Raw genomic sequence first — 57,671 nt, forward strand, 5'->3', positions numbered from 1 at the left:
CAGCGGCGGTGGTGAGGCTCTTCACAGCGGGCCTTCGGCCCGACCGTCCGGGTTTCAACCTGTGGCAGACTCGGGTGCCATGCACATCGGCCCGGTCACCAGGACGCTCCGCGCGGCGGTCTTCGCCGCGCTGGTCGTGCTGCTCGCCGGGCTCGGCCAGGTGCTGGTCACCGGCCGCCCGCTGCCGTCCGGCACGCTCGCCGTCGGCTCCGCCGCCGTGTTCGCGGTGGCGTTCGCCCTGGCCGGCCGCGAGCGCGGCTACCCGGTGATCGCCGCGGTGTTCCTGCCGCTGGAGCTGGGCGTGAGCGCGCTGTTCGGCTTCGCGCAGGCCACCTGCCCGTCCCTGCCGCCCGGCGCCGCCCGCGGCTTCGACCCGTTGCTGTGCGGCGGCGGTTCGCTGGGCGGCTTCCTGTTGGGTCACGGTGTGTCCCAGCAGACCGGGGTGCTGCTGCTCCTGCTGCTGCACACGGCGATCGCGCTGGCCGGCGCGTTCTGGCTGCGCCGCGCGGATGCCGCCCTGGCCGGTCTCGCCCGGTCCGCCCGGATACTGGGCGACTTCCTGCACCGGCACCTGCCGGCCGCCGCTCGCCGGCAGCTGCTGCTCGCCGCGCCCGTCCCGGCCCGTCCGGTGGCCCGGGTGCCGTTCCCGCGGGCCAGCCGGGTCCGTGTCCCCGCCGAGGCCGTCGTGCTCGGCCCGGCCGTCCGGCGCGGTCCGCCGGTGCTCGCCCCGGCCTGCTGAGCAACCGCACCCACGGTTCCCGGCCGGTCCTCTCGCCGCGCGCCCGTGCGCGCCCGCCCTTCCGCACGCCCGAGAGCACAGGACGACACCCCATGAGCAACACCCGCAGGACCAGCACCAAGATCTCCGCCACCGAGCGGATGCGCGCCGCCCGCGAGCAGGCCGAGCGCGCCGACCGGATCCGCCGCCGCGTCGTGGTCGGCGCCGCCTCCGCCGCCGTGCTCGCCCTCGCGGCGGGCGTGGCCTTCGCCGTCGGCGGTTCCTCCGGCTCCGGGTCCGCCGACGCTGCGACGAGCGGCCCGCTGGTCGCCCCCGCCAACGCGGGCGGCCCGGACGGCACCGTGATCACCTACGGCAAGGCGGACGCCCCGCACACCCTGGAGATCTACGAGGACTTCCGCTGCCCGTACTGCGAGCAGCTGGAGACCACCACCGGCAAGACCGTCCAGCAGCTCGCCGACGCCGGCACGTACAAGATCGAGTACCACCTGGCGACGTTCCTGGACAAGAACCTCGGCGGCAAGGGCTCGCGCACCGCGCTGGCCGCCGCCGGCGCCGCCCTCAACGAGGGCGTGGACAAGTTCAAGCAGTTCCACGACGTGCTCTACGCCAACCAGCCCGACGAGCGCACCGACGGCTTCGGCGACGTCAACCACCTGCTCGACCTGGCCGGCCAGGTGCCCGGTCTGAAGACCGACGCCTTCGTCAAGGCCGTCCAGGACGGCACCTACGGGCCGTGGGCGGCCAAGGTCAACGAGGCGTTCAACAAGAGCGACGTCACCGGCACCCCGACCGTCAAGCTGGACGGCAAGAAGCTGGACGTCCTCTCGAACGGCAAGGCCGCCACTCCCGAGCAGTTCACCGCGATGGTCAAGCAGGTGACCGGATGACGGCCGCCGCCCCCGCGGCGCGGACGTACGGCGCGAGCCGCCCGTTCGCCTGGCTGCTGCTGATCGGCGGCGCGGTCGGCCTGTTCGCCTCGACGGTCCTCACGCTGGACAAGATCAAGCTGCTGAAGGACCCGTCGTACGTCCCCACCTGCAACATCAACCCGATCATCAGCTGCGGCTCGATCATGCGCAGCGACCAGGCCGAGGCCTTCGGCTTTCCCAACTCGCTGCTCGGCCTGGCCGGTTTCGCGGTCGTGATCGCGATCGGCGCCGCCCTGCTCGCCGGGGCGGCGTACCGGCGCTGGTTCTGGCTCGGCCTCCAGGCCGGGACGGTCTTCGGGATCGGCTTCGTGACCTGGCTGATGTACCAGGCGCTGTACCGGATCGGCGCGCTCTGCCCGTACTGCATGGTGGTGTGGGCCGCGATGATCCCGCTGTTCTGGTACACCACCCTGCACAACCTCCGCTCCGGCATCATCCCGGTCGGACGGGGGCTGCGCCCGGTGGTGCGGGAAGCCGCGCGCTACCACTGGGTGGTGCCGGCGCTCTGGTACGCGGCGATCGCCCTGCTGATCCTCAACCGCTTCTGGTACTACTGGAGCACCCTCATCTGAGCCCCGTCGTCCGGCCCCGGACTCCCGGGGCCGGACGACCGCCGCTCTCCCGCGAGGCCGCCGATGCGCCGCAAGATCGTCCTCTCCATGTCCCTCTCCGCTGATGGCCTCCTCGGCGATCGGGTTGATCCCGGGGGAACCGTCTGCCCGTGGGAACCGAATGAAGCCTCCGCGTGTGTAAATACAGGTCGGATCAAGGCGCCGCATAGGGCGGTCGCCGATGCTGGGCCGAACGGGGGCCTCAGAAGGGACAAGCGCCGCATTCAGGAGGACATATGAGCGACGACCGGCTCAACCCCGTTCGGATCCCCCACCCGCTGTCCGTGCTGGACCAGATCGAGCAGGACCACGAGGCCGAGGAAGAGGCCCACCTGCAGGCCTGCGACGCGCCCTGGGGGGAGGTCCTCGCCGCCTACATCGATGTCCTGACCCAGCTGATCACCTCGCACGCCACGGAGGGCGAGGAGCCGGGCGAGCAGGCCGAAAACCTGGGGGACGGCCTGTGAAAGAGAATCGAAACGGCCTCCAAAGAGCGCGTCCGTAGCGTTCTCGGCATCAGGGGAACAGGCACCGAGCGCCTCCCCCGACAGTCCGAGGAGGACCCCGATGAACCGCATCGCGATCGTCGCCAAGACCCGCGCCCACCTCGCCCAGTGGGTGGCCCGCGCCGCCGTGCTGCTCGCCGTCGCCGGCGCGGTGACGGTCGCGATCCCGGCCGACGGGACCGGCTCGGCGACGGCCGCGGGCACCCCCACGCCTGCGCCCACCGCCACCGCAGTCGTCCTGGCGGACGACCCCTGGGTGTGACCCGCCCGGGGCCCTCACGGCTCCGCGTACGCGACCAGCCGACGCGTGACCGCCCACCGGCCGTCCGTCGGCGCCGCCCCCGTCTCCAGCGCCCCGAGCAGGCTGATCAGGCAGGCACGCTCGCTCTCGAACCACCCGGCGGGGTCGGCCAGCTGGCCCTCCGCCAACTCGGCCGGCAGCGCGAAGGAGGCGCCCCGCGCCCTGACGGCGCCGCCGTCCGCCGGGTTCAGCCGACGGTGCGCCTCGGCGGCGAGATCCAGCCAGGCGCCGTAAGCGCGGTACACCGCCGCCCGGCGCTCCCCCTCGGTCTCCTCTTCCAGCGCGCACTCACAGGCGAACAGCCGCAGTAGATTCTGGAAGCGGTAACGGACCCGGCCGCCGACCGCAGGGAACGGCTCCAGCAACTGGGCGGCCACGAGCTGCTCGATGACGTCCTCGGCGACCGCCGGCCCGATGCCCAGCAGGACGGCCCCGACCCAGGCCGCGAAATCGGGCACCCGGAGCAGCCCGAGCAGCCGGAACATCCGCGCGGCCGACGGGGACAGATCCCGGTAGCCGAGGCGGAACCCCGCACGCACCCCGCGCTCGCCGTGGCCGGGCAGCGGTACGACCTCGCCCAGCGTCATCTCCGGATCGGGTGCGGACAGCCGGGGGGAGTCGGCGAGCACGGCCGCGTGCAGCTCCCGGAGGGCGGGGCCGGGGTCGATGCCGAGCTCCTCGGCGAGCAGGCCGCGGCCCGTCCGGAAGGTTTCCAGTGCCTCCGCGCGCCGGCCGGCGCGGTACTGGGCGAGCATCAGGTGGGCCATGGCCTGTTCGCGCAGCGGATGGGCCCGCATGAAGGACTGCAGCTCACCGATCAGTTCGCGGTGCCGGCCGAGCCGGAGCCGGATACCGGCGTACTCCTCGTACGCGCTGAGGCGCAGCTCGGTGAGCCGGGCCGCCTCGGCCTCGACGCGCTCGGCCGGGATGCCCTCCAGCACGGGCCCGCGCCACATCGCGAGCGCCTCCTCGAACCGGCCGCTCGCCTCGTCCGGCCGGCCGCGCCGGGCGGCCTCCCGGCCCTCGGTGACGCGCTCCTCGAACTCCACCGCGTCGATCCGGTGGCCCTCGGCGTGCAGCAGGTAGCCGGGGTGGCCGGTGACCAGGATGTCGCCGGCCCCGGCCCGGTCCTTGAAGGTCTTGCGCAGCGCGGAGATGCAGATGGCGATCTGGTTGCGCGCGGTGGCCGGGGGCCGCCCGTGCCAGACCGCGTCGGCGAGCGCGGAGACCGAGACGACCCGGTTCGGGGCGAGCAACAGCACCGCCATGATGGTGCGTTGACGGGCGCCGTGGAGGGGGATCGGCCGGCCGGCCACCCGGATGTCGAGCGGACCGAGGACTCGGAAGACCACCTGGTGCACGAGCTGCCCTCCTGCAGTCGGCCGCGACGATGCGACGACCGGGCAGCCGGGTTGGAGACGTGGGTTCACGTCGTTTCTCGACGGGAGTCTCGCAGCGGGACGAAAGCCGCAACAACCGCGCTGTCAGGAAGGTGCCGCCGGCCGGGCCGGCCCGGCCACTCGGGACCGGGGCGGCCCGGTCACTCGGGACCGGGGCGGCCCGGGGCCCGGCCGTCCCGGCCGTCCGAGGGCAGCAGTCCGAGCTCGGCCGCGCGAACCCCGGCCTGGAACCGGGAGTTGGCGCCCAGGAGGGTCATGATCTCGGCGACGTAGCGCCGGTAGGTCCGCACCGAGACGGTGAGGTCGCGGGCGGCGACCTCGTCGGTGACCCCGGCGCGCAGCGCGCCCAGGATCTGGCGCGCGAAGGCCGCCCGGGCGCGGTCGCCGAAGACGATGCGCTCGCCGGCCGGTACGGCGCCCCGCCAGACGTTGTCGAAGAGGATGTGCAGGGTGTGGATCACCTCGGGCACCCGGATCACCGAGGCCCGCCGGTTGATCGCCGGGCCGGTGACCACCAGCGCCCTCGCCCGGTCGACCATGATCGCCTGGAGCGGGGGGACCCGGGCCACCCGGATCGCCACCGGGTGCTCGCGGCCGAGCTGTTCCCGGACGAAGCCCTCGTCGAGCAGCTCGGGCGAGCAGAGCAGCCGGATGGAGACGGACGGGTCGGCCCTGTACAGGAGTTGACGCTCGGAACGTTCCGTCCGCTCCTCCTCCTGGACCCGCCGGGCGTGCAGGATGTCGATGGTCGACCGGGCGCCGGTGATCATCTCCTGTGCCGTGTCGAGGACCTTCCGGTAGGGGCCGGCGATCGTGGTGATGAGCCGGTCGGTGGAGTACCGGTCGCGGTTGATCGCGACGGTCGACTCGATCAGCGCGCTCACCCCGAGCAGGGCCTCCTCCAGGTCATCGACGGCCCGATCCGACACCTCTACCACAACCCCTTCCATTGCCTCGCCTGACAGTCTGCGCCCCGCCCGCGCCCGGTGGTGCCCGGGCGCGGGCCGGCGCCGCTCACCCGTGGCCCGACAGCAGCCCCAGCTCGACCGCCCGTGCCCCCGCCTGGAACCGGGAGTTGGCGCCGAGCTCGCGCATGATCTCCGCCACGTGGCGGCGGTAGGTGCGCAGCGAGACGTTCAGCTCCTGCGCGGCGGTCTCGTCGGTGTGGCCCTCCCGGAGCATTTCCAGGACGCGCCGCACCTGGTCGGTGCCGAGCCGGGGGCTCAGGCCCAGGTGGTGGACCAGCGGCCGGGCGCGCGACCAGGCGCCGGCGAAGAGCAGGTCTAGGGCCCGCACCACGGCAGGATCGTTGACGGTGACGGCGTCCCCGCCGCCGCGCCCCGCTCCGGAGCGGACCAGGGCACCACGGCCGTCGACGATCAGCACCTCGCGCAAGTCGGTCTCGGACACCCGTACTTCGACCCGCGGCCCGTGCAGCTTCGCGGCCAGATCGACGGCGCTCTCGGCGGCCGGGCCCACGCAGAGGACCCGTACCACGGCACCGCCGTCCTGTGGTGACGGGGCGGTGCCCGGGCGGGCGGGATCGCCCTCCGACTGCCGGGCCGCCGGCCGGGCGAGCACCTGGCCCGCCACCGCGGCGAACTCCCCGGTCGCGGTGAGCGCCAGGCTCACCGAGCGGCGGGCGCCCGCGACCAGGTGTTCCAGGGCCTCGCCGATCGCGTCGGCGTCCGTGCGCGACACCGGAGCCGGCCCGCCGGTCCGCCGGCGGTGCAGCGAGACCGTCGATTCGATCAGCGCCCGGGCCTGTAGAAGTGCCTCCTCCACGTGTTCCGCATGTACCTTCGGAAGACCGGCTTCCGATATGGCCGTTGAAGTCTTGAGTTCCACTGTTTTAGCCCCCGTCGATCCATCCCGTGCCACTCCGTTGCACGCGTTCCAGCACTGCTGAAAGCACCTGCCGCCGGATCGGAAGCACCGTTCCGAGCAGACAGGGCGCGCGAACGGGACAAAGATCACCCAGACCCTAAGTCGGCCCATCCCTGTAGTCAACGCAGCGTCATTCTCTAAGCCACACGGGCCTATAGCAGAGGTCCTCCACCGGAGACAGCCACAAGGTCATCGCGGCAAGAAGATGTCGAACGGCGGCCGAACCGATGGACTTCCCCTCCGCTTTCGGCACCTGCGGCTACGCATCCCTCACGAGCCGTAGCACCGTGCGCCGTTTCAGGCCAGCGCCCATCCCACCAGGTGGGAGTCCACCTACGTTGAGACCACGACAGCCCCGCGGCCAACAGGGGCCTCATACCTTCCCCTTACCCAATGGTCCACCGCCCCGCCGACTCGTCCGGCGGGCGGTCTTCTCCCTGCTCGACCACCTTGCACCACGAGCCATGCCCTGGAGAAACCACCATGACAATCCCCCCATTGACCATCACCGATCTCCTGCTCCGGGCCGCCGAGGAGCAGCCGGCGAACGGCCTCCGCTACTGCACGGGCGGCGCCGGCGACGACTACCGCGACCAGAACCACGTCGAGCTGCTGCACGAGGCGCGCCGGGTGCTGGCCGGACTGCGGGCGCGCGGACTGCGGCCGCAGGACAGGATCGTGCTGCTGCTGGAGGACCCGGCGGAGTTCCTCGCCGCGTTCTGGGCCGCGCAGCTCGGCGGCTTCGTGCCGTGCCCGATGGCGGCGCTGCGCGGCGACCAGGACCGCTGGGCGGCCCAACTCGCGCACGTGGACGCGCTCCTGGACAAGCCGCTGGTGATCACCGGCGAGGCACTGGCGGCCGAACTGCCCCCGGTGGACGGCCTCGCGGTCACCACGATCGGCGCCCTGTACCGGACCGGGGCCCAGCCCGCCGAGGAGCCGCACCGGGCCGCACCGGAGGACGCCGCCGTCCTCGTCCTGACCTCCGGGTCGACCGGCAGCTCCAAGGCGGTCCGGCTCAGCCACGCCAACCTGCTGGCGTCGATGGCCGGGAAGAACGGGTACCACCGGCTCACCGAGAGGGACACCACCCTCAACTGGGTCTCCTTCGACCACGTCGCCGCGCTGCTGGAGTGCCATCTGCTGCCGCTGTCCGTCGGCTGCCGCCAGGTCCACGCCTCGGCGCAGGTCATACTCGGGGAGCCGCTGGAGTTCCTGCGGCTCGTCTCCGAACACCGGGTGAGCATGACGTTCACCCCCAACTTCCTGCTCGGAATGCTGAATTCCGCCGCCGAGCGGATGCCGGAGGCCGACCGCGAGCGGCTCGACCTGACCCGGCTGCGGCACATCGTCAGCGGCGGCGAGGCGGTGGTCTGCGCGACCGGCCGGACCTTCCTGGAGCGGTACGCGCCGTACGGCCTGAACTCCAGGGCGCTGTGGCCCGCCTTCGGCATGACCGAGACGTGCGCCGGAAGCATCTACTCGCTCGCGTTCCCGCAGGCCGACGAGGGCCAGGAGTTCGCCAGCCTGGGCACCCCGGTGGCCGGGCTGGAGATCCGGGTCGCCGACGCCGAGGACCGCGCCCTGCCCGAGGGCGAGGTCGGCGAGCTCCAGCTGAACGGCCCGATGATCACCCGCGGCTACCACAACAACGAGGAGGCGACCCGGGAGGCCTTCACCGCCGACGGCTGGTTCCGCAGCGGCGACCTCGGCCGGATCGACGACGGCCGGCTCACCCTCGTCGGGCGCAGCAAGGACAGCGTCATCGTCAACGGCGTCAACTACTTCAGCCACGAGATAGAGACCGCGCTGGAGCAGCTGGACGGAGTCGCCCACTCCTACGTCGCCGCCTTCCCCACCCGTCCGGCCGACAGCGACACCGAGCAGCTGGTGATCGCCTTCCACTGCGAGGTGCCCGAGGAGGACGAGGCGGGCCGCTACCGGACGCTGGCCGCCGTGCGCAGCACCGTCGTGATGACCTGGGGCTTCCGCCCTGCCCTGATCCTGCCGCTGCCGGTGGACGCCTTTCCGAAGACCAGCCTCGGCAAGATCCAGCGGGCACTGATGCGCAGACGGCTGGAGACCGGCGCCTACGAGCAGGAGGTTTGTGCGGTCGAGGAGTTGACGGAGCGTCGGCTCGGCGGGTACACCCCGCCGGAGGGCGAGACCGAGCGGATCCTCACCGAGATCTACGCCGAGCTGTTCGACGCCGACCCGGCCCGGATCAGCGCCACCGCCAGCTTCTTCGACCTGGGCGGGACGTCGCTGGACATCCTGCGGCTGCGCAGCAAGGTGGCGGAGCGGCTGGGCACGCAGGACCTGGAGATCATCACGGTGCTCACCGCACCGACCGTGCGCTCGCTCGCGAGCCGTCTCACCGGGCTGCGGGGGCCTTGTGAGGCGGAGTACGACCCGGTCGTGCCGATGCAGCTGAGCGGTGACAAGACGCCGCTGTTCTGCGTCCACCCCGGCGTCGGCGAGGTGCTGGTCTTCGTCAACCTGGCCCAGTACTTCGTCGGGGACCGGCCGTTCTACGCCCTGCGCGCCCGCGGGTTCAACGACGGCGAGAAGCCGTTCCGGACCTTCGAGGAGATGGTCGACACCTATGTGGCCGCGATCCGGGCCCGGCAGCCGCACGGCCCGTACGCCGTCGCCGGCTACTCCTACGGCGGCGCGGTGGCCTTCGAGATCGCCAAGGTGCTGGAGGAGCAGGGCGAGCGGGTCGACTTCGTCGGCAGCTTCAACCTGCCGCCGCACATCAAGTACCGGATGGACGAGCTGGACTTCATCGAGACCGCCGTCAACCTGGCGTTCTTCATGGCGCTGATCGACAAGAAACAGGCCCGGGAGCTGCCCGAGCAGTTGCGCGGCCTGCCGCAGGAGGAGCAGCTGGCCCGCCTGCTGGCCCTGGCACCGGCCGCGCGGGTCGCCGAACTCGACCTGGACCAGGAGAAGTTCGCCACCTGGGCCGATCTCGCCGACCGGCTCACCGATCTGGGCCGCTCGTACCGGCCGAGCGGCCGGGTCCGCTCGATGACGGTCTTCTACGCCGTCCCGCTGCGGGGCACCAAGGAGGACTGGCTGGCGAACGAGCTGCGTCGCTGGGACGACTTCACCGAGAGTGCCAACCGGTACGTGGACGTACCCGGAGAGCACTACACCCTGATGGGCCCACAGCATGTGGCGGCCTTCCAGGCGATTCTGCGCAAGGAGCTCGACCGGGCGATGGGAGAGGGCAAGTGAGGGGCAAGAAGATCCTGGTGACCGGCGGCACCGGTCAGGTCGCGCGGCCGGTGGCGGAGGCGCTCGCCGCGGAGAACGAGGTGTGGTGCCTGGGCCGCTTCGGCACCTCGGGGGTAGCGGAGGAGCTGCAGGCGCAGGGCATCACGACCTGGCAGTGGGACATGGAGGACGACTCCGAGTACGCGTTCAAGGGCCTGCCGGAGGACTTCACCCACGTCATCCACTCCGCGGTGCGGCGCGGCGACGACGGCGACTTCAACCGGACGATCGACGTCAACGTCTCGGCCACCGGCCGGCTGATGGCGCACTGCCGCACCGCCGAGGCCTTCCTGTTCGTGTCGACCGGCGCGCTGTACGCCCGGCAGACGCTCGACCACGCCTACACCGAGAACGACCCGGTCGACGGCGTCGCGGACTGGCTGCCGGCCTACCCGGTGGGCAAGATCGCGACCGAGGGGGCGGTCCGCGCCCTGGCTCGGGTGCTCGGCCTGCCGACCACCATCGCCCGGCTCAACATCGCCTACGGGCCCGGTGGTTACGGCGGCGTCCCGATGCTGTACTTCCAGCGGATGCTCGCCGGCCAGCCCATCCCGGTGCCGTTGGAGGGCCAGAACTGGTGCTCGCCGCTGTACACCAGCGACATCGTCCGGCAGGTGCCGCGGCTGTGGGAGGCGGCCTCGGTGCCGGCGACCCTGGTCAACTGGGGCGGCGACGAGGCGGTCGGGATCACCGACTGCGTGCGCTATCTGGAGGAACTGACCGGGGTGCCCGCCGACTTGGTGCCGAGCGCGGTCACCCGGGAGACCTACCGGTTCGACCCCGCGCTGCGCCGCCGGCTGACCGGCCCGTGCGAGGTCGGCTGGCGCGACGGCATCCGGCTGACCCTCGAAGCCCTCCACCCCGAACACGTCCGCCCCGAACACGTCCAGCCCGAGCACACCCGCCCCGAACACGCCGGCCGCTGAGGAGTCCGCGCACATGTCCCGAGAGCACGACAACCTCACCGCGATCCACGCCGCCTACCGCGCGTTCCACGACCGGGATCTGGCCGCGCTGCTGGCGACCATGGACCCGGGCATCGAGTGGGTCCACCCCGACGGCCTCGCCGAGTACGGGCTGGGCGGTACCAGGATCGGCCACCAGGGCGTGCGGGAGTTCCTGGGCAGGGTCCCGACCGTACTGGGCGGCATGCGGCTCGAACCGCAGGAGTTCGTCCAGTCCGGCGACCGCGTGGTGGTGTTCGGCGTCCGCGCCGTCACCTCGCTGAGCGGGCACACCGAGACGCTGCCGTTCATCCACTCCTGGACCTTCCGCGACGGCCGGGCCGTACGGATGGAGGACGTCTTCGACACCGTCGCGTTCGCCCGGCTGATCGACAGCTGAACCCGGACGACCCGTCCGACCCGCGAGGGCGCCTTCGGTGCGCCCGGCCGCACCCCCCTCCGGTGCGGCCGGGACCCGCCGAGGGCGCCCTCGCGGCGTTTCAGCGGCCGTGCAGCCGACGGAGGTAGGTGTAGGCGTCGGGCAGGGTGTCCAGCAGGTTCCGCTGCTGACGGCGGACACGTTCGAAGACCGGCCCGGCCCCGCGGACCGAATCGGGCCGATGGGCGAGGGCGGGCGGCGGGCCGTCGGTCTCCAGGCCGAGGCCGGAGAGGACGCAGTAGTAGTCGGCGTCGCTCCACGGGCTGAGCGGTTCCTCCTGGCTGTACCCGTAGTAGCGGGCCTCCTCCGCGAGCACCGACCCGGCCGTCAGCCCGGCCCGGTACAGCTCGGTTCTGGTCCGCACCCCGCCGGAGAGGGCCAGCCCCCGGGCGGCCCGCCAGAACGGGGTGTCCGTCCGCGGCGAGCAGCCGTAGCGGATCTGGACGAAGTCCCGGGCCTCGTCGAACGAGCAGGCCACCGCCCGGTTGAAGCGCTCGGTCAGGACCGGAAGGGGCGGCCCGGAGGGGAAGTGGCCCACCAGCAGCTGGAGCGTACGGACCACCAGGTGCAGCCCGTCCGTCCCGCCGGGCTCCAGCACACCCGCCGCCGGGCCGACGGCCACGCAGTTGCGCACCCAGGCGCGGCGCGCCCGGCCGGCGCGCTGTTCCTGGTGGTGGACCTCGGTGCGCGCCGGGTCCAGGCCCCAGAGCCGGCAGAGGTCCCGGGCCGCCTCGTCGCGGGTGGCGAACTCCCGCGCGTAGACGTAGTCGGCGCCCGCGCGGCCCAGCACCGGGTACAGCCCGGCCCGCCCGGCCGGCATCGCGAGCAGCGTGCTGTGCGGCTCGATGCCCCGGCGGCGGCCGTCCGGCTGCGGGACGCTCACCGACACCGCGGCGTCGCAGGGCAGTTGCTCGCGCAGATCGAGGAAGGGCTCGGCCAGGACGGCGCCGGTCAGGCGGCGGTCGGCCGTGCAGTCGAGGAACAGCTGGCCGCCCAGGCGGTCGCCGGCCGTGGTGCGGAGCGCTGACAGGTCGCCGTGCTCGTCCCGCTCGACCCCGGCCAGGACGCCGCGGACCCGTCGCACGCCGGGCCGGGCGGTGGCGTACCGGCGCAGGAAGCCGGTGAACATCCGGCGGTCGAAGTGCCACCCGAAGCGGGTCGCGGCCCGGCCGTCGAGCCAGCACGGAGAGCGCCGGGCATCCAACAGCGGGGGCTCGCGGAAGCAGGCGTAGTCGAAGGGCTCGACGGTCTCCCCCCGGTGCCGGCGGTCCTGCCAGTAGTGCGAGAGCGGCAGCCGGTCGTACTCGGGCAGCAGACCGAAGGAGTGGTAGAACGCGTCGGGCCGGGCGCCGGGGAGCTCCCGGGGGCGCGCCTCGGCGGGTCCCGCCGTCCGCCAGTTCACATACCGGTCGGCCATGCTGAAGGTCGCCGCACAGGCCCGCAGCCAGTCGTCCTCGGGAATTCCGAGGACGTCCAGGAATGCCCCCCGAAATGACGGGAGAGCTCTTTCCACGCCGTGCCCGGCTGCGTTCTCCGGCTCTTCGAGAACCGTCACGGAAACCGTGCCCTGGAGTTCCCGGCCGAGATAGGCCGCGCTCATCCAGGCCGCCGGCCCACTGCCGAGCACGATCACGTTCCTGATCCTGGTGTCCACGTCGGAACGTTGCCCGAAGGTTCCATAAGAGTTCTATGGCGCAGCTGTCCTGACCTGCCGCCGGGCCGCAGGGAACTCATAGGGACGCCATAGCCACCGGTCGGATTCTTCTCTCGCGACCAGGAAATCCGCGAGAACGGACCGGAGGCCACCATGGAAACGACGACCACCGACACCCCTGTGACCGAGCCGGCATGGCCGGAGTACATCGACCTCGAACTGCTCCTCAATGACCCGGATCTGCTGGCGACGGCCGCGCCGATGCCGACCCGCAGTCTGGACTTCGGCCATGCCGGTGGGTGCGGTTGACCGCCGCAGCAACGGTGCCGGCCGGGTCGCCCGCCGCGCGGAATGCGGGACGGGCGACCCGGCCGGGCACGCGGTCGGGCAATCGGGCGGTCGGGCTCGAACGAACGTGACCGCCGGGGCGGCTCAGGCGACGAGCGCGGCGGCCGGCTGCTCGCGGGCGACCAGGCGGACCAGCGACGCGATGCGGTAGCGCAGTTCGGCCGGGTCGGGGTCCGCGGTCAGCAGCCGGGTGTCGGTCAGCAGCTCCAGCACCTCCTCCGCCTCGCGCTCGGACGAGCGGAGCAGCGCGGCGGCGTCCCCGGGGGTGAAGCTGTCGGCCCCGGTCCGGGCGAGGGCCCGCAGGGCGGTGCGCGCGGCCGGGTGGAGCTGCGGCAGGTCGGCCCCCAGGCTCGCCCGGACGTCCAGGTCGCCGAGGCGCAGTTCGTCCAGCCGGTGCTCGGCCGGGGCGAGGCGGTCGGCCAGGCGGGCCGCCGTCCAGTGCGGGTGGGCGGCCAGCCGGCCGGCACAGATCCGCAGGGCGAGCGGCAGCCGGTCGCAGAGTTCGACGATCCGGGCGGTGGCCGCCGGATCCGCACTCACCCGTTCCCGGCCGGCGGCGGCGAGCAGCTGGTAGGCGTCCGGGAAGTCCAGCGGGCCGACCCGGAAGCGCTGGGCCCCTTCGACCGTGCCGAGCGCGGAGCGGCTGGTGACGAGGGTACGGCCGCGCGCGTCGGCGGTGAGCAGCGGACGGACCGAACGGTCGTCCTCGGCATTGTCCAGCACCACCAGGACCCGTCGTCCGGCGAGCCGGCTCCGGTAGAGCCGGACCAGCTCGTCCCGGCCGTCGGGCAGCTCGCGCTCGTCCGCACCGAGGGCGCGCAGGAAGGCCCGGAGCACCTCGGCCGGGTCGCGCTGGAGACCGTCGGGGCCGCGCAGGTCCGCGTAGAGGACACCGTCGGGGAACGCCGGCTGTGCGAGGTGCGCCGCCTGGACGGCCAGCGCGGACTTCCCGCACCCGGCGCCACCGGTCAGCACGACCGGTCCGGCCGGGCCCGCGGACGCCGTCGGGTCCGCCGGGCAGGCCGGATGGTCCTGCGGTGCCCCGCGCAGGGCGGCCTGCACCGCCGCCAGGTGGCGCTCCCGCCCGGTGAAGTCGGCGACGGCGGGCGGCAGCATCGCCGGGACGAGCCCGCTCCACGCGCCCGCGCCGCTCTCCGGCAACGGCGCGTCACCGGCCTCGGCCGGAGCCCGAAGCTCCGGACCCTGAAGCCCCGGAACCCGAAGCAGGGTTGGGGGCGCGGTCAGGACCGCAGTCGGCCGCTCGGGCGCGGCCGGGCCGGGGAGGGTGCCGGTCAGCACCTGCTGGTGCAGCCGGCGCAGGGTCGGGCCGGGGTCGACGCCCAGCTCCTCGGCGAGCAGCCGCCGTCCGGCGTCGTACACCTCCAGGGCGTCACTCTGCCGGTCGCAGCGGTACAGCGCAGCCATCAGCTGCCCGCGCAGGCGCTCCCGGGTCGGGTGCTCGGCGACCAGCCCGCGCAGCTCGGGGACGGCCGCCCGGTGGCCGCCCAGGGCGAGGTCCGCCTCGATGCGGTCCTCCAGGGCGGCGAGCCGGCTCTCCTCCAGCGCCGGCAGCTCCTTCTCGGCCAGGTGCGCGGTGACCCCGGTCAGCGGAGCGCCGCGCCAGTGCGCCAGGGCGGTGGAGAGCAGCTCGGCGGCGCGGGCGTGCTCGCCTGCTTCCAGGGCCCGGCGGCCGAGTTCGGCGTCCCGGCGGAACTCGTTCAGGTCCACCCGGGCCGGGCCGATGTCCAGCCGGTAGCCGGGCGCGCGGCGGACCAGGTCGACCTGCGGGCCGAGCCGGCCGCGCAGCCGCGACGCGTAGGTGTGCAGCTGGGCGGTCCAGGTGGCCGGCGGGTCCCATCCCCAGAGCAGGGCGCTCAGCCGCTCGTCGGGCAGCAGCCGGCCGTCGGACAGCAGCAGGGCGGCCAGAACGGAGCGCTGCTTGGCGCCGTCCAGCCTGATCTCCCGGCCGCCGGCCACCGCCTCCACCGGCCCGAGGAGGCGGAACTCCAGGGTGGGTGCGGCGTGCCGGGTGTCCGGTGGCTCGACGGTCTCCGGGGCTTCGACGTACGGCATGGACACATCCGTTCCGCGCGGCTGACATTGCGACCGCACGAACGTACTGAGCCGCCCTTTTTCGGCTCTGTCAGCGGCATTTCCGGCCCGGACTCCGCGCTGTGAAACGAGATCGAAAGAGGGTCAAAATCCCCGCTCGCTACAGTCGTGGGCGGACGGGGGCCCGTGAGAGTGAGGAGAGCCATGACCAACGACTACGGCGACGACCCCTGGACCGTCAGCACTCCCGGCACCGCCGGTTAGGGCCCGTCCGCGGACCCTAGGGTGCGACCTCCAGCACCTGCCAGAGCCGCTCGGAGTCGAGCGCGCCGGCGCCTCGCACCGCCCGGTCGAGCCCGGCCACCCGCTCCAGCCACACCGGTGAGCCGAGCTCCTCGAACTGCCGCGCCGCGGCGGCGAGGAGCCCGGCCGCCGCTACCCGGTCCCCCGACAGGCCCGTCACGCACGCGAGCAGCGTGCGGACCCGGGCCTCCAGGAAACGGTCCGACACCCGCTCCGCGGCGGCCAGCGCCTCCCGCAGGGTGCCGGCCGCCTCCGCCGGCCGGTCCTGCTTCCACAGCGCCTCGCCGAGGCAGCGCAGCGAGTGCGCCTCGCCGCGCAGATCGCCCTCGGCGCGCACCAGTTCCAGTGCCCGGCGGCTCGCCGCCTCGGCCCGCTCCCCCTCCCCCTGACTGACCAGCACCTCGGCCAGCCGGACGGTGCTCTGCGCCTCGCCACGGGTGGACCCCACCCGGAGGTTCACCGCGATGGCCTGTTCGGTGAGTTCCAGGCTGGTCCGCGGCTCGCCGCACTCCAGCTCGATCCGGGCCAGGATGCCGAGCACATGGGCCTCGGCGTAGTGATCGCCGACCGCCCGGAACCCGTCCAGGGAGCTGTAGCCCTCCTCGCGGGCCGTGGCCAGGTTGCCCCGGTTGCGCTCGTACAGGGCGAGGTTGCGCTGGACCAGCGCCGCGCCGCGCCGCTCGCCCTGCTCCGTGAAGAGCTGCCGGGCCCGGTCCAGCCGGGCGCCGGCCTCCGCCCAGCGGAACTGGACGATCTCCAGGGTGCTGAGCGAGTGCAGCATCGCCGCCTCGCCGAGCGCGTCGCCGGTGCGCCGGGCGGCGGCGAGCGCGCGCTCGGCGCACTGGCGCCAGTCCTCGGGGTAGTTGCGGTTCTGGAAGAGCGTGACGCTGGTCATCGTCAGGTCCCAGGCGAGCGCGGACTCGCCGCTCTCGGCCGCCTGGTCGACGCTGCCGACGATCGAGGACCGCTCGCGCTCGAACCACTCCATCGGGTCCGCCACCAGGGCGCCGACCAGCCCGTCCGGGAGCCGGTGCCGGGGCCCGGGCCCGTGCACCACGGTGAAGTCTCCACCGTAGATGCGCCGGTGCGCCTCCTCTGCGAGGAAGAGCAGCCCGCCGCACACCCGGCGCAGCGCCTCGGCTCGGGCGGTCGGCGTCTCCTCCTCGTGCGCGCACTCGGCGGCGAAGAGCCGGAGCAGGTCCTGGAAGCGGTAGCGGACCTGGCCGCTGCGGCGGTCGGCGAGCACCTCCAGCAGCTGGGCGTCGACCAGTTGCTCGATCAGGTCCTCGGCGTCCAGCGGGTCGATGTCCAGCAGGGCGGCGCCCGCCCAGGCGGAGAAGTCCGGCATGTTCAGCAGGCCGAGCAGCCGGTACATCCGGGCCACGTCGGCGGGCAGGCCGCGGTAGCTCAGGCGGAAACCGGCCCGCACCCCGCGCGAGCCCTCGCTGAGCTCGTCCAGCCGGCGGTGCTGGTCCTTCAGCCGGTCCACCAGCTGTCGTACCGTCCAGTGCGGTTTGCCGGCCAGCCGGGCCGCCGCGATGCGCAGGGCGAGCGGCAGGCCGTCGCAGAGCGCGCCGAGTTCGCTCACGCTCTCCGGGTCCGCCGACAGCCGCTCGCCGCCGACCACCTTGGTGACCAGCTCGGCCGCCTCGCTGTGGTCGAGCGCGCCGAGCGAGAGGTGCCGGAAGTCGTAGTCACCGGCCAGGCCCTCGATCGGGTCGCGGCTGGTGACCAGGACACAGTGCCGGCCACTGCCCGGCAGCAGCCAGCGGATCTGGTCGTAGGAGCGGGCGTTGTCGAGGACCACCAGGACGCGCCGGCCGCCGAGTTCGCTGCGGAACCGGTCGGCGCGCTCGACCGGTTCGGCGGGGATCTCCGCGGCGGGCACGCCGAGGGCGCGCAGGAAGCGGTCCAGGACGGCGTTCGGGGTGAGCGGCTCGTCGGAGTCGTCGTAGCCGCGCAGGTCGGCGAAGAGCTGGCCGTCGGGGAAGCGCGCGGCCACCCGGTGGGCCCAGTGCCGGGCCAGCGCCGTCTTGCCGACCCCGCCGATCCCGGTGATCGAGCCGACCGGGAGCACGGAGCTGTCGCTGCGCTCGGCCAACAGCCGGTCCAGTGCGGCGAGTTCCTCGGAGCGGCCGGTGAAGGCGGCGACGTCGGCGGGGAGTTGGGCGGGGATCGCGGCCACCGCGACGGCCGCGGCGGCCGGGCCGGGGGCGGGCTCCTCGATCGGCACGGCGGCGGGCGCGGTCAGCCAGGACTCGTCGGCGAGCACCGCGTCGTGCAACTTCTGCAGCAGCGGGCCGGGTTCGATGCCGAGGTCGTCGACGAACAGCCGGCGGGCCTCCCGGAAGGTCTCCAGCGCCTCGGCCCGCCGGCCGGAGCGGTACTGGGCGAGCATCAGCTGCGCCCGGGCCTGCTCGCGCAGGCCGTTCTCCTTGATGAAGGAGGAGAGCTCGCCGACCAGTTCACGGTGGCGCCCCAGGTCGAGCCGGAGCGCGGTGTACTCCTCGTAGACGGCCAGCCGGAGCTCGCCGAGCCGTTCCGCCTCGGCCGCCACGCGTTCGCCGACCACGCCCTCCAGGGCGGGTCCGCGCCACAGGCCGAGCGCCTCGTCCAGCAGTTCGGCGGCCTCGGCGGTGCGCCGGTGCCGCGTCGCCTCCCGGGCCTCGGCGATCAGGTCCTCGAACTCGGCCGCGTCGATGCGGTGTTCACCGGTCGCGAGCAGGTAGCCGGGGTGGACGGTGACGATCAGGTCGTCCAGCCCGACCGCCGCCTTGAAGGTCTTGCGCAGCCCGGACACGCAGATGGCGATCTGGTTCACGAAGGTGTTCGGCGGCCGGCCCTGCCAGACGGCGTCGGCGAGGGTGTCCACCGAGACGACCCGGTTGGCGGAGAGCAGCAGCATCGAGAGGATGGTGCGCTGCCGGGCCCCGGAGAGCGGCACCGGCCGGCCGTCCACCTGGACGTCCAGGGGGCCGAGAATCCTGAACACCACCTGGAGCATCAGCCGCCTCCCCTCGGCCGGAGCCGTGCGGCGATTCGGCCGCATTCATTTCGATCTTGCTACTTCGCGTTGTTGGTACCAGTCGGTTCACCGCTGCGACAAGCGGCTTTGCAGGAAGCTGTCACACGCGGCCCGGCCGGGGGCGGGGCGCGGCGCGCTCCCAGCGGACCGGGGGCGTGAGCCGCCCCGGACCGGCCGGCGCGGCGGGGCGGCGGCGTGCCGCCAGCGCCAGGACCGCGGTCAGGGCGGCCACTTCGTCGGCGGTCGGACGCCCGCGCACGACCCGCAGCAGCGGATCCGGCGCGGCCGTCGCGTCGTCGGCGGCGCTCATGCGCCCACCTCGCTCCGCTCGGCGGTCACTTCGCGAAACGCGCACCTCTTATTGGTTCGCTCGCTCCGCTCGCTCATGCGCCCACCTCGCTCCGCTCGGCGGTCACTTCGCGAAACGCGCACCTCTTATTGGTTCGCTCGCTCCGCTCGCTCACTGCGGCGGGTTCCCGTGCTTGCGGGCCGGCAGCAGCGCGTGCTTGGTGGACAGCATGTCGAGCGCGGCGATGACGGTCGCGCGGGTCTCGGCGGGGTCGATGACGTCGTCGACGAGGCCACGTTCGGCCGCGTAGTACGGGTGCATCAGCTCGGCGGTGTACTCCTTGACCAGCTGGGCGCGGGTGGCGTCCGGGTCGTCGGAGGTGGCGATCTCGCGGCGGAACACCACGTTGGCGGCGCCCTCGGCGCCCATCACGGCGATCTCGTTGGTGGGCCAGGCGAAGGAGACGTCCGCGCCGATCGAGCGGGAGTCCATGACGATGTACGCGCCGCCGTACGCCTTGCGCAGGATCAGCGAGATCCGCGGCACGGTGGCGTTGCAGTACGCGTACAGCAGTTTGGCACCGTGTCGGATGATGCCGCCGTGCTCCTGGTCCACACCGGGCAGGAAGCCGGGGACGTCGACCAGGGTGACCAGCGGGATGTTGAAGGCGTCGCAGAACTGCACGAAACGGGCGGCCTTCTCGGAGGAGTGAATGTCCAGGACTCCGGCCAGCGACTGCGGCTGGCTGGCCACCAGCCCGACCAGCCGGCCGCCGAGCCGGGCCAGCGCACAGATCACGCTGGTGGCCCAGCGCTCGTGGATCTCCAGGTACTCGCCGTGGTCGACGATCTCCTCGATCACCTTGCGCATGTCGTACGGCCGGTTGCCGTCGACCGGGACGATCTCCAGCAGCGCGTCGGTGCGGCGGTCCATCGGGTCGTCCTGGGCACCGCCGGGCGGGGCCTCACGGTTGTTCGCGGGCAGCAGGGCCAGCAGGTAGCGCACGTCCTCCAGGCAGGACTGCTCGTCGTCGTACGCGAAGTGGGCGACGCCGGAGAGCTCGCTGTGCACGTCGGCGCCGCCGAGCCCGTTCTGGCTGACCCGCTCGCCGGTCACGGCCTGGACGACGTCCGGGCCGGTGATGAACATCTGCGAGGTCTCGCGGACCATGAACACGAAGTCCGTCAGCGCCGGGGAGTACGCGGCCCCGCCGGCGCAGGGGCCGAGCATCACCGAGATCTGCGGGATGACGCCGGAGGCCCGGGTGTTGCGCTCGAAGATGCCGCCGTAGCCGGCGAGGGCGGTGACGCCCTCCTGGATCCGGGCGCCGGCACCGTCGTTGAGGGAGACCAGGGGCGCGCCGGCCGCGATGGCCATGTCCATGATCTTGTGGATCTTCTGCGCGTGCGCCTCGCCCAGGGCGCCGCCGAAGATCCGGAAGTCGTGCGCGTAGGCGAAGACGGTCCGGCCGTGCACGGCACCCCAGCCGACGACCACGCCGTCGGTGTGCGGCTTCTTCGCCTCCAGGCCGAAGCCGGTGGCGCGGTGCCGGCGCAGCGACTCCAGCTCTTGGAAGGTCCCGGGGTCGAAGAGCAGGTCGATCCGCTCACGGACCGTCAGTTTGCCCTTGCCGTGCTGGGCCTCGGTGGCCCTGGGGTCTCCCGAGCGGATGCCGGCCCGCAGGCCCCGAAGCTCCTCGACCCGATCACGCATGGTGGACGCGGTGGACGCGGTATCCGGCACCGGTCATCCCCCCTCTGAATGCTCGACGGTGCCTCGACGGTAGGCACCGCCCGGTCGGGGGCGCCACGGTTCGCCGGGCGGCCGTCCGCAAGCTGAACCGCCCGCCCCGGGCGCCCGTCCCGATCCGGGCCGAGTGGCCACAAGCTGCCACGCCGCAGGTGCGGATGAGGGCAACGGTGCGATGCTGCAGCCTCACCCTCTGCGATCGCGGACTTCGGTCGCGCACCATCCATCGGTTCGGATCGCCCGCCCGGCATTACCCCTGATGCCGGGGCTTCAAATGTCAAGGAGTGTCATGTTCACACGGATCGGGCGGTTCGTCGTCCGCCGGCCATGGCTGGTCGTCGCAGCCTGGCTGATCGCGGCGGTCGCGCTGACCGCGCTCGCGCCCAAGCTCAAGTCGACCACCGACCAGGCCGAGTTCCTGCCCTCGCACTACGAGTCGGTCCAGGTGGCCGAGGTGCAGAAGCGCGCCTTCCCCGGACCCGACCAGCCCGCCGCGATCGCCGTCTTCAAGCGCACCGACGGCGCCGCGCTCACCGACGGCGACAAGGCCGACCTGGCGAAGATCGCCGCCGGGCTGGAGGCCAAGCAGTACGCCCACCTCAAGAAGGTCCAGACCGACCCGAGCTCGATCTCCCCGGACGGCCGGATCGGCCTGGCACAGGTCTATGCGGACATCAAGGACTCGTACGACGAGGCCGTCACGAACGACGTCAAGCAGCTGCGGGTGGACGTCAAGGAGCTCCTGAACGGCACCAGCCTCAAGGTCGGCGTCACCGGCGACGCCGCCACCGCGCTGGACTCCCAGGACTCCGGCAACAACACCGACGGCATGATCATGATGGCCACCCTGCTGCTGATCATCATCCTGCTCGGCGTCATCTTCCGCAGCCCCCTGATCGCGCTGCTGCCGGTGCTCGTGATCCTGATGGTCTACCTGACCGCGACCGGGCTGATCTCCACTGCCAGCTCCGTCTTCGGGCTGACCGCCGACTCCTCCGTCTCGACCATGCTGATCGTGGTCCTGTTCGGCGTCGGCACCGACTACCTGCTCTTCCTGCTCTTCCGTTACCGCGAGTTCCTGCGAGCCGGGATGGAGCCGCGCCCCGCGATGGCCGAGGCCGTCGCCAGGGTCGGCGAGACCATCGCCTCCGCGGCCGGGGCGGTGGCGGTGGCCTTCCTCGCGCTGACCCTCTCCACCATGGGCATGCTGCGCGCCATGGGCCCGTCGCTTGCCATCGCCGTCGGAGTCAGCATGGTCGCCGGCGTCACGCTGGTGCCGGCCGTATTCGCGCTGCTCGGCCGGGCCGCCTTCTGGCCCTCCAAGGCCTGGAAGCGCGAGCCGAAGAACGCTCTGGCCCGGAAGGTGGGCGGCCTGACGGCCCGCCGCCCGGGGCTGGTCGCGGCGGTCTCCGGTGGTCTGCTGGTGGTGCTCGCGGCCGGTGCCCTCGGGTTCAAGGCCGACTTCGACAGCGGCTCCTCGCTGCCGAAGAACCTGGAGTCGGTGCAGGCGATGGACGACCTGCAGGGCGGCTTCTCAGCCGGCCGGGCCGAGCCGACCCTGGTGTTCCTGGAGAACACCGGCGGCGGCAAGCTGGCCGAGGACCAGCTGACCGCCTACCACGACAAGCTCGCCGGCATCGGCGGTGTCGCCCAGGTCTCCCCCGAGGTGCGCTCGGCCGACGGCACCGTCGCCCAGTTCAGCGTCTCGCTGGCCTACAAGCCGATGGAGGAGAAGGCGATCGACCTTGTCGACGGCGCACTGCGGGACCAGGCGCACGCCGCCGCACCGACCGGTACCCGGGCCCTGGTCGGCGGCATGACCGCCGTCATGGGTGACATCCGCACCGCCACCAACCACGACTACACCGTGGTGTTCCCGGTCGCCGCCCTCGCCATCATGCTGATCCTCGGCCTGCTGCTGCGCAGCGTGGTCGCACCGTGGTTCCTGATGCTGTCCGTCGGCCTCGGCTTCGTCGGCACGCTCGGCGCCACGGTCTGGCTCTTCCAGGGCGTCAAGGGCGCCAACGGCGTCCTGTTCAGCCTGCCGATCCTGGTCTACCTCTTCGTGGTCGCCATCGGCACCGACTACAACATCCTCATGATCGCGCGCTTGCGCGAGGAAATCCGCGAGGGCAACGACCCCCGAGCGGCGGTCAAGCACGCGGTGGCCCGGTCCGCTCCGACCATGGGCGCCGCGGCGATCATCCTGGCCGGCACCTTCGGTGTCCTGATGCTCGCGGACAACTCGATGCTCCAGCAGATGGGCTTCGCGGTGGCGTTCGGCATCCTGCTCACCGCCTTCGTGATGGCGCTGTTCCTCGTTCCCGCCACCACCACGCTGCTCGGCCGCCGGGCCTGGTGGCCGGGTCTGAAGGACCAGGCGCCGAACCCGGCCGGCGAGGAGCCCGTCCTGGTCGGCAGCGGCCGTACCACGGGCTGACCTCCGTCGGCGACGGCGAAGGGGCCGCCGGGTCGGATCCGACCCGGCGGCCCCTTCGCGTGCGGGCAAGCGGTTTGGCCCGTCTTCGAACTCCCGCTTGCCGGGCGGGAGTTCGAAGACTGGCCCTACGCAGTACGGTGTTCGACCAGGCCGACCAGGGCGGACAGCGCGTCCCGGGCCGGGAGGTCCGGCAGGGCGGACAGCGCGTCGCGGGCGTCCGTCGCGCAGGAGTGCAGGAGTTCCCGGGCTCGGGCCTCGGCGCTGGAGCTGCGCAGCAGCTCCGCCGCGCGGCGGCGGTTGCGCTCGTCGGCGAGTGGGCCGCCCTCCAGCAGCCGGCGCAGCTCGGCCGCGCGCGGCCCGTCCTCACTGAGCGCCAGCAGCACCGGCAGGGTCCGCACCCCGACGGCGAGGTCGATCCCGGCGTCCTTGCCGGACTCCGCCGGATCGGCGACGAAGTCCAGCAGGTCGTCCGAGAGTTGGAAGACTATGCCGAGCTGCTCTCCGTACTCGGCCAGCGCCCGGACGGCCGGTGCGGGCGCACCCGCCACCTCGGCGCCCAGGCGCAGCGCCAGGGAGATGAGCGAGGCCGTCTTGTCGGCGATCACCGCGAAGTGGTGGGTCAGCGGGGACTCCCCCGCCGCCGGCCCGGTCAACTCCCGCAGCTGGCCCCGGACCAGGCGTTCGGCGGCACCGCCCTGCATCCTGATCACGTCGTCCCCGAGGCCCGCGGCGAGCCGGCCGGCCCTGACCAGCAGCCGGTTGCCGAGCAGCACCGCCGTCCGGTTGCCCCAGCGGGCCGGGGCGCTCAGCACGCCGTGCCGGCTGCGGGCGCCGTCCATCACGTCGTCGTGGTGCAGCGAGGCCACGTGTATCAGTTCGACCAGAGCGGCGGCGTCCAGCACCTGGCCCGTCCGGTCGTCTTCGGCCCCGGCCCCGGCCCCGGCGCCGAACTCGGCCGCGAGCAGTACCAGCAGCGGCCGCAGGCGCTTCCCGCCGGCCTCGATCAGGTACCGCGACCACTCGGCGACCAGCGCGTTCGGCACATCGGCCGCCGTCTCGCGCAGGCGGGTCTCGGCGTCGGCCAGGCCGCGGTGCAGCCGGGCGGTGAGCCCCGGGTCGGCCAGGGCCAGGCGGGCCACGAGGGAGTCCGGCCGCGGCTCGGCGGTCAGCGTGGTCATCGTTCCTCCGGGCAGAGCGTCAGCACGGTCGTTCGAGCCCGACCCTAGGGCCCGTGCGCGGGGATCGGCCGAATTCCCGGGACAGGCTGGCAACAAGCTGTCAGCGGGCAGACGGCAGGCCCCGGTCCGCGTGGGGTCGGACCGGGGCCTGAGTGCGTGCCGCGGCCATGGGGAGCCGCTGTCAGGTGATCGAAGGTCAGGCGCCCATCGCCTCGACGAGGCTCTTCGGGCGCATGTCCGTCCAGTTGGTGTTGATGTAGTCGAGGCAGTTCTCGCGGCTCTCCTGGCCGTGCACGACGGTCCAGCCGGCCGGGACCTCGGCGAAGGCGGGCCACAGCGAATGCTGGTTCTCCTCGTTGACGAGGACGTAGTAGGAGGCGCTGTCGTCCTCGAACGGGTTGGTCGCCATGATCGGGCTCCTGTTGGTTGGTTGCGGATGGAACGGGCGTCGGCGTCGGTTGACGTCGGCCGACGTTGGTCAGCGGGCGGCCGCGGTGGCGGCCGCCATGCGGTGGCGCACGGCGGAGACGAATCCGGGCAGCCGGTCGATGCCCCAGAACCGCTGGTAGCCGTCGATGAAGTAGGGGACTCCGAACACCCCGTCCCGGTAAGGGAGGTTGAGCGCCTCCAGGCCCCGGGTGCGGACCTCCGGGTCCTGCCACGCCCCGCCCGTCAGTCCGGGGTCGAGGCCGACTCGCTCGCCGAGCCCGGCGACGACCTCGGGGTCGGAGATGTCCAGCCCCTCCTCCCACCTGGCCCGGTAGGTCGCGTCGATGAACTGCCGGCCGCGGCCGTGGTCCCTGGCCACCAGGTAGGCCAGGTGCGAGACCTCCCAGCGGGGCGCGCGGTCCACCGGCCAGACCATCCGCAGCTCACGCTCCAGGGCCAGCCGACGGACGTCCTGGAGGACGTACAGGTACTTCTCCCGGGACATCGCAACGTAGGGCAGCTGCACCCCGGTCGCCTCCAGGTGGTCGTGGTGGGCGTCGTCCGGCTCCCAGAACGGCAGCCAGTCGATCGTCTCCGCCACATCGGGGTACCTCGTGGTGAGGTCCCGGTAGGCCATCCAGGAGTACGCGCTGCTGAACGAGAAGTACCAGCGCGGTGGCTTTCTTGCCATCACCGTCTCCAAGGAATTCGCAAATGAATCGCCGTTCGGATTTCTATCGATTTCCACCGGGCCCGGACAAGCCGTCCGGCAAGTAACTGCCAGGAATTCCCGGACGGTCGGTCAGGTCAGCCCCCCGCCGAGCCGGGCGGCCGCATCGATCAGCAGACCGCCGTACAGCCGGCCCGGGGCCCGGGACATCAACGTGACCGGCCCGTCCAGCACCAGCGCGGCCACCACCCGCCCGGCGGCCCCGCGCACGGGCACCGCAGCCGCGGCGAAGCCCAGCTCGCCGGCCCCCAGGCTCTGCGCCCAGCCCTGCTGGCGCACCTTGGTCAGGGTGACCGCGCCGAAGCCGGCCGCCCGGATGGCCTGGGTGATCTCCTGCGGGTCCTCCCAGGCCAGCAGCACCTGGGAGCCCGCGCCCGCCTTCATCGGCAGCGCCACGCCCAGTGCCGATCGGGCCTGCCGTCCGGTGCCGGGGCCCTCCGCCGTGGCCACACAGATCCGCTGGTCGCCGTGGCGCCGGTAGAGCCGGGCGCTCACCCCGGTACGGACCCGCAGCTCCGCCAGCACGCGCTCGGCGCCCTGCAGCAGCCGGTCGCGGCCGGCCTCCTCGGCGAGTTCGCCGATCCGCGGGCCGAGCACGAACCGCCCCTGGGCGTCCCGGGTCAGCAGGCGAATGTTCTCCAGCGCGAGCGCGAGCCGGTGCACGGTCGCCCGGGACAGCCCGGTGACTTCGCTCAGGGTCCGCAACGAGGCCGGTCCGCCGGCCAGCACGCCGAGCAGCAGCGAGGTCTTGTCCAGGACGCCGACGCCGCTGCGCGCCTCCGAGGTCACGGTGCTCATCGCGTCACACGATCCGTGCGGCCAGGTCGCGCACCAGCGCGTCCCGTTGCTCCAGCAGGTAGAAGTGGCCCCCCGGGAACACCGTCAGGTCGAAGGAGGCGGCGGACACGTCAGCCCAGGCCGCCATGTCGACCGGGCTGATCCCCGGGTCGCGGTCGCCGACATAGCCGACCACCGGGCAGCTCACCGGGTGCCCGGGCTGCGCGTGGTAGGTGCCGACGATCTCGAAGTCGGCCCGCATGGCGGGCATCACCAGCTCGTACAGGTCGGGGTCGCTGAGCAGCCGCGCCTCGGTTCCGCCGAGCCTGAGCACCTCACCGATCAGGGCCTCGTCACCGCCGAGGTAGGTGGGCTCGGGGTTCACCCGGTGCGGCGCCTTGCGGCCCGACACGTACAGGCCGGCGAGCCGGACGCCGTGCTCCTTCTCCAGCTTCAGCGCGACCTCGTAGCCGAGCGAGGCGCCCATGCTGTGGCCGAACACGTGCAGCGGCACGTCCAGGAACGGGAGCAGCGCCTCGGTGACCGCCGCGGCGAGCTCCGCCATGTTGGTGATGCAGTCCTCGGTGATCCGCTCCTGCCGGCCGGGGTAGCGGGTCGCCAGGACCTCGACCCCGCCGCCGAAGTAGTCGGCCCAGCCGTGGAACGTGCTGGCGGCCCCGCCCGCGTGCGGCAGGCAGACCACCCGTCGGACGACCTCGCCGTCCGATGGCGGGTAGCGCCGGAACCACCGGCTGTCGACTGCGCTCTCGATCATCTCTCCCTCTCCTGTCCGTACGTCATCCCCGCGTACCCGACACCGCCGGGCCGACGGCCCCGAGGGCCACCGGGCTGTCGATGGAGAGCACTTCGGTCTCCGGTGTGATGCGGCGGACCATGCCGGCCAGCGTGCGGCCGGGGCCCAGCTCGATCAGCCGCTCGCACCCGAGCCGGCCGACCAGCGTGCGGATCCCGGCCTCCCAGAGCACCGGCGACGTCAATTGACGATCCATCAGTTCCGGCCAGTCGGCGCCGGACGTGTGGGGGCGGGCGTCCACGTTGGCGACCACCGGGGTGTGCAGCGTGGCGAACTCGACGCCCACCAGTGCGGCCCGCAGCCGCTCGGCGGCGGGCGCCATGTACGGGCTGTGGAAGGCCCCGCCGACCGGGACGCTGATCAGCTTCGCGCCGATCCCGGGCGCCTCGGCGGCGGCCGCGGCCACGCCGTCCGCGGAGCCGGAGAGCACCACCTGGCCGGGCGCGTTCACGTTGGCCACCCAGACCTGGTGTCCGGCCGCCCGGGCGTCGGCGGCCAGCGCCTCGACGGCCGGCAGGGGCGCGCCGACCAGCACGCCCATGGTGCTGTCGGACAGCTCGGCCGCCTCCCGCATGGCGCGGCCACGGACGGCGACCAGCATGGCCGCGTCCGCGAGCCCGAGCGCCCCTGCCGCCACCAGGGCGGCGTACTCGCCCAGGCTGTGGCCGGCACAAGCGGCGACCGGCGCCTCGGACAGCAGTCCGCGGCGGCGCGCCTCGTCATGGGCCATCACGTCGACCGTGAAGATCACCAGTTGGGCCAGATCGGTGCGGCGCAGCAGCGCGCCGTCGGTGTGCAGGAGCAGCTCGGCGACGTCCTCCCCCGCCTGCTCGGAGACCGTTGCGACGAGGGACCACGCCTCGGTGTCCCGCCAGGGGGCACCCATGCCCTGCTTCTGGGTGCCCTGCCCGGGGAACAGCAGCGCGATCGGTTCGGGGGTCATGGCCACACCTTCCAGCCGGCGGATCACCGAGTTGCCCGGGTCTCTGAGGCGGAGCCGGCCCCACCGGGGGTGCGGGGCCGGCTCCGCCGCTTGTCGCCGTCCGGGGCGCACCGTTTCCCACCGAAAACGGAACGCTCCTCACCCGAACGGCAATTCCGGCGACCCGCCCGGGGAGGTGGCTGCCGGAGGCTTACTGGTTCTGCTGACGTCGATCCGCGCGATGCGAATCCCGGTCGACGGCGGGTCCCGGGTCGGGGCCGCACCGTTGTCCGACCGATTTCCGGTCGGCGTCCAACTGCCGTGTTCCGACCGCGAACCGACCGGTATTCGCCGACAACTGGTTTCCGCCGCCATTTCTATCCGCCCGCCCGAACCGGCGGCAACGCCCGTTTCAGGAAGCTGCCACGGCCCGGCCGATGGCCGCGCGACGGCCCGCGCCGCAGGTCAGGCGGTACGGCGGGCCGGGCGGGGCGGCTGCCCCACGGTCAGCAGCCCGAGTTCGGCGGCGCGCGCACCGGCCTGGAAGCGGGAGTTCGCGCCGAGCATCTCCATGATCTCGGCGACGTACCGGCGGTAGGTGCGGACCGAGACCGAGAGGTCTCGGGCGGCCACCTCGTCCGTCACGCCGGCGTTCAACCGGTCGAGGATGCGCCGGGCGAACTCCGCCCTGGCCCGGCTCCCGAACTCGAACTGGCCCTCCACCGGGACGGCACGCCGCCAGACGCCCGCGAACAGGTTGTGCATGGTGCGGATCACCGAAACGTCCTGGATCACCGCCGCCTGCCGGCTGCCGGTCACCAGGTCGGCACAGGCGAGGACGACCTGATTGTCCACCAGGACCGTTTCCATCCAGGGCAGTTGACACGTCCGGACCTCCAGGTGGCGGCCCGCGTCGAGCTGCTCCCGGACGAACTCCCGGTCCAGCGTCTCCGGCACGCACAGCAGCCGCACGGTGACCGCGTCGCCGCACGCGCCGAGCATCTCGCCCAGCGCCTTGTAGATCCCCTTGGCCCTGGGCACGTCCGAGGCGAGCACCACCTCAAGCCTGCGCCTGGTGCGCCCGATCAGCCGGGCGGCCTCGGCGGACAGCTCCGCCTCGTCCGGCGGCACGGAGGTGACCACGGCCGCTCGGGACACGAAGTTGCGGTGTCTCGCCACGGTGTCCTCGATCAGGGCCTGAACCTCCAACAGCCCCTGTTCGACCTCGTCCCCGAACCGGCGACGGGTGAGCGACGCCCGCCCCGGCCTGCTCGACAGTTCCCTCATGGCTACCCCCATGACATGCGACTCCGTCCACCGTCATCGAACAGTCCGGCACCTCGACGGTCCTACGGTGCTGTCAGCAAGCTGCGCGACCGGTCGGACCGAGGCCCAACGCACGCCCCGATCGGCGACGGCCTGTGCGCGGACGTCCACCCAAAGTGGCGATCGGCGCCCCCCGAACGGGCCCGGTTGACCGATTCCGGTCATGACAGGTAGTGGCCAGCTCCGGAATTTCCGATCCCGACAGGCATTACGTTCGGATCAGCCTTTCGAGGGAGGAAATTCCGTGAACAGCACTCAGCTCACGGACGAGCCCGAGTACGGCGTCTACCGCCGGATCATGACAATGATGTCGTCGTCCGGGACGCCGTTCCGTCTGATTCACCACCGTCCGGAAGGACGCACCGCCGAGGCCAGTGAAATACGCGGGCATTCGCTCCGACAGGCCGCGAAATGCATCGTGGTCCGCACCAGGACCGCCGGGGGCCTGCCCCGACACAGTGTCGTCGTCGTGCCCGGTGATCGCCGGGTCGACCTGGAAGCCGTCACACACCATGTCGGCGGCGACCGGACGACGTTCGCCGACCGACCGACCGCGGAGCGGCTCACCCAGTGCCGCAGCGGATCCATCGTGCCCTTCACCTTCCACCGGGACCTTGAGCTGTTGGCCGACCCCACGCTGCTCGAGCCCGAGGAGATCTTCTTCAACGCGGCCCGGCTCGACCGCTCGCTGGCGGTCGCGCCCGCGGACTGGGCCGCCCTCGCCTGCCCGCTGATCAGGCCGGTGGCGCAGCGCGATCCGGTGGCCGTCGGCTGATCGAGCCGCGGGCCACCGCCACGGCGGAGCTCCGGGGGTGCGGCAATCCCGCACCCCCGGAGCTCCGCCTTCGGTCATCGGGAACCGGCCGCGACCGCCGCCTCCTCCGCCACGGTCCAGCCGTCTGCGTCCAGCAGCCGGGAGAGCGCCGACGCGGACTGCTGCTGCACGAGCAGCTCGACCAGGCCGCGGGGCCGGTCCATCGAGTGCTCGATCCGGACGTCCTCGATGTTCACCCCGATCTCGCCCACCGCGGTGAACAGCCGTGCCAGGGCGCCCGGTTGGTCCGGCACCAGCACCGGGACGGGGGTGAGGTCGGTGAGCGGTGTGCCCGACTTGTGGGCGACCCGCGCCCGCCCGCGGTTGCCGTGCCGCAGGACGTCGTCCAGGGTGGCCGCGGCGTGCTTGCGCCGTGCGGTGTCGCTGCCGGCCAGGCCCCGCAGGGCGGTGATCGCCCGGCCGAGGTCGGCGGCGTACTCGTCGAGGACGTCCGCGACGGCGGCGGCGTTGGCGTCCAGGATGTCGCCCCAGAGGCCGGGGTCCCCCGCCGCGATGCGGGTGACGTCCCGCACCCCCTGGCCCGAGACCCGGATGCTGTCCTCCCCCGCGTCCGCCAGGCGGGCCGCCATCAGGGACGAGACCAGGTGCGGGGCGTGCGAGATGAGGGCGACGGCGCGGTCGTGCGCGGCGACGTCCATCACCACCGGCGTGCCGCCGCACAGCGAGGCGAGCTCCAGGGCGCGGTTGAGCGTCTCCTGGCCGGTGTGCGCGGACGGCGTGAGCACCCACGGCCGGCCCTCGAACAGGTCGGCCCGGCCGGCGAGCGGCCCGGAGCGTTCGGTGCCGGCCATCGGATGCCCGCCGATGTAGCTGGCCGGGTCCGCCCCGGCGCGCCCGATCTCGTCGTGCGGCTGCGCCTTCACGCTGGCGACGTCGGTGTAGGCACGGGCCAGGCCGTCGCGCTGCGCCTGCGCCAGGACGGTACCGACGTGCGCGGGCGGCACGGCGAGGACGGCGAGGTCGACCGGCGCGTCCGGTGCGGCCAGCGAGCCCGCGCCCATGGCCTCCGCCGTCCTGGCCGCCGTCCGGTTCACGTCGTCCAGGTACACCGCCACCCCGTGCCGGGTCAGCGCGAGGGCGACGGAGGTGCCGATCGCCCCGGTTCCGATGACGACGGCGCTCCTCATCGGCCGGGCCCGTCGACGGCTGTGGCCGCGGCTTCGGCCTCGACGAAGCGCGCCAGCCGGGCGATGCCGTCCTCGACGTCCGCGCGGGTCAGGTAGCTGAAGGAGAGTCGCATTTCGTGCTCGCCCCCTCCCTGGGGGTAGAAGTACGACATCGGGGTCCAGATGACGCCGTGCTCCTCGGCGGAGCGCAGCAGGGCGGTGTTGTCCACCGCGAACGGGACGTTGACGGTGAGGAAGAACCCGCCGCTGGGGACGTTCCAGCTGATGCCGAGTTCGCGGCGCCGCGCCTCGGGGAAGTGCCGCTCCAACTGCTCCAGCACGGCCGCCAGGACGTCCCCGTAGTGCGCGGCGGGCCCGGCGTTGAGCTCGGAGAGCCGCCCGTCGGCGGCCAGCAGCAGGCCGGCCACCGCGGCCTGGCTGAGCGGCGGGGTGTTCACCGTCACCATGCTCTTGATCTTGGCGAGTTCGTCGGCGAGCAGGCCGGTGGCCCCGGAGGCGTCCTCGACCGGCTGGTCCGCGACCACGAACCCGATCCGCGCGCCGGGGAAGGCCGTCTTGGAGTACGAGCCGAGGTGAACGACCCGGCGGCCGGTGTCGAGCGACTTGAGCGTGGGCAGCCGTGTGCCGGTGCTGACCAGGCGGTAGGGGTTGTCCTCGATCAGGAGCAGGTCGAGGCGCTCCGCGAGCGCGAGCAGGTCCTCGCGGGTCTGCCGGGGCATGGTGTTGCCGGACGGGTTGGAGTGGTCGGGCACCACGTAGAGCGCGCGCGGGCGCCGCCCGCGGGCCCGCTCCGCCAGGACGGCCGCCTCGACCGCCGCGCAGGAGAGGCCGTCCGGTCCCTCCTCGATCGCGGTCACCGGGATGCCGAGCAGCGCGGCCGCGCCGGTGATCCCCACGTAGCAGGGGCTGGTGGTGAGCAGGACGTCCTGCGGGCCGGCGAACAGCGCCCGAACGGTGAGGAACATCGCCTCCTGGCAGCCCACCGTGACCACGATCGACGCGGGGGTGACGTCGATGCCCTCGTCCTTGCGCAGCGAGTCGGCGATCAGCCCGTTGATCAGCCCGGCGGTGGGCCCGTACTGGAACAGCTTGGTCCGGATGCCCTCGGGGGTGTCGCCCTGCTCGGCCAGGTGGTCGAGGTAGCGGCGAATGTGCGTGAAGAGCTGCTCGGTGTCGAAGAAGCCCTCGTACGGCCGGCCCGGGGCGAAGGAGACCGCCTCGGGGTAGCGGATGGTCACCTCGTTGAGGAAGTTCATGGTGTCCAGCACCGGGTCGCTGACACTGGCGTGCAGTTCCTCCTTGCGCAGGACGCCCGGGGTGGACGGCTGTTCGGCCGGTGCGGCGGCACGCGGCGCGGGCACGGTGGACGGGCCTGGCTCCAGCACGGCGGGGCCCGCGTCGGCGGCCGAGCGGGTGCCGGTCAACAGCAGCGCGTCCTCGAACTCCCCGACCAGGATGTCGAACACGCCGGTGACACCGGTCTGCCCGGCCACCGCCAGGCCGTGCAGCACCGGGCGGCCCAGCAGGACGGCGTCGGCGCCGAGAGCGAGCGCCGTCAGCACGTCGGTGCCGCGCCGAACGCCGCCGTCCAGCAGCACCGGGCAACGGCCGCCCACCGCGCCGGCGACGTCCGCCAGCACCTCCAGGGTCCCGTACGTGCCGTCGAGTTGGCGTCCGCCGTGGTTGGAGACGATGACGCCGTCCACGCCGGCCTCGATCGCACGGGTGGCGTCCTCGCCCGTGGTGATCCCCTTGAGCAGGACGGGCAGGTTGCTGACCGACCGCAGCCAGGAGACCACCGACCAGTCCAGCGCGGGGTCCAGTTCGGCGCGCCCGTGGCCGCTCGGCGAGGAGTAGTCGGCCGGCGGCAGGTTGGCCGGCACGATGCCCGCGGGCAGCCGGAAGTCGTTGCGCAGGTCGCGCAGCCGCCTGCCGAGCCGGGGCGTGTCCACCGTGAGAACGAGCGCCTCGAAGCCCGCCTGCTCGGCCCGCTCGATGAGTTGACGGGTCGTCTCGCGGTCGCGGAAGCAGTAGACCTGCAGCCAGAGCGGCGAACTCGCGGCGGCGGCCAGCTTGTCGAAGGGCTGCCCGGCGAAGGTGCTCACCACGACCGGCAGGCCCGCCACCCCGGCCGCCTGCACGGTGGCGATCTCGCCCCCGGGGTGGACCAGCGTGTGGTATGCCATCGGGGCCACCCCCACCGGGGCAGCCCAGCGGCGGCCGAGCACCGTGACCGAGGTGTCGACCTCGCTCACCCCGGTCAGCACCCGGGTGCGCAGCCGCATCCGGTCGAAGGCCAGGAGGTTCCGGGAGAGCGTCCGCTCCTCCCCCGCCCCGCCCTGGATGAAGTCCCAGAGCGACGGGTCCAGGCGCTCACGGGCCAGCGCGGCGTAGTCGTCCAGGGTCAGCGCCTGCGGAGCCGCGCTCCGCGCGGTGTCGGCCGTCACGGGGTGACCGCCTCCCTCGAGGGCGTCGCGAGCGCGAAGTGGTGTGCGTACATGGTGAGTTCCCATCCGACGGTTGGAAGCGATGTCGATTAGACGTCACCGCCGACCGGTCCGACGTCGGCCCCATAGCAGATCGACAACTTACTGACAGGATCGGGGAGTCCGCTGCTGCCGGGGACGGCCCGACGACGCCGACACCACTGCACGGTCAAGGCGCCAACGCGACGGCGGGGAGAGGGATTCGCGCGTACACACCGCGAATCCCTCTCCCCGCCGCCGTCAACGGTCGTTCTCCGCCGATGCGTTGGTCAGCGCGGAATCAGGGTGGGGCAGCTGCCGGTGAGCCAAGCCTTCCGGGCGGCGTTGTCCCCGGGGTTGACCCACATGAAGTCGAGCCACACGGACTTGTAGAGCTTGCTCCCGGTGGTGGCGTCGACCACGCCGGTCGCCGGCAGCTGACTGTTCGTGATCATCACGTTGGTCATCGGCTGGAACTTGGCCACGGCGTCGGCGGTGCTCTGGCCGTAGACGCCGTCCTCCGCGAGGCCGGAGCCGATCTCAAGGTTCAGCGCCTGTTGAACACAGGTGACCGCTGGGCCGGAGTCCCCCAGCTGGAGGGTCGTGGCCGCGGTGGCGGCACCGGCCGAGCCGACGGCCAGACCGAGGACGGCACCCGCACCGAGGGTGAGGGTGGCGGCACGAAGAGCCCAAGTCTTACGCAAGGGTTGAACCTCCTCGTTTCAGCGGAAGATGCTTCAGGGCGGTGCGTTGTGTCGGGCCCGACCCGGTCAATCCTGCGCCCACCAACGGGCGGAGCAGCCGCTTCCGGGGGCTCTTGACCACAAGCGGACAGAATCTCCGGAGGCCGCCCATCACCCGGCGACGGCGGCTTCAACCTTCCGCTGCGTGCCGCCGACCGACTCGGCGGCCTTGCGACGGCGGTAGTAGTGCACGGTGAGGATGCCGAGCAGCGGCCCCCAGGCGGCCAGCGGCCAGTACGACGCGTAGAAGACGAAGACCTGCCAGCCGTGCGTGCCCACACCGGGGTCGACGCCGCCGTCGACCCTGCGACCGAAACTGATCATGATCATCGAGTACGGCCAGAGCAGGGTGTTGAACGTCGCGCCGAGGCCGGCCGGGATGACCGCGGCGAGGATCGGCACCCGCCGGCCACCCAGCCACGGGATCCACCGGGGCCACACCTCACCCCACTCGCTCACCAGGCCGAACGCCAGGAACGCCAGGGCCTCACTGACCGCGCTCAGCCCGAGGACGTACCACCACTCGCCGCCGAACCAGGCCGGCGGCGGGCGGCCGTCGCCCGGGGCGTCCATCAGCGGAACCCGGAAGTCGACGCTCACGACCCGCCAGAGCCCGGCGGGCAGCACGGTCATCGAAATCGCGAACGCGACCCACACCGCCCATCTGGGCACGCCCGCCGCCGTCCGGCCGTGCAGCCGTTCCAGAAAAGAGCGAGCGGTCATGGGGGAACCTCCTGGTCCGGGCGCCCGGTCGGTGCGGACGGTCTGCTGCGTCCGCACCGACCCCGTGGGCAGTGCTACCTTGCTGAATCGATGATCGCGGTGAGCGCCGTAGCGACACATCCGCCCTGAGAACGGAGCGACTCACTCTCGCGGGGGAGTCGGATCCACACCTTGCGCAGGAGCTGCGCGGGCGCGGCGGGTCAGCCGACGAGGAGCGGAAGCCGCTCCAGCAGCCGGGCGGGGAACATCTTGTGGGTGATCTCCTCGGACGGCACCGCGAGCTCGATCCGGTCGTACCGGTCGAGCAGGGCCGTCACGGCCGCCTCGGCGATCAGTTTGCCGAGCGAGGCGCCCAGGCAGTGGTGGATGCCGTGGCCGAAGCCGATGTGGCCGGCCGTGCTGCGGCGGATGTCGAAGGTGTCCGGGTCGGGGAACTGCGCCGGATCGCGGTTCGCCGACCCGTTCGCGACCATGACGAGGTCGCCGGCCGCGATGGACACGCCGCCGAGATCGAGCGCGTCCGCCGCGACCCACGGCATGGAGATGTGCACCGTCGTCTCGTACCGGGCGAACTCGTCGACGGCTCCGGACAGCAGGGACCGGTCCGCGCGGAGCAGCGCGAGCTGCTCGGGATTCTTCAGCAGGGACAGCATGCCGTTGCCGATCAGGTGGCTGCTCGGGCCGGAGCCCGCACTCATCACCTGGAAAATCATGGAGACGAGCTCCTCCTCGCTGATCCCCCCCTCGTGGTCGAGGACCTGGATCAGGTCCGTGAGCAGGTCCTCCCCCGGGTTCGCGCGGCGGCGGGCGATCCAGCTCAGCACCAGTTGAGCCATCTCCTCGGCGATCGGGCCCATGGTGTCCGCTGACGCCTCGTTCAGGGCCACGCACTGGTCCCGGAACTGGATCTGGTCCTCGCCGGGAACGCCCAGCAGCTCGCACAGGACCATGACGGGCATCGGGTACGCCAGCGCCGTCAGCAGGTCCACCTCCGGCTGACCGTCTACGGCGTCGAGGAGCCCCTCGGCCACCTTCGCGATCCGCGGCTTCAGCAGCCGGAGCCGGTGCATGGTGAACGCCCGGCCGACGAGGCCGCGCAGCCGGGTGTGGTCCGGCGGGTCCATCGCCAGCAGGTGGCTGGTGAGCACCCGTTCACCGAACGAGCGCTCCGCGCGCGACGGCATGTGGGCAACGCCGGCCTGCGCCGCGGCGGCCTTGGCCATGAGGTCCTGGTCCTTGACCAGCCGGTGGTCGGTCAGTGCGGCACGCGCCTCGGCGTACCGGACCACCAGCCACACGGGCATCGGCCCCATGCCGACGCGAACCACCGGGGCCTGCTCGCGGAACCGCGCGTAGTGCGGGTACGGGTCCCGGAAGAAGTCCGGGCCAAGGACCTCGGGTGCCTCTGCGCTCGTCTGCGTCATCTCATGTCTTCCTCTCGAATCCGCCCCCGGTACCGGGAGAGTGCGTGACTACCTCTACCAAGCGCGGCCCGGCCGAGCCCCAAGGAATTCAATATTTGATTGCACGGGCCGTCAGCTCACTGTCGACAACCGGCCGAAACTGGCCGTGGACAGCTCAAACAGCCCATATGGGAAGGCATTTCAGAATGCCAGCAGGGTGGCAACTAGCTGCCAGTCCGATGGACGCCCGGCACGGCACCGGCAATACTCCGGTGGAATAGCGGCCGACGACAGGCGTTTTCGCCGGACGGCCCGGGCATGCGCGCTCCGGTGCATTGCCGCTCCGGGTGGCGAAACACAGTGATCCCGGACAGAACTGCCGATGGATCACTCCGCACCTTCCATTTATCGATAGGTGACTGAGAAATGTCGCGTGGATTCTCGATCGGCATCGTCGGAGGTGGCGCGGCCGCGGTCTGCCTGATCGACGCGCTGGCCGGTGCTCAGGGCGGACCGGGCAGCATCACGGTGTTCGAGCCGTCGCCCCACCTGTGGCGCGGCCGCGCCTACCAGCCGGACACCGAGACCCTCAGGGTGAACGCAACACCGGACGACATGTCCGTCCGGGCGGCCGACCCGGGCCACTTCGAGCGATGGCTGGAGACCCACGACCGCATCGCCGGCACGACGAACGGCCTGGACCGCTGGTCCGGCGTCCGGTTCGCGCCACGCACGGTCTACGGCGACTACCTTGAGCAGAGCGCCTGCACCGCCCTCGCCGACCTGCGCCGTCAGGGCTGGCAGGTGAACCTCATCGGGGAGTCGGTGGAGGCCGCCGTCCGGACCGCCGACGAGGTGGTGCTGCGCTCCGGCCGGGGCAACGTCCGGCCGTTCGACTACGTGGCGCTCTGCGTCGGCGGCGACAGCCCGGAGGACACGTACGGCCTCTCCGGTGCGCCCGGTTTCACGGCCGACCCCTACCCGATCCTCGGCACATTGCAGGAGATCGACGCGGACGACCACATCGGGGTCATCGGCAGCGGCCTGACCTCCGTCGACATCATCCTCTCGCTGGCCGGCCGGGGGCACCGCGGACGGATCAGCCTGCTGTCCAGGAGCGGCGTCCTCCCGGGGGTGCGGCAGAGACCGGTTCCGTTCGAGCTCCGGCACTTCACTCCGGAGCGGATGGGACTGCTGTGGAGACAGCAGCGCGAACTCTCCATCGAGGAGCTCGGCGCGATCATGACGGACGAGTTCCGGGAGGTCGGCGCCGACCTGCGGGCCGTGATGTCCGAACTCCTGCAGGAGGGCCGGGAGGACCCGGTGGACGTGCTGCGCAGGCAGTTCGCCGACGTCGACTCGCCGCACATGGGCCTGCGCATCCTGCGTCGGGCCGTCCCGGAGACCGGCCCGGACGTGTGGCCGCTGCTGCGGGCGCAGGACAAGGCCGAGGTGCTCCGTGCGCACTACCGCACCGTCATGAGCCTGTGCTGCCCGATGCCGCCGAGCAGTGCGGCCGTTCTGCTGGAACTCTTCGGGACCGGTCAGCTGCAGAGCCACTCGGGCCTGCGCACCGTCGCCCCGCGCCCGGGCGGAGGCTTCGACGTCGTCACCGAGCGAGCCGCCTTCACGACGGACCGGGTGATCAACGCGGTGAACGCGGCCTCCGGCCGCATCCCCGCGGCCGCGAAGCCGCTGGTGACCTCACTGGTGGACGGCAATGCCGCACGTCAACACCCGCACGGCGGGCTCCACTTGGCGCGGGCCACCAGCCGGCTGACCGTCGACGGCACGCCGGACCCCCGGCTGTACGGGCTCGGCAACATCGGCTCCGGATCGCTCTTCTTCACCTGGGGTCTCCCGTCGCTGGTCGACCGCAGCGTCGACATCGCCGCCGCGATCCTCGCGCACGCCTCCGGCCTGGACGCCACCCGGACCGAGGAGGTCCTCGTCTCCACCTGAGCAGCTTCCCGTCCCGTGCCGGGGACTGCCGCCGTCCGGCCGACCCGCCCAGTGTCCGCCGACCCGCCCAGTGTCCAGAGAGGAAACGCCCCATCATGAGCACCAGCGCCGACGAACAGAGCCCCGAGTTCCTGGCCGACACGGCCACCGGACTCCCGATCCCCGGCGAGCCCGTCTTCGCCACCGCCGAGGAGACCCGCCGCCACCGCAAGCAGCGCCTCGCCGCGGCGCTGCGCCTGTTCGGCAAGTACGGTTTCGGGGAGGGCATCTCGGGCCACATATCGGTCCGCGACCCCGAGTACCCGGACCGCTTCTGGGTCAACCCCTTCGGCGTGTCGTTCAAGCACGTCAAGGTCGCGGACCTGATCTGTGTGGACTCGGTCGGCCGGGTCGTCGAGGGCAAGCACCGGATCAACCCGAGCGCCTTCGTGATCCACTCCCAGATCCACGAACTCCACCCCGACGCGACCGCCGCGGCCCACGGCCACACCGCGCACTCACGCGCGCTGGGTGCGCTCGGTCGTCTCCTGGAGCCCATCGACCAGGAGTCCGCCGCGTTCTACGGGCGACAGGTCCTTTACGACGAGTACGAGGGCCCCTCGGTCTCGCTGGCGCAGGGGCGCGACATCGCGGAGAAGCTCGGCGACAACCGCGCCATCCTGCTGCGGCACCATGGGCTGATCACGGTCGGCGGCTCGCTGGACGAGGCCGTGCACTGGTTCTTCACCTACGACAGCTGTGCCCAGGTCCAGTTGCTCGCCTACGCGGCGGGCACCCCGAAGGCGTTCACCCACGAACAGGCCCTGTCTGCCGGCGCCGGGTTCGGCGACGCCCAACTCGGCTGGTTCAGCTTCCAGTTGCTGTGGGACGAGATCGTCGCCGAGCAGCCCGACCTGCTGGAGGAGTAGCCGACCTTCGTCGCGAAGGACTTCCGCACCTGGGCGGCGCCTCGGCGCAGGCGAGCTCCGCGCAGATCGGACCGGCCCCCGGCTTTGAAGCCGGGGGCCGGTTGCGCGTTGTCGGTCGTCGGGGCAGTCGGGCTGCCGGGGCCACCGGCACGGCCACCATGGAGGCCGGCGGCGAGCAGGTCGGGGGCGTCGGCAGGAGGTCCGTCCGCAGGTAACGGGAGAGGCCGCTGCCACGGGTGTGAGGGCCGTGGCAGCGGCCTGGAGCATGGTTTGTCTCAGACGTACCTGGCCGCGTCCAGCGCCACCGGTCGCTGGAAGGAGCGGTCGCAGTAGACGAGCGGGGCGTCCTCCCCGGCGAAGGTGGCCTCGACCCGGCCGATCAGGATGGAGTGGTCTCCACCGTCGACGATGCGGTCCATGGCGCACGCCACTCGCGCCGCCGCATTCGGAATACCGGGAAGTCCTAGCTCCATCGGCAGCGTGTCCCCGGCCGCGAAGCGGTCCACTCCGGACCTGGCGAAGCAGCGCGCGATGTCGGCCTGCTCCTCCGCCAATATGTTGATCATGAAGAAGTCTGCGCCGGCGAAGGCCGCATGAGTACTGGCGGACTTGCCCAGGCAGACCAGCACGAGCGGCGGCGCGATCGACAGGGAGCTGAACGAGCTCGCGGTGAACCCCCAGCGGCGCCCGGCGCGGTCGACCGTGGTGGCCACCACCACCGGGCCCGGCACCCGTGCCATGGCCCGGGTGAACTGCTCGGGTACGACGGACATCTATGCCTCCGGTTTCCTGAGAGGGAGGCGGCGGTGAGCTGATTCCCACCGCCGCCGCGTGGCTTCTTGACCGTCGCCGGTCAGCCGGGGCCTACCACTCGCCCTCCAACAACTCGATCTCCGCCTGGTCCAGACCCGCGAGGGGGACGTCCGAGGCGGTGTGACCGCCCGCCCCGGGCCCGGCCGCGTGGTCGGCCAGCGCCTCCAGCGCCCGCAGCCACGCCTCCGCCAGCTCCCGCGCGTCCCGCTCGGAGAGCACGCGCTCCCGGTAGCTCAGCGTCGCGCGCAGCTCCGGACCGGTGGGAAGGTCGACGGCCACGACGTCGAGCTCCAGGCCGTGGACCGGGTCCGGACCGCCGTGGACGGCCAGATCCAACTCCAGTGCCTCCGGCGCCACCTCCCAGCCGCCGGCTCCGGTGCCCACCGCGATCCGGCCCTGGTAGCCGAACCCGATCCGCGGCACCGGCAGGCCGGCCAGTTCGGCGGCCGACCCCTGGTCGAGGTGGCGCAGCAGCCCGTAACCGAGCCCGTTGCCCGGCACGGCACGCAGCTGCTCCTTGACGCGTTTCACCACGCGGCCCACGGCCGGACCACCCGACCACAACTCGCCCCAGTGCACCGGGCCCACGTCCAGGCGCACCGGGTGCACGGCGGTGAGCCACCCCACGGTGCGGGAGACGTCCGCGCCGGCAACCCCGTCGTCGCGGCCGGGTCCTTCGACGTCGACCAGCACCGAGGTGGCCGTCGTGCCGGTCCGGCGACGGCGGTCCACGACCGCCAGCGCGAGCGCGGTCAGGAGCACTTCCTCCACACCGCAGTGGAACACCTCAGGAAGCCGGGTGAGCAGGGGTTCGGTGGTTTCGGCCGGAAGCGTCACGAACGCCCTCCCGGCCCGTCCCGGGTCCTCGCCGGCGCCCAACGGGACGCCGCCGAGCTGGGCGTCTGGCGCGCTCAGTACGTCCCGCCAGAAGGGGAGTTCGGCCTGGCGGCGGGTGCTCGCCGCCTCCTCCGCCAGCCGCTCGCTCCACCGGCGGGCCGAGGTGCCTGCGGCCGGCTCCGGCTGAGTCCCGGCCGCGGCCGCCGCCCAGAGCTCGGCGAGGTCGCCCAGCAGGATCCGCCAGGAGACCGCGTCCACCACGAGGCGGTGGGCGACCAGCAGCAGCCGGCCCGGTCGGCCGGCGCCACCGGCGAACCAGACGGCGCGCAGCATCTTGCCTTCCCGGGGCGCGAGTTGGCCGACCGCCGTGGCGAGGTGACGGTCGATGAGCGCCACCAGCTCGGCCTGTTCCGCCGCGCCGCTGTCGACCCGGAGGATCCGCTCGGTCACATCCACCTGCTCGGCGGGCGGGACGCTCAGCAGCCGGCCGCCCTCGGCGTCCTCGACCAGCCGCGCCCGGAGCACGTCGTGCCGGTCGTGCACCGCCTGCAGCAGTGCCGTCAGCGCCGTCAGGTCCAGCTCCGCGGGCGTCGTGACCAGCATCGACTGGCTGACGGCGTCGATCTCGTCCCCGCGCTCGCGCAGCCGGTGCGTGATCGGCGTGGGCGCGAAGTCCCCGACGGCGATGTCGAGTCCCTGCGGCGACGCGCCTTCCAGCAGTTCGGCGACACCGGCCAGGCCGGCCACCGTCCGGTGCTCGAACACGTCGTTGGGGCGGAACACGACGCCCGCCGCCCTGGCCCGGGCGACCAGCTGCATCGAGGCGATGCTGTCGCCGCCCAGCTCGAAGAAGCTGTCGTCGATCCCGACCGTGGGCAGCCGCAGGACCTCGGCGAAGACCGCGCAGAGGCGCTCCTCGACCGGCGTGCGCGGCGCCCGCGAATCGGCGGCGGTGTGGAACTCGGGTGCCGGCAGCGCCTTCCGGTCGATCTTGCCGTTCGGAGTCAGCGGCAGCGCGTCCAGGACCACGAACGCGGAGGGGACCATGTACTCCGGCAGCTCACCGGCCAGGTACGTGCGCAACTCGGCGGGGTCCAGCGCCTTGTGGCCCGGCGCGGGCACCAGGTAGGCCACCAGGCGCGCGGCGCTGCCGTTGTCCGCACGGGCGACGGCGACGGCCTGGCTGACCGCGTCGTGCCGGGCGAGCACCGTCTCGATCTCGCCCAACTCGATCCGGAACCCGCGCACCTTGACCTGGTGGTCCGCGCGCCGGGAGAAGTAGAGCTTCCCGTCGGCGCTCCAGCGCACGATGTCCCCGGTCCGGTACATGCGTTCGCCGGGGAGGCCGAACGGGCAGGCGACGAAGCGCTCCGCGGTCAGCCCGGCCCGGTCGTGGTAGCCGCGGACGACGCCCGCCCCGGCGATGTACAGCTCGCCCGGGACCCCCGGCGCCACCGGCCGCAGCCGGCCGTCGAGCACGTAGACCCGGGTGTTGCCGATCGGTCCGCCGATGGAGGGTGTGCCACCGTCCTTCGCGAGTTCCGCCGTCGTCGACCAGATCGTGGTCTCGGTCGGTCCGTACAGGTTGGTCACCGACTCGGCGAGCTCGCCCAGGGTCTCCGCCAGGGCCGGGGGAAGCGCCTCGCCGCCCGTCAGCGCCCGCAGGCCCCGCACGTGCTCCGGCGCGGCGGTGACCATCGCCTGCCACAACGAGGGCGTCGCCTGGACGATGCGAGCACCGGCGTCCTGCGCCAGCCGGAGCAGCGCGGCGGCGTCCCGCACGGTGTCCCGGTCGGCGATCACCACCGCGGCGCCGGAGAGCAGCGGCAGGTAGAGCTCCAGTGCAGCAATGTCGAACGACACCGTGGTGACCGCCAGCAGGCGGTCGTCCGCGCCGAGTCCGAAGCGCCGGCCCATGTCGTCCAGGAAGTTGCTCAGGCCGCGGTGGGGAACGATCACGCCCTTCGGCCGCCCGGTCGAGCCGGAGGTGTAGATCACGTAGGCGGGGCTGTCCGGGGAGCACCGGACGGCCGGGGCGACGGACGGACGCGCCGACTCGGCGAGCGTGGCCGGGTCGTCCAGCACGACCGTCGGCACGTTCGCTCCGGACACGACCGCGGAGGTCTCCGAGGTGACCAGCGCGAGCGCCGGACGGGCGTCCTCCAGGGTGTACCGGATCCGGTCCTGCGGGTGCTCCGGGTCCAGCGGGAGGTACGCCGCGCCGGACTTGAGGACCGCCAACAGCGCCACGACCAGGTCGGTCGAGCGCGGCAGCGCCACGGCCACCAGGCTCTCCGGGCCGGCGCCGCGGGCGGCCAGCAGGGCCGCGAGCCGGTCGGCCCGCTCGTCCAGCTGCGCGTAGGTCAGTTCGACGCCGCCGCACAGGACGGCGGTGGCGTGCGGCGTGCGGGCCGCCTTGGCGGCGAACAGCTCGTGCACGTGCGGCTCGGGCACCGGACTGGTGGTGGCGTTCCACTCGACCAGCAGGCGCTCGCGCTCGGCCGCCGACAGCACGTCGATCTCGCTGACCCTCAGTCCGGGGTCGGCCGAGACGGCGTCGAGGATCCGCTGCAGCCTCCGGGTCAGCACCTCGACGGTGGCCTCGTCGAACAGGTCGGTGCTGTACTCGACCACGCCGAGCAGGGCCTGCGCGTTGCCCGAACCGTCCTCCCGCTGGCCGAAGGCGAAGTTGAGGTCGAACTTGGCGACCCCGAGGTCGACCAGCTCCTCGCGCACGGCCAGGTTGCCGATGGCGGCCTCGACGTCCGGCGTGTTCTGGACGGTCAGCATGACCTGGAACAGCGGGTGCCGCGCCATCGAGCGTTCCGGGCTGGTCGCGTCCACCAGCCGCTCGAACGGCACGTCCTGGTTGGCGTACGCGTCCAGGGAGACCCGGCGCACCCGGTCCAGCAGCTGGTCGAACGTCGGGTCGCCGGAGGTGTCCGTCCGCAGCACCAGGGTGTTCAGGAAGAGCCCGACCAGGTCCTCCACGCCCTCGTCGGTCCGCCCGGCGATCGGGGTACCGATCGGCAGGTCCTCTCCCGCGCCCAGTCGGGTCAGCAGCACGGCGAGCGCCGACTGGAGCACCATGAACAGGCTGACTCCGCGCGAGCGGGCCAGCGCGGCGAGCCGCTCGTGGAGTTCGGGGCTCAGCGAGCAGTCCAGGGTGCGGCCGCGGTAGCCGGCCGTCGCCGGGCGGGGCCGGTCGGTGGGCAGGACCAGCTCGTCGGGGATTCCCGCGAGGGCCTGCTTCCAGTAGGCCAGCTGGCCCGACAGGAGGCTGTCCGCGTCGTCCTCGCTGCCCAGCAGGTCCTGCTGCCACAGCGTGTAGTCCGCGTACTGGACCGGCAGGTCCACCCACTGTGGGGCATGCCCCTCGCACCGCGCGGCGTACGCGGTCGACAGGTCGCGCAGCAGCGGCATCCGCGACCAGCCGTCGGCCGCGATGTGGTGGACGACCAGGGCCAGGACGGACTCCTCCTCGCCCAGGGCGAACAGGGTGGCCCGCAGCGGAAGCTGGACGGCCAGATCGAAGCCGCGGCCGACCGCCGACCGGAGCAGCTCCGGCAGGGTGGCCTCGGTGGCGTCCACCAGGCTCAGCGGCACCTGGGCGTCGGCGGCCGCCAGCACGTCCTGGCGGGGCAGGCCGTCCACCTCGGGGAAGATCGTGCGCAGGCTCTCGTGGCGGTCCACCACGTCGCCGAGCGCCGCCTCCAGCGCGATCGGGTCGACCCGGCCGGCGAGCCGCAGGACGTACGGGATGTTGTACGTCGCGGCCGGGCCCTGGAGGCGGTTGAGGAACCACAGCCGGCGCTGGGCGAAGGACAGCGGGAGCGTCCGCGGACGCTCCGCGGCCCGCAGCTGCGGCCTGGCCCGTTCCGCGCCCTCCAGCCGGCCCGCCAGGGTGGCGACCGTGGGCGCCTCGAACAGGGCGCGCACCGGCAGCTCCGCCGCCAGCGCCCCTCGGATCCGGTTGACCAGGCGGGTGGCGAGCAGGGAGTGTCCGCCGAGGTCGAAGAAGCTGTCGTCCACGCCCACCGAGGCGACGCCCAGCACCTCGGCGAACAGTGCGGCCAGGACCTCCTCCTGGGGCGTGCGCGGCGCGCGCGAGAGCGCTGCGGCGCCGTAGTCGGGAGCGGGCAGCATCTTGCGGTCGAGCTTGCCGGCGGGCGTGATCGGCAGCTGCTCCAGCACGACGACGGCCGAGGGCACCATGTAGTCGGGCAGGGTCCGTTCGAGGGCCGCCCGCACCTCGGCCGGCGCCACGGTCGCGCCCGGCTCCGGCATGACGTAGCCAACCAGCCGCTGGTCGCCGGGCGAGTCCTCGCGGACGACCACCGCGCCGCGGGCGACGCCGGGGACCGCGGTGAGCAGGGCGTCGATCTCGCCGAGTTCGATCCGGAAGCCGCGCAGCTGGACCTGGTCGTCCGCCCGGCCCGCGTAGAGGACGGCACCGTCCGACCGCCACTTGGCCAGGTCGCCGCTGCGGTACATCCGCGTGCCGGGCGCGCCGAACGGGTCCGCGACGAACCGCTCCGCGGTGATGTCCGGGCGCTGCCAGTAGCCGCGCGCCAGGCCGGCGCCCGCGATGTACAGCTCGCCGTACACACCCGGCGGCACCGGCCGCAGCTGCTCGTCGAGGATGTACACCCGGATGTTGGGCTGCGGCCGGCCGATCGGGACGATGCCCTGCGGCAGCTCCTCGCCCGGCTCGATCACGTAGTCCGTGGCGTCCACGGTCGCCTCGGTGGGGCCGTACATGTTGCGCAGCGCCACGTGCGGGTTGGCCGCGCGGAATCCGGCCAGCGCCTCTCCGAGCAGCGCCTCCCCGCCCAGGCTCAGCTCCTCGGACGGCCAGTACTCGGCCGGCAGCTCCGCGATGAACGGCAGGTGGCTGGGCGAGGCGTGCAGGAGGGTCATCCGCTGCTCGGTCAGCAGTCGGGTGGTGACCTCGTGCTGCTCCAGCTCGGCCAGGTGCACGTGGCCGCCCGCGGCCAGCGGCGCGTAGAGGGGGATGATCGACCCGTCGAAGGACGTCGGCGTGTGCGTGAGCGTCAGGCCGTCGAGGCCGAAGTAGGTGGTGCGGCAGGTCGCGATGTAGTTGATCAGCGCGTGGTGCTCGACCACGACGCCCTTGGGCCTGCCGGTCGATCCCGAGGTGTAGATCATGTACATCGGGTTCTGCGGACGCAGCGGTGCGATCCGGTCGGCGTCCGTCACCGGAGCGTCCGGGTGGGCCCGCACCGCCGCCTCGAACACGGCGGAGTCCATCCGGTACGTCCGGACGCCGGTGCCGGCGAAGAGCGCCTCGGTGGTCTCGTCCACCAGCGCGACCGTGGCCCGGGCGTTCTCGATCATGTACGCGATCCGGTCCACCGGGTAGCGCGGGTCGAGCGGGATGTACGCACCTCCGGCGGCGGCGACGGCCAGCGGCGCGACGACCGTGTTGAGCGACCGGCTCAGCGCGAGTGCCACGAACTGCTCCGGCCCGACTCCCAGCGCGATCAGTTCCCGGGCCGTCCGGTTCACCCGGGAGGCCAGCTCCGCGTAGCTGAGCCGCTCGGTGACCGTGCTCACGGCCGGCGCGTCCGGAGTCGTCCGGGCGTGCTCGGCGATCTGCTCGACCAGGGTGCGGGGATCGCCCGGCTTCAGTGTCCCCTGCCAGTCGGTCAGGATCGTCTCGCGCTCGGCCGCCGATAGCAGGTCGATCTGCGACACGGGCCGGGCGGGGTCGGCCGCGACGGCCTCCAGGAGGCGCACGAGTCGCTCGGACAGTGCCACCATGGTGTCCCGGTCGAACAGTTCGGTGTTGTAGGAGAGCGTTCCCTCCATGCCGGCCGGGGCGCCCGCCGCGTCGAAGGTCTCGCCGATGGCGATATCGAAGTCGAACTTGGCGGTGAGGTTGTTGGCCGGGTGCAGCCTGGTGTCCAGGCCGGGGAACCGCAGGTCCAGTTCCGGGATGTTCTCGAAGGTCAGCATCACCTGGAACAGCGGGTGCCGGGAGAGCGTCCGGTTCGGGCTCAGGCGCTCCACCAGCAGGTCGAACGGAACCTCCTGGTGAGCGTACGCGGCAAGGTCCGTCTCGCGTACCCGGTCGAGGAGTTGACGGAACGTCGGGTCGCCGGAGACGTCGTTGCGCAGGACGAGGGTGTTGACGAAGAACCCCACGCCGTCCACCAGGGACTCGTCGTTGCGGCCCGCGATGGCGGTGCCGATGGGGATGTCCGTTCCGGCACCGAGGCGCGACAGCAGCGCCGCGAGCGCCGCCTGCACCACCATGAAGAGGCTGGCGCCACTGCTGCGGGCGATGTCGGTCAGGGCGGCCTGGAGCTCGCTGCTCAGCCGCAGCGGCAGCCGGTCCCCTTGCGTGCCCAGCACGGCCGGCCGCGGCCGGTCGAGGGGGAGTTCGAGCTGCTCGGGCAGCCCCGCCAGGGTCTGCTTCCAGTGGTCGAGCTGGCGGCAGAGCAGGCTGTCCGGGTCGTCCGCGCTGCCCAGCACCTGCGCCTGCCACAGCGTGTAGTCGGCGTACTGCACCGGGAGCGGCGCCCAGTCCGGCGCCACGCCCGCGCGGCGTGCGGTGTAGGCGGCGACGAGATCGGCCACCAGGGGGCTGAACGACCAGCCGTCCGCCACGATGTGGTGCACCCCGACCAGGAAGACGTGCTCGGTCGGGCTCAGCACGAGCAGGTCGGCCCGGACGGGCAGCTCGGTGGCCAGGTCGAACCCACGCCGTGCCACCGCCGTCAGCGCCTCGTCCAGGTGCTCCTCGTCCACCTCGGACACCCGTATCTCGGCGTGCGCCCGGTCGGCGGGCAGCACGAGCTGGCACGGCACGCCGCCGTTGTCCGGGAAGACGGTGCGCAGGCTCTCGTGCCGGGCGATGACGTCGTGCAGCGCGGCGAACAGCGCCTCGCGGTCGAGCCGACCGGTGAAGCGCAGCGACACCCCGAGGTTGTAGGTCGGGCTCGTGGTGTCCAACTGGTTGAGGAACCACAGGCCTCGCTGCGGGAGCGCGAGCGGCATCACCTCCGGACGCTCGGCCGGCCCCAGCGCAACGCGCGCGCCGCCGGCTTCGGCGACCAGCTTGGCCAGGTCGGCCACGGTCGGCGTGTCGAACAGGGCGCGCACCGCGACCTCGACCCCGAGCACCGTCTGGATGCGCAGCACCAGCCGGGTGGCGAGCAGGGAGTGCCCGCCCAACTCGAAGAAGCTGTCGTCGATCGAGACCGAGGACGTCTCCAGGACCTCCGCGAACAGGCCGCAGAGCACCTGCTCCTGCGGGGTCCGCGGCGGCCTGCCCGTCCCGTCGCCGCCCTGCTCGGGCTCGGGCAGGGCCCGGCGGTCGAGCTTACCGTTCGGAGTCAGCGGGAGGGCGTCCAGGGCCAGCACGGCCGAGGGGACCATGTAGTCGGGCAGCGCCGCGGCGAGCTCGGCGCGCAGGGCGGCGAGGTCGATGCGCTGTCCCGCGGCCGGTACGGCGTAGGCGACCAGCCGCTTGTCGCCGGGACGGTCCTCGCGGACGACCACGGCCGCCGAGCCGACGCCCGGGTGGCGGGCGACGGCCGCCTCGACCTCGGCCGGCTCGATCCGGAAGCCGCGGATCTTGACCTGGTCGTCGGCCCGGCCGGCGAACTCCAGCCGCCCGTCGGCGTTCCAGCGGGCGAGGTCGCCGACCCGGTACATCCGGCTGCCGGCGGGGCCGAAGGGATCGGCGACGAACCGCTCGGCGGTGAGCCCGGGCGCCTGCCAGTAGCCGCGGGCCAGGCCCTCCCCGGCGAGGTACAGCTCGCCGGCGGTGCCCGGCGGGACGCGTCGCAGGCTCTCGTCGAGGACGTAGGCGCGCATGTTGTCCAGCGGACGGCCGATCGGCACGGCGTCGGGGACGGCACCGGGATCGGCGATGCGGTGGTAGGTAGCGAACGAGGTGGTCTCGGTGGGCCCGTAGGTGTCCTTGAACACCAGGCCGGGGAACCGCGTCAGCAGGTCGCGCACGGCGCTGCCGGGGACGACGTCGCCGCCGGCCAGGAGTTCGCGCACGCCCGCCAGGCAGTCCAGGTCGTTCTCCGCGACGACCCGGAACAGCCCGGCGGTCAGGTGCAGGCCGGTGATGCCGTGTTCGGCCACGCACCGCCGCAGGGTGGCGACGTCCATGTCGTGCGGCGGGGCGAGGACCACCGTGCCGCCGGTGAGCAGCGGCACCCAGAGCTCGTAGTTGGCCGCGTCGAACGCGTGCGGGGCGTGCAACAGGACCCGGCGGTGCGCCTCGGCGGCGAAGCAGCCGTCGAGCGCGAAGGCCAGCAGGTCGCGGTGGGTGATCGCGACCCCCTTGGGCCGGCCGGTGGAGCCGGAGGTGAACATCACGTACGCCAGCTGCTCGGGGTGGCCGGCGTCGGCGAGGGGCGTCGCCGGGTGGCCGTCCAGGCCCTCGTCGACCAGCAGCTCGACCGCCCGGTGGGTGAACTCGCGGGCCGGCTGGGCGCGGTCGAGCAGCAGCACCGCCGCCTCGGTCTGCTCGACCACGGCCTGCCAACGGCTCTGCGGGGCGCGGGCGTCGAGCGGCACGTAGGCGCCGCCCGCTTTGAGCACCGCGAGCAGCGACACGACCAGGTCGACCGAGCGCTGCTGGAGGACGGCGACCCGAGACTCCGGGCCGACGCCGGCCGCGCGCAACCGGTGCGCGAGCCGGTTGGACCGCTCGTCCAGCTCGCGGTAGCTGACGGCGGTGCCGTCGGCCGCGACCAGGGCGGTGGCCTCCGGGGTGGCCGCCGCCTGCCGGGCGAAGCGCGCCTGGACGGTGCCCGCGAGGGCGGGAACCTCCCGAACGGCGCCGGACCACTCGACCGCCAGCCGCTCGCTCTCGGCGGGCTGGAGCACATCGATCTCGGCGATGCTCGTCTCCGGCCGGGCGGTGACGGTCTCCAGCACCCGGATCAGGCGCCACACCATCAGCCGCACGGTCTCGGTGTCGAACAGGTCCGTGCTGTAGAGCACCTGACCGCCGATCCCGGCGGGGGCACCGTCCTGGCCGAAGTGCTCGCTGAAGTCGAACTGCAGGTCGAACTTGGCGACCACCAGGTCGCCCGGGGCCACCGCGGCGTCGACGCCGGGCAGCTCCAGCACCCGGTCGGGGTGGTCCTGCATGCTCAGCAGGACCTGGAAGAGCGGATGCCGGCCCAGCGAGCGATCCGGGTTGAGCACCTCCACCAGCCGCTCGAACGGCACGTCCTGGTGGGCGTACGCGGCGAGCGAGTTCCGCCGCACCCGCTCGACCAGTTCGGTGAACGCCGGGCGGCCGGAGGTGTCGGTGCGCAGCACCAGGTTGTTGACGAAGAAGCCGACCAGGTCGTCCAGCGCCTCGTCGGTGCGCCCGGCGATCGGGCTGCCGACGGGGATGTCGTCCCCGGCGCCGAGCGCGGACAGCAGCGTGGCGAGGGCGGCCTGCAGGACCATGAAGACGCTCGCGCCGGTGGAGCGGGCGAGCGCGACCACCTGCCGGTGCAGCTCCGGGCTCAACGCGCAGTCCAGCACGGCGCCGTTGCGGCCGGCCACGGTCGGCCGCGGCCGGTCGACGGGCAGGTCCAGCTCCTCGGGCAGGCCGGCCAGGGCCTGCTTCCAGTAGGCCAGTTGCTGCTCCATCGGGCTCCGGCCCCGCGACTCGTCGCCGAGCAGCGCCCGCTGCCAGAGGGTGTAGTCGGCGTACTGCACCGGCAGCGGAGCCCGGTCCGGGGCGGTGCCGCCGTGGCGGGCGGTGTAGGCGGTGGCCAGGTCCCGTACCAGCGGGCCGAGCGACCAGCCGTCGCCGGCGATGTGGTGGACCACCACGGACAGCGCGTACTCGCCGCCGCCGGTGCTGAACAGCTCGGCGGACACCGGGAGTTCCGAGTCGAGGGCGAAGGCGTGCCCGGCCGCGGCGGTGAGCGCCGCGGGCAGCCGCCCGGCGTCGGTCTCGGTCACCGTGAGCACCGGCGGCAGTTCGTCGGCGGTGAGGATGTGCTGGCGCGGCACACCGGCAGTGGCCGGGAACACCGTCCGCAGGCTCTCGTGGCGCAGCACGACGTCGCGCACGGCTGCGCGCAGGGCCTCGACGTCGAGGTCGCCGGACAGTCGCAGGACCAGCGGGATGTTGTAGGTCGGGCTCGGGCCGTCCAGGCGGTCGAGGAACCACAGCCGCTGCTGGGCGAACGACAGCGGCATCGGGTCGGGTCGCTGGGCGGGCACGAGCGCGGAGCGCGCCGCGGCGGCGCTGTCGAGCCGCGCGGCGAGTCCGGCCACGGTGGGCTGCTCGAACACGTCGCGCACGGCCAGCTCGACCCCTAGCACGGAGCGGGCCCGGCCCGCCAGCCGGGTGGCGGAGAGCGAGTGCCCGCCGAGGGTGAAGAAGTTGTCGTCCGCGCCGACCGACGGGGTGTCCAGCACCTCGGCGAACAGGGCGGCGAGCACCAGCTCGTTGGGGGTACGGGCCTCGCGCCCGCCCTGGCCGGCGGCCGACTCCGGTTCCGGCAGCGCCCGTTCGTCGAGCTTGCCGCTCGGGGTGAGCGGGAGGTGGTCCAGCCCGACGAAGGCGGCGGGGACCATGTAGTCCGGCAGGGTCTCGCCGAGCCGCTTGCGCAGCAGCGCCGGGTCCGGGGCGTCGGTCCCGTCTTGCGGGACGACATAGGCCACCAGCCGCTTCTCACCCTGCCGGTCGGGACGGGCGACGACCGCGCAGTTCGCCACGCCGGGGCAGGCCGAGAGCGCGGCGGCGATCTCGCCGGTCTCGATCCGGAATCCGCGGATCTTCACCTGGTCGTCGGCGCGGGTGAGGTACTCGAGCCGGCCGTCGGCGGTCCACCGCGCGAGGTCGCCGGTGCGGTACATCCGGGTGCCGTCGGCGGCGAACGGGTCGGCGACGAAGCGGGAGGCGCTGAGGGCGGGCCGCTTCAGATAGCCCTGGGCGACGCCGCCGCCCGCGATGTACAGCTCGCCGCCCACGCCCGGTGGCACCGGCCGCAGGGCGCTGTCGAGCAGGTAGGTGTGCAGGTCCGGGATGCCGCGGCCGATCAGGCTGCCCACGCCGGAGGTGGCGAGCTCGCGGCCGAGCGGCAGGTAGCTGACGTGCACGGTGGTCTCGGTGATGCCGTACATGTTGACCAACAGGGGTGCGTTCTCGTCGTGCCGCTCGTACCAGGCGGTCAGTCGCCCGAGGTCCAGCGCCTCGCCGCCGAACACCACGCAGCGCAGCGCCAGCCGGTCGCCGGTCTCCGGGTTCTCCCGGTCCGCGTGGATGAGCTGGTAGAACGCCGAGGGCGTCTGGTTGAGGACGGTGACCCGCTCGTCGGCGAGCAGGCGCAGGAACCCCTCGGGCGAGCGCGAGACGTCGTGGGGCACCACGACCAGCCGGCCGCCGTGCAGCAGCGGCCCCCACAGCTCCCAGACGGAGAAGTCGAAGGCGTAGGAGTGGAAGAGCGTCCACACGTCGTCGGGGCCGAAGCCGAACCAGTGGTCGGTCGCACTGAACAGGCGGACCACGTTGCGGTGCGGGACCACCACGCCCTTCGGCCGGCCGGTGGAGCCCGAGGTGTAGATGACGTAGGCGGGGGCCTCCGGCACCAGCGGGGCACGGCGCTCGGCGTCGGTGGGATCGGTGTCCGGCAGTTCGGCCAGCCGGTCGGTCACCTCGCGGCTGCCGAGGACGACCTGCTCCACACCGTCGGGGACCGGCACCTCCACCCCGGCCTCGGTGACGGCCAGGGCGAGGTCCACGTCGGCCATCGTGTAGGCGATCCGGTCCGCCGGATAGGTCGGGTCGATCGGCACGTAGGCGGCGCCCGTCTTGACGACCGCGAGCAGGGCCACCACCAGGTCGACCGAGCGCGGCAGCACCAGCCCCACGAAGCGGCCCGGCCCGGCGCCGCGGTCCGCCAGCAGGTGCGCCAGCGCGTTGGCGCGGGCGTTCAGCTCCCGGTAGGTCAGCCGCTCCTCGCCCAGCGAGACGGCGACGGCGTCGGGGGCGTCCGTCACGCGCGCCTGGAACAGTTCGGGGAGCGTCGCGTCCCCGGCGGGGGCCACGTCGCCGTTCCAGTCCACGAGGACGGTGCGGCGCTCCTCCGCCGTGGCGACGTCCAGGCGCCCGACCAGCTGCTCCGGCCCGCCGTCGCCGAGGGCCCGGATCAGTGCGGTGAGCCGCTCGCAGTGCTGCTCGACCTCGACGGCGGAGTACAGCTCGGGGTTGGCGTTGACCTCGATCCGCAGGGCGCCGCCCGCCGCGCGGGCGTCGACGACCAGGGTGAGGTCGTCGTCGTGGCCGATGGTCAGGTTCCGCACGACGCCCGGGTGACCGGCGAAGTCGAGGTCGTAGTCGAACGTGACGAGGTTGACGCGCGGGCCCACCAGGCGCCGGCCGTCGACGAGCGCACCGCTGTCCCGGCGCATCGCCTCGTACCGGTAGCGCTGGTGCCGGAGCGCGGCGTGCAGCTGCCCGGCGACGTCCCGGAACAGCTCCGCAACCGTCGCCCCGGAACGGACGGACAGCCGCAGCGGCACCACGTTCGACACCATCCCGGGCACCGACGCGGCGTCGCCCCCGGGGCGCGCGGCGACCGGTAGGGCGAGCACGACGTCGGCCTGTCCGGACACCCGGCTCAGGTAGACGGCCTTGGCGGCGACCAGGAGGGTCGGCCAGGCCATGCCGGTCTCCCGGGCGAGCGAGCGGATCGCCTCGACCGTCTCGGGCCCGATCTCGCGGACGGCGCGCAGCAGCGGGGCGCCGGGGTAGCCCGCGGGCTGCCCGGCCAGGCCGACCACGTCGGGCCCCTCGGCGAGCCGGTCGGTCCAGAACTGCCGGTCCCGCTGGAACTGTTCGGACTCGGTGTACGCGGCGTCGGCGGCGACGAGCTCGCCCAGGCCGGGTCCGGCGGTCGGCGGAGCCGGGGTGCCCGCCACGGCGGCGGAGTAGAGCGCGGCGACCCGGCGGGCGACCAGGCCGACGCTCAGTCCGTCGAGGACGATGTGGTGGTGCCGCTGGTACCAGACGTACCGGCCCTCGGCGAGCCGGAAGAGCGCGAAGGTGAACAGCGGGCCGGCGGCGAGGTCGACCGGCCGGGCGAGGTCCTCGTCGGTCCACCGGCGCAGCGCGGCCTCGGGGTCCGGCTCGCCGGAGAGGTCGAGGACGTGGAACAGCCAGTCGAGCTCCGGGGCGACCACCTGGTACGGGCCGTCGTCGTCCGCGCCGAAGCGGGCGCGCAGCGCCTCGGTCTCCGCGACCACGCGGCGCACGGCGGCCTCGAACAGCCCCGGGTCCACCGGGCCGGCGATGTCGATCCGCTCCGACAGGCTGAAGACCGGATTGGCCGGGTCCCCCTGCGCCGCGTACCAGATTCCCCGCTGCCCATCGGTCAAGCGGAATCGCACACCCTGCGGGTCAGACATTCACTCACTCCACACTCGATCGATCAGCCCGGGGCCCGGACGAAACGGCCCGCCTGAATTCGCGACATCGAAAAAGGAATTGGGGCCCGTCGGCCGGTGAGAACTCGTCGCTGACAGCCTCCCGGGCGCATGCTCGGGAGGCCAACGACAGTGCAAAGAATTGAGTACACCGGCACAGGGCAGAACAGTGCCCGGCGCCCCTTCCGGGGCACCGGGCACCTGGGGCGTCCGCGTCAGCCCGCGGCCAGACCCGCCTCGTCCGGGGTGAACCTGACGGGCAGGTAGGACATCCCGGTCATCAGGTTGGAATGGATCCGGCGCGGTTCACCGGTCAGCTCGAATCCGGTGCTGAAGGTGCGCAGCGCGTCGAGCATCTCCTTCACCTCGACCCGGGCGAGGTAGGCGCCGAGGCAGAAGTGCGGACCGTATCCGAAGGTGATGTGCTTGTTCGGGGTGCGCGCGAGGTCGAGCCTGAACGGGTCCTCGAAGACCGTGTCGTCCCGGTTCGCAGAGATGTTCCACAAGGTGACCACGTCGCCGGACCGCACGGTGCTGCCGGCCACCTCGAAGTCCACCAGGGCCCGGCGGCCGAAGTTCATGGCCGGCGAGGCCCAGCGCAGAATCTCCTCGACGGCCGATTCGAGCGTCACCTCACCGCTCTTGAGCCGCTGCCACTGCTCGGGTTCGCGGCTCAGTGCGTACAGCGCCTCGATCATGCTGAGGCGGCTCGTCTCGTCCCCGCCCAGGATCAGGCTGTAGCAGTTGAAGACGATGTCCTGGTCGGTCAGCGGCACACCGTTGATGTCACTCTGCGTCAGCGTGGTGATGACGTCGTCCTGCGGGTTCTCCCGCCGGTCGGCGACCAGGTCACTGAAGTAGAGCAGGATCTCGTTGCGGGCGAGGAAGGCCTCCTCGGGCGCCTGGTCCGCATCGTCGGAGCTGAGCGAGGACTTGGTCAGGCCCAGCAGGTACGGGTGGTCCTTCTGCGGCACCCCGAGCAGTCCGCCGACGGTCGTCATCGGGATCACCGAGGCGACCTCGGCCGCGAAGTCCCCGGTGCCGCGGCGCACCGCGTCGGCCATCAGCGCCCGGGTGTTGGCCCGGACCAGCTCGGTGACCTTGGCGAGGGCTCGCGGCGAGAACGCCTTGAGCATCACGTTGCGCAGGTCCTTGTGGCGCTGACCGTCCGTCACGGCCAGCATCTGGCCGGCCGCCGAGTCGCCGCCTGCGAGCAGCGTCACCAGGACGTTGCCCTTCTCCGAGGTGAGCCGCTTGTCGTCCCGGTACAGCGCCATGACGTCGGCGTACCGGCTGACCACCCAGAAGCCCGGCTGGTTGCCGTCGCCGGCGTGCCAGTGGACGGGGTGGTCGGCCCGCATGCGGCGCCAGTACGCGTCCATGTCGTTCTCAAGGTAGGACTTGGGGTCCACCAGGTTCACCGACGAGATCTCCTCCGGGATCCCGTTGTGGGTCCCGGTTGTCTGCACGGTCATTTCTCCACCATTTCTCGCACGATGCAGGCTGTCCGAGGCCGACCGGCCGTTCGGTACGTCACTTGGGTTCCCGGAGCTTCTCGTTGATCACACGGGCGACCTCGGCCGCCCATTCCGGCTGCATGAGGTACGGGTGGCCGCAGCCGATGACCCGGTGTTCGATCCGCCCTTCGACGAAGGGCTGCCACGCGCCGACCCGCCCGGCGATGTCGGAGGCGGACACCGACCGGTCCGGCTCGGCCACCAGGACGAGCAGGTCGCCGTCGTACACGGGGGGCTCGTACGCCGCGAACAGCCGCCGGTTGTTGGCGTACACCCGGGCGAGCGCGGCGACGTCGTCCACGTCCAGGCTCGCGAGCACGCTCTGCTTCGCCCGCAGCATGGCCACCACGTCGGCGTGGTCCAGCGGCCCGTCGCCCAGGGCGTCCAGGTCGTAGCCGACGAAGTCGAGCATGACCCGGAGGGCGTCCTGCTCGTCCGGGGTCCGGTCGGGCAGCGGGAGGGAGCGGTCGAGCGGGAACTCGTCGAGGTTGGCGAGCAGGGCGACCCGCTCCCCCGCGGCCCGCAGCTGGACGGCCATCTCGTGGATGACGGTGCCGCCCAGCGACCACCCGAGCAGGTGGTACGGGCCGCTCGGCTGCACCTTGCGGATCTGTTCGACGTAGTCCGCCGCCATCTCCGCGATCGTGTCGGGCAGCGGCTGGCCGCCGGACAGCCCCCGGCACTGCAGGCCGTGGATCGGACGCTCGGCGTCGATGTGCTGCAGCAGCGCCGAGTACGACCAGCTCAGGCCGCCGGCGGGGTGCACGCAGAACAGCGGGGAGCGGCTGCCGTACTCGCGAAGCGGCAGCAGGACCTCCAGGGAGTCCTGTTCGGCGTCGCCGCCGAGTCGGCCGGCGAGCTCCGCGACGTTCGGCGCGGCCAGCACCGTACGGATGCTGAGCTTCACGCCGAAGGCCGACCGGATCCGGTTGACCAGGCTCATCGACATGATGCTGTCGCCACCGAGGTCGAAGAAGCTGTCGTGGACACCGACCCGTTCGATCCCCAGCACCTCGCGGAACAGGCCGCAGAGGATCTCCTCCTGGGGCGTGCGCGGGCCGCTCCACTCCTTCGGGCCGTATTCCGGTGCGGGCAGCGCCCTGCGGTCGACCTTCCCGTTGGCGTTCAGCGGGAGCTCGCCGAGCACCACGAACGCCGCCGGGACCATGTAGTCGGGCACCCGCGCCGCCAGCCGCTCGCGCACGGCGGGGAGGTCCGGGCCGGCGTCGGCCGGCACCAGGTAGCCGACGAGGCGCCGGCTCCGGCCGGCCTCCTCCCGCAGGACCACCGCGGCCTGGCCGACCTCCGGGTCCGCAGTCAGCGCTGCCTCGATCTCGCCGAGCTCGACGCGATAGCCGCGGACCTTGACCTGGTCGTCGACCCGGCCCAGGTACTCCAGTTGGCCGTCGGCGTTCCAGCGGGCGAGGTCGCCGGTGCGGTAGAGCCGCTCACCCGGCACGCCGAGCGGGTCGGCCACGAAGCGGGACGCGGTCAGGTCCGGCCGGTGCAGGTAGCCGCGCGCCAGCTGGGCGCCGCCGATGTACAGCTCGCCGGCGCTGCCGAGCGGCACCAGGCGCAACCCGGCGTCCAGCACGTACAGCCGGGTGTTCGGCGTCGGCCGGCCGACCGGCACGGCGCCGGAGGGCGCCGCGGCCCCCGGTTCCAGCCGCAGCACCGCGCAGCCGACGGTGGCCTCGGTGGGCCCGTACTCGTTGATGACGGCCACGCCCGGGTGGGCCGAGCGCCACTGGTCCAGCGGCTCGCCGAGCAGCTGCTCGCCGCCGATCACCAGCTCACCGGTGGGCGAGCACTCCGGGTCCAGCCCGGACAACAGCG

37 protein-coding genes (1 of these 37 cut by a window edge) are annotated in these 57,671 nt (G+C 72.8%); 13 read left to right on the forward strand and 24 right to left on the reverse strand.

The features are described 5' to 3' along the window. Window positions 1-79: 79 nt before the first annotated feature. The 5 genes from KV557_RS13160 to KV557_RS13180 all read left to right on the forward strand — a co-directional run bounded on the left by KV557_RS13160 (window position 80) and on the right by KV557_RS13180 (window position 3,050). A complete protein-coding gene (locus tag KV557_RS13160; protein WP_218200064.1) occupies window positions 80-739 on the forward strand; it encodes a hypothetical protein in 660 nt (219 codons plus the stop codon). 92 nt (window positions 740-831) lie between these two features. After that, window positions 832-1,629, forward strand: a complete 798-nt coding sequence (locus KV557_RS13165; protein WP_218200065.1) for a DsbA family protein — start codon at window positions 832-834, stop codon at window positions 1,627-1,629. After that, window positions 1,626-2,243 (forward strand): vitamin K epoxide reductase family protein, encoded by a 618-nt coding sequence (locus tag KV557_RS13170; protein WP_218200066.1) that lies wholly within the window; start codon window positions 1,626-1,628, stop codon window positions 2,241-2,243. Before KV557_RS13165 ends, KV557_RS13170 begins: the two co-directional genes overlap by 4 nt. A gap of 275 nt (window positions 2,244-2,518) precedes the next feature. Continuing rightward, window positions 2,519-2,749 (forward strand): DUF6269 family protein, encoded by a 231-nt coding sequence (locus KV557_RS13175; RefSeq protein WP_218200067.1) that lies wholly within the window; start codon window positions 2,519-2,521, stop codon window positions 2,747-2,749. 100 nt (window positions 2,750-2,849) lie between these two features. Next, window positions 2,850-3,050 (forward strand): hypothetical protein, encoded by a 201-nt coding sequence (locus KV557_RS13180; protein ID WP_218200068.1) that lies wholly within the window; start codon window positions 2,850-2,852, stop codon window positions 3,048-3,050. A 14-nt stretch (window positions 3,051-3,064) separates the two neighbouring features. Here KV557_RS13180 and KV557_RS13185 read toward each other — a convergent pair whose 3' ends face one another. The 3 genes from KV557_RS13185 to KV557_RS13195 form a co-directional block, all read right to left on the reverse strand. Next, on the reverse strand, window positions 3,065-4,450 hold the full coding sequence (locus KV557_RS13185) for an AfsR/SARP family transcriptional regulator (protein WP_218200069.1): 1,386 nt from the start codon (window positions 4,448-4,450) through the stop codon (window positions 3,065-3,067). A gap of 179 nt (window positions 4,451-4,629) precedes the next feature. After that, the gene (locus KV557_RS13190; protein ID WP_308129879.1) at window positions 4,630-5,418 is read right to left on the reverse strand and encodes a TrmB family transcriptional regulator sugar-binding domain-containing protein; all 789 of its coding nucleotides are present in this window, start codon (window positions 5,416-5,418) and stop codon (window positions 4,630-4,632) included. Between the two features lie 85 nt (window positions 5,419-5,503). After that, a complete protein-coding gene (locus KV557_RS13195) occupies window positions 5,504-6,274 on the reverse strand; it encodes a helix-turn-helix transcriptional regulator (RefSeq protein ID WP_308129880.1) in 771 nt (256 codons plus the stop codon). Between the two features lie 585 nt (window positions 6,275-6,859). Between KV557_RS13195 and KV557_RS13200 the strand changes: the two genes are divergently transcribed. The 3 genes from KV557_RS13200 to KV557_RS13210 are packed head-to-tail and all read left to right on the forward strand — an operon-like array spanning window position 6,860 to window position 11,002. Continuing rightward, window positions 6,860-9,619 (forward strand): non-ribosomal peptide synthetase, encoded by a 2,760-nt coding sequence (locus tag KV557_RS13200; protein WP_218200072.1) that lies wholly within the window; start codon window positions 6,860-6,862, stop codon window positions 9,617-9,619. Next, window positions 9,616-10,584 carry an NAD-dependent epimerase/dehydratase family protein gene (locus tag KV557_RS13205; protein WP_218200073.1) on the forward strand — a complete coding sequence of 323 codons (969 nt, stop codon included), beginning with the start codon at window positions 9,616-9,618 and terminating at the stop codon, window positions 10,582-10,584. Before KV557_RS13200 ends, KV557_RS13205 begins: the two co-directional genes overlap by 4 nt. A gap of 13 nt (window positions 10,585-10,597) precedes the next feature. Beyond that, window positions 10,598-11,002 (forward strand): nuclear transport factor 2 family protein, encoded by a 405-nt coding sequence (locus KV557_RS13210; RefSeq protein ID WP_218200074.1) that lies wholly within the window; start codon window positions 10,598-10,600, stop codon window positions 11,000-11,002. Window positions 11,003-11,102: 100 nt separating this feature from the next. Here KV557_RS13210 and KV557_RS13215 read toward each other — a convergent pair whose 3' ends face one another. After that, a complete protein-coding gene (locus KV557_RS13215; RefSeq protein WP_218200075.1) occupies window positions 11,103-12,695 on the reverse strand; it encodes a tryptophan halogenase family protein in 1,593 nt (530 codons plus the stop codon). 153 nt (window positions 12,696-12,848) lie between these two features. Between KV557_RS13215 and KV557_RS13220 the strand changes: the two genes are divergently transcribed. Then, window positions 12,849-13,004 (forward strand): hypothetical protein, encoded by a 156-nt coding sequence (locus tag KV557_RS13220; protein WP_218200076.1) that lies wholly within the window; start codon window positions 12,849-12,851, stop codon window positions 13,002-13,004. Window positions 13,005-13,127: 123 nt separating this feature from the next. Here KV557_RS13220 and KV557_RS44055 read toward each other — a convergent pair whose 3' ends face one another. From KV557_RS44055 to KV557_RS13240, 4 genes are all read right to left on the reverse strand, one after another. Next, a complete protein-coding gene (locus tag KV557_RS44055; protein ID WP_305148988.1) occupies window positions 13,128-15,116 on the reverse strand; it encodes an AfsR/SARP family transcriptional regulator in 1,989 nt (662 codons plus the stop codon). Between the two features lie 259 nt (window positions 15,117-15,375). Further along, window positions 15,376-18,402: an AfsR/SARP family transcriptional regulator gene (locus tag KV557_RS13230; protein WP_218200077.1), complete on the reverse strand. Its 3,027-nt coding sequence runs from the start codon at window positions 18,400-18,402 to the stop codon at window positions 15,376-15,378. A 121-nt stretch (window positions 18,403-18,523) separates the two neighbouring features. Further along, complete coding sequence (locus KV557_RS13235) at window positions 18,524-18,733, reverse strand: acyl-CoA carboxylase epsilon subunit (RefSeq protein WP_218200078.1); 210 nt, start codon at window positions 18,731-18,733, stop codon at window positions 18,524-18,526. A gap of 150 nt (window positions 18,734-18,883) precedes the next feature. Continuing rightward, on the reverse strand, window positions 18,884-20,425 hold the full coding sequence (locus KV557_RS13240) for an acyl-CoA carboxylase subunit beta (protein ID WP_218200079.1): 1,542 nt from the start codon (window positions 20,423-20,425) through the stop codon (window positions 18,884-18,886). Window positions 20,426-20,750: 325 nt separating this feature from the next. Here KV557_RS13240 and KV557_RS13245 point away from each other — a divergent pair, with 325 nt between their 5' ends. Further along, window positions 20,751-22,901 carry an MMPL family transporter gene (locus KV557_RS13245; RefSeq protein WP_218200080.1) on the forward strand — a complete coding sequence of 717 codons (2,151 nt, stop codon included), beginning with the start codon at window positions 20,751-20,753 and terminating at the stop codon, window positions 22,899-22,901. A gap of 125 nt (window positions 22,902-23,026) precedes the next feature. Here the strand turns inward: KV557_RS13245 and KV557_RS13250 are convergent, their stop codons facing one another. The 7 genes from KV557_RS13250 to KV557_RS13280 all read right to left on the reverse strand — a co-directional run bounded on the left by KV557_RS13250 (window position 23,027) and on the right by KV557_RS13280 (window position 29,038). After that, window positions 23,027-24,079 carry a polyprenyl synthetase family protein gene (locus KV557_RS13250; protein ID WP_218200081.1) on the reverse strand — a complete coding sequence of 351 codons (1,053 nt, stop codon included), beginning with the start codon at window positions 24,077-24,079 and terminating at the stop codon, window positions 23,027-23,029. Between the two features lie 196 nt (window positions 24,080-24,275). Further along, window positions 24,276-24,488, reverse strand: a complete 213-nt coding sequence (locus tag KV557_RS13255) for an MbtH family protein (RefSeq protein ID WP_218200082.1) — start codon at window positions 24,486-24,488, stop codon at window positions 24,276-24,278. Window positions 24,489-24,557: 69 nt separating this feature from the next. Further along, window positions 24,558-25,199 carry a 2-hydroxychromene-2-carboxylate isomerase gene (locus KV557_RS13260; protein ID WP_218200083.1) on the reverse strand — a complete coding sequence of 214 codons (642 nt, stop codon included), beginning with the start codon at window positions 25,197-25,199 and terminating at the stop codon, window positions 24,558-24,560. Between the two features lie 111 nt (window positions 25,200-25,310). After that, window positions 25,311-26,036: an IclR family transcriptional regulator gene (locus tag KV557_RS13265; RefSeq protein WP_218200084.1), complete on the reverse strand. Its 726-nt coding sequence runs from the start codon at window positions 26,034-26,036 to the stop codon at window positions 25,311-25,313. A gap of 4 nt (window positions 26,037-26,040) precedes the next feature. Further along, window positions 26,041-26,790, reverse strand: a complete 750-nt coding sequence (locus tag KV557_RS13270) for a thioesterase II family protein (RefSeq protein ID WP_218200085.1) — start codon at window positions 26,788-26,790, stop codon at window positions 26,041-26,043. A 22-nt stretch (window positions 26,791-26,812) separates the two neighbouring features. Next, window positions 26,813-27,772: an ACP S-malonyltransferase gene (locus KV557_RS13275; RefSeq protein ID WP_218200086.1), complete on the reverse strand. Its 960-nt coding sequence runs from the start codon at window positions 27,770-27,772 to the stop codon at window positions 26,813-26,815. A 444-nt stretch (window positions 27,773-28,216) separates the two neighbouring features. Next, on the reverse strand, window positions 28,217-29,038 hold the full coding sequence (locus KV557_RS13280) for a LuxR family transcriptional regulator (RefSeq protein ID WP_218200087.1): 822 nt from the start codon (window positions 29,036-29,038) through the stop codon (window positions 28,217-28,219). Window positions 29,039-29,321: 283 nt separating this feature from the next. On the opposite strand from KV557_RS13280, the gene KV557_RS13285 reads away from it, so the two are divergent. Continuing rightward, on the forward strand, window positions 29,322-29,852 hold the full coding sequence (locus KV557_RS13285; RefSeq protein WP_308129881.1) for a YbaK/EbsC family protein: 531 nt from the start codon (window positions 29,322-29,324) through the stop codon (window positions 29,850-29,852). Between the two features lie 74 nt (window positions 29,853-29,926). Here the strand turns inward: KV557_RS13285 and KV557_RS13290 are convergent, their stop codons facing one another. From KV557_RS13290 to KV557_RS13310, 5 genes are all read right to left on the reverse strand, one after another. Continuing rightward, a complete protein-coding gene (locus KV557_RS13290; protein ID WP_218200088.1) occupies window positions 29,927-31,039 on the reverse strand; it encodes a prephenate dehydrogenase in 1,113 nt (370 codons plus the stop codon). Continuing rightward, on the reverse strand, window positions 31,036-33,486 hold the full coding sequence (locus KV557_RS13295; RefSeq protein WP_308129882.1) for an aminotransferase class I/II-fold pyridoxal phosphate-dependent enzyme: 2,451 nt from the start codon (window positions 33,484-33,486) through the stop codon (window positions 31,036-31,038). Before KV557_RS13295 ends, KV557_RS13290 begins: the two co-directional genes overlap by 4 nt. 308 nt (window positions 33,487-33,794) lie before the next feature. After that, window positions 33,795-34,208, reverse strand: coding sequence for a peptidoglycan-binding domain-containing protein (locus tag KV557_RS13300; protein ID WP_218200090.1), 414 nt, complete (start codon window positions 34,206-34,208; stop codon window positions 33,795-33,797). A gap of 150 nt (window positions 34,209-34,358) precedes the next feature. Next, on the reverse strand, window positions 34,359-34,970 hold the full coding sequence (locus KV557_RS13305; protein WP_218200091.1) for a hypothetical protein: 612 nt from the start codon (window positions 34,968-34,970) through the stop codon (window positions 34,359-34,361). Window positions 34,971-35,170: 200 nt separating this feature from the next. After that, window positions 35,171-36,394 carry a cytochrome P450 family protein gene (locus KV557_RS13310; RefSeq protein WP_218200092.1) on the reverse strand — a complete coding sequence of 408 codons (1,224 nt, stop codon included), beginning with the start codon at window positions 36,392-36,394 and terminating at the stop codon, window positions 35,171-35,173. A 405-nt stretch (window positions 36,395-36,799) separates the two neighbouring features. On the opposite strand from KV557_RS13310, the gene KV557_RS13315 reads away from it, so the two are divergent. Together KV557_RS13315 and KV557_RS13320 are read left to right on the forward strand one after the other, a co-directional pair. Then, on the forward strand, window positions 36,800-38,335 hold the full coding sequence (locus KV557_RS13315; RefSeq protein WP_218200093.1) for an FAD/NAD(P)-binding protein: 1,536 nt from the start codon (window positions 36,800-36,802) through the stop codon (window positions 38,333-38,335). Between the two features lie 95 nt (window positions 38,336-38,430). Further along, complete coding sequence (locus KV557_RS13320) at window positions 38,431-39,243, forward strand: class II aldolase/adducin family protein (RefSeq protein WP_218200094.1); 813 nt, start codon at window positions 38,431-38,433, stop codon at window positions 39,241-39,243. Window positions 39,244-39,518: 275 nt separating this feature from the next. On the opposite strand, the gene KV557_RS13325 is transcribed toward KV557_RS13320, so the two are convergent. From KV557_RS13325 to KV557_RS13340, 4 genes are all read right to left on the reverse strand, one after another. After that, window positions 39,519-40,016 (reverse strand): flavin reductase family protein, encoded by a 498-nt coding sequence (locus KV557_RS13325; protein ID WP_218200095.1) that lies wholly within the window; start codon window positions 40,014-40,016, stop codon window positions 39,519-39,521. Window positions 40,017-40,107: 91 nt separating this feature from the next. Continuing rightward, window positions 40,108-54,270, reverse strand: a complete 14,163-nt coding sequence (locus KV557_RS13330) for a non-ribosomal peptide synthetase (RefSeq protein WP_218200096.1) — start codon at window positions 54,268-54,270, stop codon at window positions 40,108-40,110. 263 nt (window positions 54,271-54,533) lie between these two features. Then, entirely contained in the window at window positions 54,534-55,793 is a 1,260-nt protein-coding gene (locus tag KV557_RS13335; protein WP_218200097.1) for a cytochrome P450, read from the reverse strand. A gap of 58 nt (window positions 55,794-55,851) precedes the next feature. Beyond that, window positions 55,852-57,671: the final stretch of a non-ribosomal peptide synthetase gene (locus tag KV557_RS13340; protein ID WP_308129883.1), read on the reverse strand. 9,901 nt of this gene lie beyond the right edge of the window; 1,820 of the gene's 11,721 nt are visible here — the last part of the coding sequence; its start codon lies beyond the right edge, outside the window — the gene reads right to left on this strand; it ends in the stop codon at window positions 55,852-55,854.

Source organism: Kitasatospora aureofaciens (genome assembly GCF_019192735.1).
GTDB classification, from domain to species: Bacteria; Actinomycetota; Actinomycetes; order Streptomycetales; family Streptomycetaceae; genus Kitasatospora; species Kitasatospora aureofaciens_A.

Coding starts and splice junctions, on each gene's coding strand:
- KV557_RS13260 (WP_218200083.1), bottom strand. CDS start 25,199: ATGGCAAGAAAGCCACCGCGCTGGTACTTCTCGTTCAGCAGCGCGTAC.
- KV557_RS13270 (WP_218200085.1), bottom strand. CDS start 26,790: ATGATCGAGAGCGCAGTCGACAGCCGGTGGTTCCGGCGCTACCCGCCA.
- KV557_RS13235 (WP_218200078.1), bottom strand. CDS start 18,733: ATGAGCGCCGCCGACGACGCGACGGCCGCGCCGGATCCGCTGCTGCGG.
- KV557_RS13220 (WP_218200076.1), top strand. CDS start 12,849: ATGGAAACGACGACCACCGACACCCCTGTGACCGAGCCGGCATGGCCG.
- KV557_RS13280 (WP_218200087.1), bottom strand. CDS start 29,038: ATGAGGGAACTGTCGAGCAGGCCGGGGCGGGCGTCGCTCACCCGTCGC.
- KV557_RS13170 (WP_218200066.1), top strand. CDS start 1,626: ATGACGGCCGCCGCCCCCGCGGCGCGGACGTACGGCGCGAGCCGCCCG.
- KV557_RS13160 (WP_218200064.1), top strand. CDS start 80: ATGCACATCGGCCCGGTCACCAGGACGCTCCGCGCGGCGGTCTTCGCC.
- KV557_RS13290 (WP_218200088.1), bottom strand. CDS start 31,039: ATGAGGAGCGCCGTCGTCATCGGAACCGGGGCGATCGGCACCTCCGTC.
- KV557_RS13180 (WP_218200068.1), top strand. CDS start 2,850: ATGAACCGCATCGCGATCGTCGCCAAGACCCGCGCCCACCTCGCCCAG.
- KV557_RS13200 (WP_218200072.1), top strand. CDS start 6,860: ATGACAATCCCCCCATTGACCATCACCGATCTCCTGCTCCGGGCCGCC.
- KV557_RS13230 (WP_218200077.1), bottom strand. CDS start 18,402: ATGCTCCAGGTGGTGTTCAGGATTCTCGGCCCCCTGGACGTCCAGGTG.
- KV557_RS13315 (WP_218200093.1), top strand. CDS start 36,800: ATGTCGCGTGGATTCTCGATCGGCATCGTCGGAGGTGGCGCGGCCGCG.
- KV557_RS13245 (WP_218200080.1), top strand. CDS start 20,751: ATGTTCACACGGATCGGGCGGTTCGTCGTCCGCCGGCCATGGCTGGTC.
- KV557_RS13335 (WP_218200097.1), bottom strand. CDS start 55,793: ATGACCGTGCAGACAACCGGGACCCACAACGGGATCCCGGAGGAGATC.
- KV557_RS44055 (WP_305148988.1), bottom strand. CDS start 15,116: ATGCCGTACGTCGAAGCCCCGGAGACCGTCGAGCCACCGGACACCCGG.
- KV557_RS13320 (WP_218200094.1), top strand. CDS start 38,431: ATGAGCACCAGCGCCGACGAACAGAGCCCCGAGTTCCTGGCCGACACG.
- KV557_RS13275 (WP_218200086.1), bottom strand. CDS start 27,772: ATGACCCCCGAACCGATCGCGCTGCTGTTCCCCGGGCAGGGCACCCAG.
- KV557_RS13175 (WP_218200067.1), top strand. CDS start 2,519: ATGAGCGACGACCGGCTCAACCCCGTTCGGATCCCCCACCCGCTGTCC.
- KV557_RS13240 (WP_218200079.1), bottom strand. CDS start 20,425: ATGCGTGATCGGGTCGAGGAGCTTCGGGGCCTGCGGGCCGGCATCCGC.
- KV557_RS13250 (WP_218200081.1), bottom strand. CDS start 24,079: ATGACCACGCTGACCGCCGAGCCGCGGCCGGACTCCCTCGTGGCCCGC.
- KV557_RS13305 (WP_218200091.1), bottom strand. CDS start 34,970: ATGACCGCTCGCTCTTTTCTGGAACGGCTGCACGGCCGGACGGCGGCG.
- KV557_RS13210 (WP_218200074.1), top strand. CDS start 10,598: ATGTCCCGAGAGCACGACAACCTCACCGCGATCCACGCCGCCTACCGC.
- KV557_RS13255 (WP_218200082.1), bottom strand. CDS start 24,488: ATGGCGACCAACCCGTTCGAGGACGACAGCGCCTCCTACTACGTCCTC.
- KV557_RS13310 (WP_218200092.1), bottom strand. CDS start 36,394: ATGACGCAGACGAGCGCAGAGGCACCCGAGGTCCTTGGCCCGGACTTC.
- KV557_RS13325 (WP_218200095.1), bottom strand. CDS start 40,016: ATGTCCGTCGTACCCGAGCAGTTCACCCGGGCCATGGCACGGGTGCCG.
- KV557_RS13165 (WP_218200065.1), top strand. CDS start 832: ATGAGCAACACCCGCAGGACCAGCACCAAGATCTCCGCCACCGAGCGG.
- KV557_RS13265 (WP_218200084.1), bottom strand. CDS start 26,036: ATGAGCACCGTGACCTCGGAGGCGCGCAGCGGCGTCGGCGTCCTGGAC.